This is a genomic window from Pseudomonas sp. HMSC063H08 (genome assembly GCF_001813645.1).
GTDB lineage: Bacteria > Pseudomonadota > Gammaproteobacteria > Pseudomonadales > Pseudomonadaceae > Pseudomonas > Pseudomonas aeruginosa.
Map to the genome: position 1 here is coordinate 1 of NZ_KV813493.1, position 53471 is coordinate 53471.

The 53471-nt window shown below is 66.6% G+C and carries 61 protein-coding genes and 1 pseudogene (1 of these 62 running past the window's edge); 31 read left to right on the plus strand and 31 right to left on the minus strand.

Annotated elements, in window-relative coordinates; translation table 11 throughout:
• The 10 genes and pseudogenes from HMPREF2924_RS35575 to edd all read right to left on the minus strand — a co-directional run.
• Positions 1–167 (minus strand): annotated as a pseudogene (locus HMPREF2924_RS35575) (porin); the annotation flags it as partial.
• Positions 168–210: 43 nt separating this feature from the next.
• On the minus strand, positions 211–1371 hold the full coding sequence (locus HMPREF2924_RS20340; protein ID WP_003130489.1) for an ABC transporter ATP-binding protein: 1161 nt from the start codon (positions 1369–1371) through the stop codon (positions 211–213).
• A gap of 32 nt (positions 1372–1403) precedes the next feature.
• Positions 1404–2249: a carbohydrate ABC transporter permease gene (locus HMPREF2924_RS20345; RefSeq protein WP_003111072.1), complete on the minus strand. Its 846-nt coding sequence runs from the start codon at positions 2247–2249 to the stop codon at positions 1404–1406.
• A complete protein-coding gene (locus HMPREF2924_RS20350) occupies positions 2242–3174 on the minus strand; it encodes a carbohydrate ABC transporter permease (protein WP_003091471.1) in 933 nt (310 codons plus the stop codon). The genes HMPREF2924_RS20345 and HMPREF2924_RS20350 overlap by 8 nt, the downstream gene beginning before the upstream one ends.
• A 100-nt stretch (positions 3175–3274) precedes the next feature.
• Positions 3275–4537 (minus strand): ABC transporter substrate-binding protein, encoded by a 1263-nt coding sequence (locus HMPREF2924_RS20355; protein ID WP_003091472.1) that lies wholly within the window; start codon positions 4535–4537, stop codon positions 3275–3277.
• A 113-nt stretch (positions 4538–4650) separates the two neighbouring features.
• On the minus strand, positions 4651–5004 hold the full coding sequence (locus HMPREF2924_RS34665) for an endonuclease domain-containing protein (RefSeq protein WP_305955456.1): 354 nt from the start codon (positions 5002–5004) through the stop codon (positions 4651–4653).
• Positions 5005–5061: 57 nt separating this feature from the next.
• Complete coding sequence (gene gtrS / locus HMPREF2924_RS20360) at positions 5062–6483, minus strand: two-component system sensor histidine kinase GtrS (RefSeq protein WP_003130488.1); 1422 nt, start codon at positions 6481–6483, stop codon at positions 5062–5064.
• Between the two features lie 23 nt (positions 6484–6506).
• Positions 6507–7235, minus strand: coding sequence for a two-component system response regulator GltR (gltR, locus tag HMPREF2924_RS20365; RefSeq protein ID WP_003091475.1), 729 nt, complete (start codon positions 7233–7235; stop codon positions 6507–6509).
• A 34-nt stretch (positions 7236–7269) separates the two neighbouring features.
• A complete protein-coding gene (locus HMPREF2924_RS20370) occupies positions 7270–8265 on the minus strand; it encodes a glucokinase (RefSeq protein WP_003091477.1) in 996 nt (331 codons plus the stop codon).
• Between the two features lie 102 nt (positions 8266–8367).
• Entirely contained in the window at positions 8368–10194 is a 1827-nt protein-coding gene (gene edd, locus HMPREF2924_RS20375; RefSeq protein ID WP_003091478.1) for a phosphogluconate dehydratase, read from the minus strand.
• A gap of 129 nt (positions 10195–10323) precedes the next feature.
• Here edd and gap point away from each other — a divergent pair, with 129 nt between their 5' ends.
• A complete protein-coding gene (gene gap, locus HMPREF2924_RS20380; protein ID WP_003091480.1) occupies positions 10324–11328 on the plus strand; it encodes a type I glyceraldehyde-3-phosphate dehydrogenase in 1005 nt (334 codons plus the stop codon).
• Between the two features lie 6 nt (positions 11329–11334).
• Here the strand turns inward: gap and HMPREF2924_RS20385 are convergent, their stop codons facing one another.
• From HMPREF2924_RS20385 to HMPREF2924_RS20410, 6 genes are all read right to left on the minus strand, one after another.
• Complete coding sequence (locus HMPREF2924_RS20385; RefSeq protein WP_003091481.1) at positions 11335–11517, minus strand: DUF1289 domain-containing protein; 183 nt, start codon at positions 11515–11517, stop codon at positions 11335–11337.
• A gap of 114 nt (positions 11518–11631) precedes the next feature.
• On the minus strand, positions 11632–12162 hold the full coding sequence (locus tag HMPREF2924_RS20390; protein ID WP_003114836.1) for a hypothetical protein: 531 nt from the start codon (positions 12160–12162) through the stop codon (positions 11632–11634).
• 81 nt (positions 12163–12243) lie between these two features.
• Positions 12244–13242, minus strand: coding sequence for an SMC-Scp complex subunit ScpB (gene scpB / locus HMPREF2924_RS20395; RefSeq protein WP_003114835.1), 999 nt, complete (start codon positions 13240–13242; stop codon positions 12244–12246).
• A 144-nt stretch (positions 13243–13386) separates the two neighbouring features.
• Positions 13387–14139: a segregation and condensation protein A gene (locus HMPREF2924_RS20400; protein WP_003130486.1), complete on the minus strand. Its 753-nt coding sequence runs from the start codon at positions 14137–14139 to the stop codon at positions 13387–13389.
• A gap of 172 nt (positions 14140–14311) precedes the next feature.
• Positions 14312–14941: an L-threonylcarbamoyladenylate synthase gene (locus HMPREF2924_RS20405; protein ID WP_003091486.1), complete on the minus strand. Its 630-nt coding sequence runs from the start codon at positions 14939–14941 to the stop codon at positions 14312–14314.
• Entirely contained in the window at positions 14938–15825 is an 888-nt protein-coding gene (locus tag HMPREF2924_RS20410; RefSeq protein WP_003091487.1) for a PHP domain-containing protein, read from the minus strand. Before HMPREF2924_RS20410 ends, HMPREF2924_RS20405 begins: the two co-directional genes overlap by 4 nt.
• A gap of 215 nt (positions 15826–16040) precedes the next feature.
• On the opposite strand from HMPREF2924_RS20410, the gene HMPREF2924_RS20415 reads away from it, so the two are divergent.
• From HMPREF2924_RS20415 to HMPREF2924_RS20445, 7 genes are all read left to right on the plus strand, one after another.
• Positions 16041–16628, plus strand: coding sequence for a septation protein A (locus HMPREF2924_RS20415; RefSeq protein WP_003091488.1), 588 nt, complete (start codon positions 16041–16043; stop codon positions 16626–16628).
• Between the two features lies 1 nt (position 16629).
• A complete protein-coding gene (locus HMPREF2924_RS20420; protein ID WP_003091489.1) occupies positions 16630–16929 on the plus strand; it encodes a YciI family protein in 300 nt (99 codons plus the stop codon).
• Positions 16930–17104: 175 nt separating this feature from the next.
• A complete protein-coding gene (locus tag HMPREF2924_RS20425) occupies positions 17105–17473 on the plus strand; it encodes a hypothetical protein (RefSeq protein ID WP_003111064.1) in 369 nt (122 codons plus the stop codon).
• Between the two features lie 10 nt (positions 17474–17483).
• Positions 17484–18161, plus strand: coding sequence for a response regulator transcription factor (locus HMPREF2924_RS20430; protein WP_003091491.1), 678 nt, complete (start codon positions 17484–17486; stop codon positions 18159–18161).
• A 128-nt stretch (positions 18162–18289) separates the two neighbouring features.
• Complete coding sequence (locus HMPREF2924_RS20435) at positions 18290–18730, plus strand: Spy/CpxP family protein refolding chaperone (protein WP_003091492.1); 441 nt, start codon at positions 18290–18292, stop codon at positions 18728–18730.
• A gap of 114 nt (positions 18731–18844) precedes the next feature.
• Complete coding sequence (locus tag HMPREF2924_RS20440; protein WP_003130482.1) at positions 18845–20188, plus strand: HAMP domain-containing sensor histidine kinase; 1344 nt, start codon at positions 18845–18847, stop codon at positions 20186–20188.
• Positions 20189–20231: 43 nt separating this feature from the next.
• Positions 20232–20708, plus strand: a complete 477-nt coding sequence (locus HMPREF2924_RS20445; RefSeq protein WP_003130479.1) for a hypothetical protein — start codon at positions 20232–20234, stop codon at positions 20706–20708.
• Here the strand turns inward: HMPREF2924_RS20445 and HMPREF2924_RS20450 are convergent.
• Both HMPREF2924_RS20450 and HMPREF2924_RS20455 read right to left on the minus strand, forming a co-directional pair.
• Entirely contained in the window at positions 20689–21249 is a 561-nt protein-coding gene (locus HMPREF2924_RS20450) for an NAD(P)H nitroreductase (RefSeq protein ID WP_003130478.1), read from the minus strand. The genes HMPREF2924_RS20445 and HMPREF2924_RS20450 overlap by 20 nt on opposite strands.
• A gap of 64 nt (positions 21250–21313) precedes the next feature.
• Complete coding sequence (locus tag HMPREF2924_RS20455; RefSeq protein ID WP_003130476.1) at positions 21314–21685, minus strand: YkgJ family cysteine cluster protein; 372 nt, start codon at positions 21683–21685, stop codon at positions 21314–21316.
• 157 nt (positions 21686–21842) lie between these two features.
• Between HMPREF2924_RS20455 and HMPREF2924_RS20460 the strand changes: the two genes are divergently transcribed.
• The 5 genes from HMPREF2924_RS20460 (at position 21843) to HMPREF2924_RS20480 (ending at position 26881) form a co-directional block, all read left to right on the plus strand.
• A complete protein-coding gene (locus HMPREF2924_RS20460; RefSeq protein ID WP_003091497.1) occupies positions 21843–23297 on the plus strand; it encodes a TrkH family potassium uptake protein in 1455 nt (484 codons plus the stop codon).
• Positions 23298–23363: 66 nt separating this feature from the next.
• A complete protein-coding gene (locus tag HMPREF2924_RS20465) occupies positions 23364–24509 on the plus strand; it encodes an MlaE family ABC transporter permease (protein ID WP_004363206.1) in 1146 nt (381 codons plus the stop codon).
• The gene (locus tag HMPREF2924_RS20470) at positions 24506–25300 is read left to right on the plus strand and encodes an ABC transporter ATP-binding protein (protein ID WP_003109197.1); all 795 of its coding nucleotides are present in this window, start codon (positions 24506–24508) and stop codon (positions 25298–25300) included. The genes HMPREF2924_RS20465 and HMPREF2924_RS20470 overlap by 4 nt, the downstream gene beginning before the upstream one ends.
• Position 25301: 1 nt before the next feature.
• Positions 25302–26240: an MlaD family protein gene (locus HMPREF2924_RS20475; RefSeq protein WP_004363204.1), complete on the plus strand. Its 939-nt coding sequence runs from the start codon at positions 25302–25304 to the stop codon at positions 26238–26240.
• A complete protein-coding gene (locus HMPREF2924_RS20480; protein WP_003130465.1) occupies positions 26237–26881 on the plus strand; it encodes an ABC-type transport auxiliary lipoprotein family protein in 645 nt (214 codons plus the stop codon). Before HMPREF2924_RS20475 ends, HMPREF2924_RS20480 begins: the two co-directional genes overlap by 4 nt.
• A 22-nt stretch (positions 26882–26903) precedes the next feature.
• Here the strand turns inward: HMPREF2924_RS20480 and HMPREF2924_RS20485 are convergent, their stop codons facing one another.
• Positions 26904–27917, minus strand: a complete 1014-nt coding sequence (locus HMPREF2924_RS20485; RefSeq protein ID WP_003130464.1) for an AraC family transcriptional regulator — start codon at positions 27915–27917, stop codon at positions 26904–26906.
• 142 nt (positions 27918–28059) lie between these two features.
• Here HMPREF2924_RS20485 and HMPREF2924_RS20490 point away from each other — a divergent pair, with 142 nt between their 5' ends.
• A complete protein-coding gene (locus HMPREF2924_RS20490) occupies positions 28060–28377 on the plus strand; it encodes an Mpo1-like protein (RefSeq protein WP_003091504.1) in 318 nt (105 codons plus the stop codon).
• A gap of 218 nt (positions 28378–28595) precedes the next feature.
• The gene (locus HMPREF2924_RS20495; protein WP_003124349.1) at positions 28596–29987 is read left to right on the plus strand and encodes a protein CyaB; all 1392 of its coding nucleotides are present in this window, start codon (positions 28596–28598) and stop codon (positions 29985–29987) included.
• Here the strand turns inward: HMPREF2924_RS20495 and HMPREF2924_RS20500 are convergent.
• Positions 29977–31032: a glycosyltransferase family 4 protein gene (locus tag HMPREF2924_RS20500; RefSeq protein WP_023093910.1), complete on the minus strand. Its 1056-nt coding sequence runs from the start codon at positions 31030–31032 to the stop codon at positions 29977–29979. The two genes, HMPREF2924_RS20495 and HMPREF2924_RS20500, sit on opposite strands and share 11 nt — an antisense overlap.
• Positions 31029–31841, minus strand: coding sequence for a UDP-2,3-diacylglucosamine diphosphatase (locus HMPREF2924_RS20505; protein WP_003091510.1), 813 nt, complete (start codon positions 31839–31841; stop codon positions 31029–31031). The genes HMPREF2924_RS20500 and HMPREF2924_RS20505 overlap by 4 nt, the downstream gene beginning before the upstream one ends.
• 146 nt (positions 31842–31987) lie before the next feature.
• On the opposite strand from HMPREF2924_RS20505, the gene HMPREF2924_RS20510 reads away from it, so the two are divergent.
• The 3 genes from HMPREF2924_RS20510 to HMPREF2924_RS20520 all read left to right on the plus strand — a co-directional run bounded on the left by HMPREF2924_RS20510 (position 31988) and on the right by HMPREF2924_RS20520 (position 34055).
• Positions 31988–32752, plus strand: coding sequence for a helix-turn-helix domain-containing protein (locus HMPREF2924_RS20510; protein WP_003091511.1), 765 nt, complete (start codon positions 31988–31990; stop codon positions 32750–32752).
• 64 nt (positions 32753–32816) lie between these two features.
• A complete protein-coding gene (locus tag HMPREF2924_RS20515) occupies positions 32817–33152 on the plus strand; it encodes a tRNA-binding protein (RefSeq protein ID WP_003091512.1) in 336 nt (111 codons plus the stop codon).
• A gap of 9 nt (positions 33153–33161) precedes the next feature.
• A complete protein-coding gene (locus tag HMPREF2924_RS20520) occupies positions 33162–34055 on the plus strand; it encodes a DMT family transporter (protein WP_003130462.1) in 894 nt (297 codons plus the stop codon).
• Between the two features lie 79 nt (positions 34056–34134).
• On the opposite strand, the gene HMPREF2924_RS20525 is transcribed toward HMPREF2924_RS20520, so the two are convergent.
• Complete coding sequence (locus tag HMPREF2924_RS20525) at positions 34135–35088, minus strand: LysR family transcriptional regulator (RefSeq protein WP_009313729.1); 954 nt, start codon at positions 35086–35088, stop codon at positions 34135–34137.
• Between the two features lie 101 nt (positions 35089–35189).
• Between HMPREF2924_RS20525 and HMPREF2924_RS20530 the strand changes: the two genes are divergently transcribed.
• The 6 genes from HMPREF2924_RS20530 (at position 35190) to HMPREF2924_RS20555 (ending at position 38746) form a co-directional block, all read left to right on the plus strand.
• Positions 35190–35744: a flavodoxin family protein gene (locus HMPREF2924_RS20530; protein WP_003130458.1), complete on the plus strand. Its 555-nt coding sequence runs from the start codon at positions 35190–35192 to the stop codon at positions 35742–35744.
• Between the two features lie 75 nt (positions 35745–35819).
• Complete coding sequence (locus HMPREF2924_RS20535; RefSeq protein WP_003091520.1) at positions 35820–36437, plus strand: glutathione binding-like protein; 618 nt, start codon at positions 35820–35822, stop codon at positions 36435–36437.
• 144 nt (positions 36438–36581) lie between these two features.
• Positions 36582–37193, plus strand: a complete 612-nt coding sequence (locus HMPREF2924_RS34670) for an NAD(P)H-binding protein (protein WP_132660247.1) — start codon at positions 36582–36584, stop codon at positions 37191–37193.
• The gene (locus HMPREF2924_RS36535) at positions 37190–37420 is read left to right on the plus strand and encodes a Rossmann-fold NAD(P)-binding domain-containing protein (protein WP_225011588.1); all 231 of its coding nucleotides are present in this window, start codon (positions 37190–37192) and stop codon (positions 37418–37420) included. Before HMPREF2924_RS34670 ends, HMPREF2924_RS36535 begins: the two co-directional genes overlap by 4 nt.
• Before the next feature lie 111 nt (positions 37421–37531).
• Positions 37532–37918 carry a glycine cleavage system protein H gene (locus HMPREF2924_RS20550; RefSeq protein WP_023094577.1) on the plus strand — a complete coding sequence of 129 codons (387 nt, stop codon included), beginning with the start codon at positions 37532–37534 and terminating at the stop codon, positions 37916–37918.
• 84 nt (positions 37919–38002) lie between these two features.
• Complete coding sequence (locus tag HMPREF2924_RS20555; protein ID WP_021265064.1) at positions 38003–38746, plus strand: DsbA family protein; 744 nt, start codon at positions 38003–38005, stop codon at positions 38744–38746.
• Positions 38747–39000: 254 nt separating this feature from the next.
• Here HMPREF2924_RS20555 and azoR3 read toward each other — a convergent pair whose 3' ends face one another.
• Together azoR3 and HMPREF2924_RS20565 are read right to left on the minus strand one after the other, a co-directional pair.
• A complete protein-coding gene (gene azoR3, locus HMPREF2924_RS20560) occupies positions 39001–39642 on the minus strand; it encodes an FMN-dependent NADH-azoreductase AzoR3 (protein ID WP_003091530.1) in 642 nt (213 codons plus the stop codon).
• A 146-nt stretch (positions 39643–39788) separates the two neighbouring features.
• Entirely contained in the window at positions 39789–40106 is a 318-nt protein-coding gene (locus HMPREF2924_RS20565) for a hypothetical protein (RefSeq protein WP_003091533.1), read from the minus strand.
• 199 nt (positions 40107–40305) lie between these two features.
• Between HMPREF2924_RS20565 and HMPREF2924_RS20570 the strand changes: the two genes are divergently transcribed.
• The 5 genes from HMPREF2924_RS20570 (at position 40306) to HMPREF2924_RS20590 (ending at position 45057) form a co-directional block, all read left to right on the plus strand.
• A complete protein-coding gene (locus HMPREF2924_RS20570) occupies positions 40306–41235 on the plus strand; it encodes a PA3225 family LysR-type transcriptional regulator (RefSeq protein ID WP_003091534.1) in 930 nt (309 codons plus the stop codon).
• A gap of 6 nt (positions 41236–41241) precedes the next feature.
• A complete protein-coding gene (locus HMPREF2924_RS20575; protein ID WP_003091537.1) occupies positions 41242–42069 on the plus strand; it encodes an alpha/beta fold hydrolase in 828 nt (275 codons plus the stop codon).
• The gene (gene ppiA / locus HMPREF2924_RS20580) at positions 42051–42614 is read left to right on the plus strand and encodes a peptidylprolyl isomerase PpiA (protein ID WP_003109185.1); all 564 of its coding nucleotides are present in this window, start codon (positions 42051–42053) and stop codon (positions 42612–42614) included. The genes HMPREF2924_RS20575 and ppiA overlap by 19 nt, the downstream gene beginning before the upstream one ends.
• A 62-nt stretch (positions 42615–42676) precedes the next feature.
• Positions 42677–44509, plus strand: coding sequence for an ABC transporter ATP-binding protein (locus HMPREF2924_RS20585; RefSeq protein ID WP_003130450.1), 1833 nt, complete (start codon positions 42677–42679; stop codon positions 44507–44509).
• Positions 44510–44790: 281 nt separating this feature from the next.
• Complete coding sequence (locus tag HMPREF2924_RS20590) at positions 44791–45057, plus strand: DUF2790 domain-containing protein (protein ID WP_003130448.1); 267 nt, start codon at positions 44791–44793, stop codon at positions 45055–45057.
• 32 nt (positions 45058–45089) lie between these two features.
• Here HMPREF2924_RS20590 and HMPREF2924_RS20595 read toward each other — a convergent pair whose 3' ends face one another.
• The 7 genes from HMPREF2924_RS20595 to HMPREF2924_RS20625 all read right to left on the minus strand — a co-directional run bounded on the left by HMPREF2924_RS20595 (position 45090) and on the right by HMPREF2924_RS20625 (position 52308).
• Complete coding sequence (locus HMPREF2924_RS20595) at positions 45090–46214, minus strand: GNAT family N-acetyltransferase (RefSeq protein ID WP_003130446.1); 1125 nt, start codon at positions 46212–46214, stop codon at positions 45090–45092.
• A 276-nt stretch (positions 46215–46490) separates the two neighbouring features.
• Positions 46491–46649: a DUF3309 family protein gene (locus HMPREF2924_RS20600; protein WP_003091542.1), complete on the minus strand. Its 159-nt coding sequence runs from the start codon at positions 46647–46649 to the stop codon at positions 46491–46493.
• Positions 46650–46757: 108 nt separating this feature from the next.
• The gene (locus tag HMPREF2924_RS20605; RefSeq protein WP_003109180.1) at positions 46758–47384 is read right to left on the minus strand and encodes a 3'-5' exonuclease; all 627 of its coding nucleotides are present in this window, start codon (positions 47382–47384) and stop codon (positions 46758–46760) included.
• Positions 47381–49180, minus strand: coding sequence for a CBS domain-containing protein (locus HMPREF2924_RS20610; protein ID WP_003130444.1), 1800 nt, complete (start codon positions 49178–49180; stop codon positions 47381–47383). The genes HMPREF2924_RS20605 and HMPREF2924_RS20610 overlap by 4 nt, the downstream gene beginning before the upstream one ends.
• An 89-nt stretch (positions 49181–49269) precedes the next feature.
• Positions 49270–50925: a cation acetate symporter gene (locus HMPREF2924_RS20615; protein WP_003091546.1), complete on the minus strand. Its 1656-nt coding sequence runs from the start codon at positions 50923–50925 to the stop codon at positions 49270–49272.
• Complete coding sequence (locus tag HMPREF2924_RS20620; protein ID WP_003091547.1) at positions 50922–51233, minus strand: DUF485 domain-containing protein; 312 nt, start codon at positions 51231–51233, stop codon at positions 50922–50924. The genes HMPREF2924_RS20615 and HMPREF2924_RS20620 overlap by 4 nt, the downstream gene beginning before the upstream one ends.
• A 217-nt stretch (positions 51234–51450) precedes the next feature.
• The gene (locus tag HMPREF2924_RS20625) at positions 51451–52308 is read right to left on the minus strand and encodes a glycine betaine ABC transporter substrate-binding protein (RefSeq protein ID WP_003114808.1); all 858 of its coding nucleotides are present in this window, start codon (positions 52306–52308) and stop codon (positions 51451–51453) included.
• 293 nt (positions 52309–52601) lie between these two features.
• On the opposite strand from HMPREF2924_RS20625, the gene HMPREF2924_RS20630 reads away from it, so the two are divergent.
• Both HMPREF2924_RS20630 and HMPREF2924_RS20635 read left to right on the plus strand, forming a co-directional pair.
• Positions 52602–52823: a DUF2061 domain-containing protein gene (locus HMPREF2924_RS20630; protein WP_003091551.1), complete on the plus strand. Its 222-nt coding sequence runs from the start codon at positions 52602–52604 to the stop codon at positions 52821–52823.
• A 142-nt stretch (positions 52824–52965) separates the two neighbouring features.
• Positions 52966–53471, plus strand: the 5' portion of a protein-coding gene (locus tag HMPREF2924_RS20635; protein ID WP_003130441.1) for an alpha/beta fold hydrolase family protein. It continues 856 nt past the right edge of the window; 506 of the gene's 1362 nt are visible here — the first part of the coding sequence; it begins with the start codon at positions 52966–52968; its stop codon lies beyond the right edge, outside the window.

Below are 53471 nucleotides of genomic sequence, written 5' to 3' on the forward strand. Positions count from 1 at the left end.
TTCTCCAGCAGCTCGGTGCGCTTGCCGCCCCAATCGCCGAGCATCCATTTCGAGTTCGGGGAGAACGCCTCGGCGGCGTGCGCCGCGCTCCCCAAGCCCAGCGCTCCAAGGGCAAACAGGCAGCCAACGGTCCTGGCGGCCGGTCTGGTTTTCTTGTTCTTGTACATTTCCAGCGTCCTCGTGGTTGTGGTCTAGGCAGTACGAAAGGATTCAGGAGTTCTTCTGGCGATTGCCGTTCAAGGCGGCGACCTTCTCCGCCGCCACGCCCGCCGTGCGCACGGCCACGCGCTCGCCGCTCTGCGCGTCGAACAGCAGGACCCGCGCGGGATCGAAGCGCAGGCTCATGCCGCTGCCCGCGGCCGGCGCGACGTCCGGCGCCAGGCGGCAACAGACCTTGACCTGGTTGACGGTGACGAAGACCAGGGTGTCCGGCCCGGTCGGTTCGAGCACCTCGACCTCGGTACGCAGGTCATGGGCAGCGCTGCCATCGCCCAGGGCGATCTGCTCCGGTCGTACGCCGAGGATCAGCTCGCGCCCCTCCTCCAGGCCGGGCTCCAGGCTCAGCGGCAGTTCGATACGGTCCTGGCCGCTATCGAGCAGGCCGGTCCAGCGTCCGTCCCGGCGCTGCAGGCGCAACGGAATGAAATTCATCGGCGGCGAACCGATGAAGCTGGCGACGAACAGGTTGGCCGGGTCGTTGTAGATCTGCTGCGGCGTGCCGAACTGCTGGATGACGCCGTCCTTCATCACCGCCACCTTGTCGCCGAGGGTCATGGCCTCGATCTGGTCGTGGGTGACATACACGGTCGTGGTCTTCAGCCGCTGGTGCATCAGCTTCAGCTCGGTGCGCATTTCCACCCGCAGCTTGGCATCGAGGTTGGACAGCGGCTCGTCGAACAGGTAGACCTTGGGCCGCCGCGCCAGCGCCCGGCCCATGGCCACCCGCTGCTGCTGGCCGCCGGAGAGCTGCGAGGGCTTGCGTTCGAGCAGGTGCTCGATCTGCAACAGCCTGGCCACCCGCGCCACCTCCTCGTCGATGGCGGCCTGGGGCATCTTGCGGATCTTCAGGCCGAAGGCGATGTTCTCGCGCACGCTCATGGTCGGGTACAGGGCGTAGGACTGGAAGACCATGGCGATGTCGCGGTCCTTGGGGCTCATGCCGCTGATGTCCTGGCCGTCCACCAGGATCGCACCGCCGGTGATGCTCTCCAGCCCGGCGATGCAGTTCATCAGGGTCGACTTGCCGCAGCCCGAGGGGCCGACGAGGATCAGGAATTCGCCGGAGTCGATCTTCAGCCGGATGTCCCTGAGGGTATCGGCCAGGCCGCTGCCGTAGCTCTTGTGCAGGTTGCGCAGTTCGAGGGTTGCCATGTTTCGTTCGTCTCCGGGGTCAGCGACCCGTCTCAGCCTTTCACGGCGCCGGCGGTGAGGCCGCGCACGAAGTACTTGCCGGCCAGTACGTAGACCACCAGCGTGGGCAGCGCGGCGATCATCGCCGCGGCCATGTCGACGTTGTATTCCTTGACCCCGGTGGTGATGTTCACCAGGTTGTTCAGGGCCACGGTGATCGGTTGCGAATCGCCGCTGGCGAACACCACGCCGAACAGGAAGTCGTTCCAGATCTGGGTGAACTGCCAGATCAGGCAGACCATCACGATGGGCGTGGACATCGGCAGCAGGATGCGCAGGAAGATGGTGAAGAAACCGGCGCCGTCCAGGCGCGCGGCCTTGACCAGGGCATCCGGGATCGCCACGAAATAGTTGCGGAAGAACAGCGTGGTGAAGGCCAGGCCGTAGATCACGTGGACCAGCACCAGGCCACTGGTGGTATTGGCCAGGCCGAGCTTGCCGAGGGTGAAGGACATCGGCAGGAGGATCACCTGGAACGGCAGGAAGCAGCCGAACAACAGCGCGCCGAAGAACAGCTGGGAACCGCGGAAGCGCCACATCGACAGCACGTAGCCGTTCAACGCGCCGATGAAGGTGGAGATCAGCACGCCGGGCACGGTGATCAGCACCGAGTTCCAGAAGAACGCGCCGACGCTGTCCCAGGCCTTGAGCCAGCCGATGACGGTGAAGGTGTCGGGCAGCGACAGCAGGTTGCCGGTGCGGATGTCGTCCGGCGTCTTGAAGCTGGTCAGCAGCATCACCAGCAGCGGCACCAGGTAAAGCGCGCAGGCGCCCCAGAGGGTCAGGTGCACGGCCAGGCGGCTGACGCTGAAGGTCGGGTTCAGGGACGCGTCACGCATGGCGCTTGCCTCGCAGTTCGGAATACAGGTAAGGCACCACGATCGCCAGCACCGCGCCGAGCATCAGCATCGCGCTCGCCGCGCCGAGCCCCATCTGGCCACGGGTGAAGGTATGCGCATACATGAACATCGCCGGCAGGTCGGAGGAATAACCCGGCCCGCCGGCGGTCATCGCCGCTACCAGGTCGAAGCTCTTGATCGCGATATGGGCGAGGATCATCAGCGCGCTGAAGAACACCGGGCGCAGGCTCGGCAGGACGATGCGCAGGTAGATGGTCGGCAGGCTCGCACCGTCGACCTGGGCGGCGCGCACGATGGCCGGGTCGACCCCGCGCAGGCCGGCGAGGAACAGCGCCATGACGAAGCCGGAGGCCTGCCACACGGCGGCGATCACCAGGCAGTAGACGACCCGCTCCGGGTCCACCAGCCAGTCGAAGCGGAAACCTTCCCAGCCCCAGTCGCGGAGCAGCTTGTCCAGGCCCAGGCCTGGATTGAGCAGCCACTTCCAGGCGGTGCCGGTGACGATCATCGACAACGCCATGGGATACAGGTAGAGGGTGCGGATGAAGCCTTCGCGGCGGATGCGCTGGTCCAGCAGCACCGCGAGGAACACCCCGAGCACCAGGCAGATGGCGATGAACGAGCCGCCGAAGAGCAGCAGGTTCTTGCTCGCCACCCACCAGCGGTCGTTGTCCCACAGGCGCTGGTACTGGCTCAGCCCGGCCCACTTGTAGCTGGGCATGAAGCGCGAGTTGGTGAAGGACAGCAGCAGCGTCCAGCCGATGTAGCCATACATGCAGAACAGCACCACGACCACGCTTGGCGCCAGCACCAGCTTCGGCAGCCAGCCTTGCAGGCGATCGAGCGGCGAGACGCGACGAGGCGCTACCGGAGCCGTGGGATAGACAGGGGAATTGGTCGCCATGCGTTTTCTCGCGTGCGAAGGAACCCACCCGTGCCGCACGGCGGCACGGAACCAGTCGGGAGGATCGAGCGGAGCCCAGGCCGGGCTCCGCGCCAGGGACTTACTGCGCCGCCGCCTCGATGGCGGCCGCCAGTTGCTGGGCGGCCTTCTGCGGGTCCGCGGCGGGGTCGTTGAAGAAGTTGGTCACCACGTCGAAGATCGCCCCCTGCACGTAGCTGGAAGCGGCCATGCTGTGGGCCATGCTCGGCACCAGGTTGCCGTCCTGGGAAGCCTGCTTGAAGTCCTTCATCGACTGCTGGGCGCAACTGTCGAACGGCGCCATGTCGGCGTCCAGGCGAACCGGGATGGAGCCCTTGTTGAGGTTGAAGTCCTTCTGGAAGGACGGATCGAGCACGCTGCGCGCCAGGTCTTCCTGGGCCTTGCGGTTCTCCGCGTTGCTCAGCTTGAACATCACCAGCGAGTCGATGTTGTAGTCGAAGGCCTTCTGCGTGCCGGGGAACGGCAGGCACTGGTAGTCCTTGCCCGGCACCTTGCCGGCGGCGGTGAATTCGCTCTTCGCCCAGTCGCCCATGATCTGCATCCCGGCCTTGCCGTTGATCACCATCGCCGTGGCGGCGCTCCATTCGCGACCGGCGGCGTCGGCATCGACGTAGCCGCGGAGCTTCTTCAGCGCGGCGAACACCTCGACCATCTGCGCTCCGGTGAGGGTCGCCTTGTCCTGTTCGACGAAGGCCTTGCGATAGCCTTCCGGACCCATCTTGCTCAGCACCAGGTTCTCGAACACGGTGCCGTCCTGCCACGGTTGGCTGCCATGGGCCAGCGGCGTGAAACCGGCGGCCTTGAGCTTGTCGGCGGCGACGAACAGTTCGTCGAGGGTGGTCGGCGGGGTGGCGCCGGCCTTCTTGAACACTTCCGGGTTGATGTAGAGCCAGTTGACCCGGTGTACGTTGATCGGCACTGCTACGTAGTCGCCGTCGTACTTCATGATCTGCGCCACCTGCTTCGGCAGCAGGCTGTCCCACTTGCCTTCGGCGGCCACCGCGTTGAGGTCGGCGAGCAGGCCCAGTTCGCCCCACTCCTGGATATCCGGCCCCTTGATCTGCGCCGCGGCCGGCGGATTGCCGGACACCGCGCGGGTCTTCAGCACGGTCATCGCCGCCTCGCCGCCACCGCCGGCCACGGCGAAGTCCTTCCAGGTGTGGCCCTTGGCTTCGACCAGCTTCTTCAGGGTTTCGGCGGCGCGCTTCTCGCCGGCGGAGGTCCACCAGTGCAGCACTTCGACTTCGCCGGCCTGGGCCAGCAGCGGGGAGAGACAGAGGGAGGAAAGACAGATGACGGCAGAGAGGCGACGGATCGCATTCATGAGGAAAACCTTCTTCTTGTTATTCGGAGCAAGTCTGCGCTTGCAATGCTTCGAGTCTATTCAAGCGTTCTGCGTCGCGGGTAACGAAGCGATCCGGGTTTGTCACGGAGTGGTTACATTGGGATTGAGGCAGAGCAGGAAAATCTGGACTTGAACTCGGCAAGGCGGTTTCGCGACAGAAACCTCCTACAACACGAGAATGACCTCCAGCACCACCTCCCTGCGCGCCAGCACGCTGTCGTTCCAGAACCGCAGTACCCTGGACCTCGGCTCTCCAGCCAGGCATCGGCCGGCGAACCCACATGCTGCCCGCCATCCAGTTCGATCACCAGCATCCGCTCATGACAGACGAAATCGACGATGTACGGCCCGAGAACCTTCTGCCGACGAAACTTCAGCCCGAGCAATCGATGCCCGCGCAAACACCGCCATAGCGCCCGCTCCGCCTCTGTCTGCCGCTGCCGCAGAACACGGGAGAACCTCGTGCCTACCTGCCTCGTTCAAGGGCCCGCCAAGCCAGCCCATCACTCCAGCCCCAGGCGCGGCAAGCGCAGGCTGACCCGCAGGCCGCCCTCGCGACGGTTCTGCAAACTGACTTCGCCGCCATGGGTGTGCGCGATGTTGCGCGCGATGCCCAGGCCCAGCCCGTAACCCTGCCCTCGCGGAGACAGGCGGAAGCGCGGCTCGAAGATCTGTTCCAGGCGCTGCTCGGGCACGCCGGGGCCGTCGTCGTCGACGTGCAGCACCACCGCTTCCGGCCCGTCCTCCAGGCTCAGGCGGGCGCGTTCGCCGTATTTCAGCGCATTGTCCAGCAGGTTGCCGATACAGCGCTTGAGCGCCAGGGGCTTGCCCGGATAAGGCTCCGCGGCGCGACCGACGACCTCCACCCGGCCATCGGCCAGGTAGGGCTCGGCGATGTGCTGGAGCAACAGGTTGAGGTCGACCGGCTCGACGTTCTCGTGGATATCGGTGTCCTTCACGCACTGCAGCGCGCCCTTCACCAGCAGTTCCAGCTCGTCCAGGTCGCGCCCGAACTTCTCCTGCAAGCGCTCGTCCTCGAGGAGTTCTACCCGCAGGCGCAGGCGGGTGATCGGCGTGCGCAAGTCATGGGAGATGGCGCTGAACAACTGTCCGCGCTCGTTCAGGTAGCGGTCGATGCGCTCGTGCATGGTGTTGAAGGCGCGCGCCACCTCCACCAGTTCGCTGGCGCCGCGTTCCTCCAGCGCTGCCGACGGACTGCCCAGGGCCAGGTCGCGGGCGGCGCGCGCCAGGCGCTTGAGCGGACGGCTCTGCCAATGCATCAGCAAACCGGTGAAAAGCAGCAGCAACAGGCTGGTGAAAACGATCGAGAGCACCTGCTGCGGTTGCAGTCCCTCGGGTTCCAGGCTGACGTACGGCGCCGGCATCAGGCTGGCGATGTACAGCCACTCGCTGTCGCCGATGCGGATCTGGGTCACCAGCACCGGCGGGTTCACCGGCTCCAGGGTCAGCGCGTAGTGCGCCCAGGAACGCGGCAGCTCGTCGAGCTTCAGCGCGCCGTTGAACAGGCGCAGCTCGTCGGGACTGACGAATTCGACCTGCAGCTCGACCTCCTTGCCCAGGCGTTGATGCAACACGTCCTGGACGATCTCCAGCACCGCCTGCTTGTTCGGCGTGTCCGGCAGGGCACGCATCTCCAGCGGCCGGTCGTTCAGCGAGACGAAGAAGCGCGTACCGCCCATGCTGCGCAACTGGTCGAGCACCAGCGGACGGTAGCCGAGCGGCAGGGAACGGAAGTAGCTGACGCTGGCCGCCATCGAGTAGGCCAGGCTGCGCGAGCTGGTGAGCAGGCCCTCGCGCTGGCTGGAGCGCAGGTGCGACAGCCAGAACAGGCTGGAAAGCCCTTGCGCGACCAGCACCGCGAGCAGGGTCAGGAGCAGCATGCGCCCGAGCAGCGAGCGCGGCACCGGCGACCAGCGCCGCCGTTCGCTCATGGCTGCAGGTGCGGCCGCACCTGCGCCGCCAGCAGGTAGCCACTGCCGCGCACGGTCTGGATCAGCCGCGGCGCCTTGCCGGTGTCGCGCAGGCGCTGGCGCAGGCGGCTGACCGCCATGTCGACGATGCGCTCCAGCGGCAGCACCTCGCGGCCGCGGGTGGCGTTGGCGATGGTGTCGCGGTCGAGGATCTGCTGCGGATGGTCGAGGAACAGCTTGAGCAGGGCGAAATCCGCGCCGCTGAGGAAGAACTCCTCGCCGTCCTCGTGGAACAGCCGGTGGCTGACCGTATCCAGTCGCCAGTCCTCGAAGGCCAGTACGTCGCCACCGCGCACCTGGGTGAACTGCGCGCGGCGCAGCAGGGCCTTGATCCGCGCCAGCAGCTCGCGCGGGCTGAACGGCTTGCCCAGGTAGTCGTCGGCGCCCAGTTCCAGGCCGATCACCCGGTCGGCCTCGTCGGAACTGGCGGTGAGCATGATGATCGGCATGCAGGCCAGGCGCTGGTGGGAGCGAATCCAGCGACAGAGGCTGAAGCCGTCCTCGTCCGGCAGCATCACGTCGAGGATCGCCAGGCTCGCCTCCTCCTCGCACAGCGCCTGGCGGAAGTCGGCGCCCCGCGAGACGCTGCGGACCTGGAAGCCGGCGCGGCTCAGGTAGGTCTCCAGCAATTCGCGGATCTCCTGGTCATCGTCCACCAGCAGGATCGATCGTCCGTTCGCGCTCACGAGGCTCCTCCTTATGCGGTTGCTCGACGCCGACTCAGCCCTCGGCGTCCAGGGCCTGCTGCAGGGCGACGCCGGCGCCGAGCAGGCCCGGATGTTCGGCGGTCATGACCCACACCGGTACGTCCTGCAGGTAAGCGCCGCTGGTCTTGCCACGCCTGGCGAAGGCCTCGGCGAAGCCGCTGGCGATGAAACGCTCGAGGAAACGCGGGACGATGCCGCCGGTAATGTAGACGCCACCGAGCGCGCCGACGGTGAGCACCGCGTTGCCGGCGACCCGCGCCAGCCACAGGAAGAAGTGCTCCAGCACGGCGTCCGCCTGGGCGTCGCCGGCCATGGCCAGGGCACCGACTTCCGCCGCACTGCTCGCGCGGACGGCGACCCCGTCCAGGGCACAGCTGATTTCATAGAGGGCGAGCAGGCCGTTGCCGGACAGTGCGCGCTCGGCGGAGACGTGTCCGTAGCGCGCCTGCAGGCCCTGCCAGAGCGCGAAGTCGCGCGGCGAAGTGACCGGCAGGTCGACATGCCCGCCCTCGCAGGGCAGCACTTCCCAACGTCCCCCGCCCAGCGGCAGCAGGCTGCCGACGCCAAGGCCGGTGCCGGGACCGATGATCAGCCGGGCGCGATCCGCCTGGGCGCTGCCGGCCCGGACCTGCACCAGCTCGTCCGCGCCCAGCCGCGAGGCGGCCCAGGCCATGGTGCTGAAGTCGTTGACCAGCAGCAGGTGATCCAGCCCCAGCTCCTCGCGGAACGCGGCGCGATTGATCACCCAGTGGTTGTTGGTGAAACGGAAATCCGCCGCCCCAACCGGACCGGCGCAGGCCAGGCAGACCGAGTCGATGTTCGCCACCGATTCGCCGATCCGCGCCAGGTAGTCGCGCACGGCCAGTTCAGGCCGTGGGTAGTCGGCGCAGGCGAGCACCTCGATGGATTCCAGGCGCTGCCCGCGCCAGAGCGCGAAACGCGCATTAGTGCCGCCGATATCGCCGACCAGGCCGAGGCCGCCGGCGCTTCTCTTGTTGTCGTTATTCATCGTCGTTGAACCGCAATGCCCCGCGCCAGGGCGGGACGGTCGGCAGATGTTGCCGGAGAGACAGCCGCCAGCCAAGCGCCGGCGGACATCGACCTATCAGAATCAGCGCCAGCCGTTGAGGCTCTCGGTAAAGCTGCAGGCGCCCTCTTCCGCGCTGCTCATGGCGTTGCGCATGAAGGCGAACAGCTCGCGGCCGCAACCGAGATTGCCGTCCTGCGGCGCCGGCTCCAGGCTGCGCGCCTGCCATTCGGCGTCGTCGACCAGCACCCGCAACTCGCCGTTCACCCCATCCACCCGTACCCGGTCGCCGTCGCGCAGGCGCGCCAGGGGACCGCCGGCGATGGCTTCCGGACTCACATGGATGGCCGCGGGCACCTTGCCCGACGCCCCGGACATGCGCCCGTCGGTGACCAGCGCCACCTTGAAGCCACGATCCTGCAGGACCCCGAGGAACGGCGTGAGCTTGTGCAGCTCCGGCATGCCGTTCGCCCGCGGGCCCTGGAAACGCACCACGGCGACCAGGTCGCGCTCCAGCTCGCCGGCCTTGAAGGCCGCGGCCAGGCTGGCCTGGTCGTGGAAGATCCGTACCGGCGCCTCGACCACCTGGTGTTCCGGCGCCACCGCCGAGACCTTCATCACGCCGCGACCGAGGTTGCCCTCCATCAGGCGCAAGCCGCCTTCGGCGGAGAACGGCTTGTCCAGCGGACGCAGGATGGCTTCGTCGAGACTCCGTTCTGGCCCTTCGCGCCAGACCAGCCGGCCATCCTCGAGGAACGGCTCGCGGGTGTAGCGGCGCAGGCCGGGGCCGGCGACGGTCTGTACGTCCTCGTGAAGCAGCCCGCCGTCGAGCAGTTGGCGGATCAGGAAGGACATGCCGCCGGCCGCCTGGAAGTGGTTGATGTCGGCCTGGCCGTTCGGATAGATGCGCGCCAGGGTCGGCACCACATGGGACAGCTCGGACATGTCCTGCCAGGTCAACTGGATGCCCGCCGCCTGGGCGATCGCCAGCAGGTGCAGGGTATGGTTGGTCGAGCCGCCGGTGGCGAGCAGCGCCACCACCGAGTTGACGATGGCCTTCTCGTCGACGATCTCCGCCATCGGCACGTAGTTGCCGTTCTCAGGGGTCAGCCGGCTGGCCTGGCGCGCCGCTTCGCGGGTGAGTTCGTCGCGCAGCGGGGTGTTCGGGTTGACGAAGGAGGCACCGGGCAAGTGCAGGCCCATCACCTCCACCAGCAACTGGTTGGTATTGGCGGTGCCATAGAAGGTGCAGGTGCCGGGTGCATGGTAGGAGGCCATTTCCGAGGCTAGCAGCTCTTCGCGAGTGGCCTTGCCCTCGGCGAACAGTTGGCGCACCGCGGCCTTTTCCTTGTTGGAGATGCCGGTCGGCATCGGCCCGGCCGGGACGAACACGGTGGGCAGGTGGCCGAAGCGCAGCGAGCCGATCAGCAGGCCCGGCACGATCTTGTCGCAGACGCCCAGGCACAGCGCCGCATCGAACATGTTGTGAGACAGCGCGATGGCGGTGGACATGGCGATCACGTCGCGGCTGGCCAGCGACAGTTCCATGCCCGGCTCGCCCTGGGTCACCCCGTCGCACATGGCCGGCACGCCGCCGGCGAACTGGCCGACCGAACCGATCTCGTGCAGCGCCTGTTTTATAAGCCCCGGAAAGCGCTCGAACGGCTGGTGCGCCGAGAGCATGTCGTTGTAGGCGGAAACGATGGCCACGTTGGCCTGGTTCATCAGCCGCAGGGTCTGCTTGTCGCTTTCGCCACAGGCCGCGACCCCGTGGGCGAGGTTGCCGCACGGCAGGGTGCCGCGGTGCGGCCCCTTGCTGGCCGCCGCCCTGACCATCTCGAGGTAGCGTTGGCGAGTGGCCGCGCTACGGGCCTGGATGCGGCGGGTGACTTCGAGCACACGAGGGTGCATGGCAGATTCTCCTACAGACTATCAATTGTTGTTTTTACAACATAATCATCGGTTGAAGGATGTTTACTTTTCTTTCTGGACGAAATGTAATGGTTTTTACCACAACAATAGAAAAGAGACGACCTCATTATGACTATCCGCCTGGCCATCAACGGCTTCGGTCGCATCGGCCGAAACGTTCTTCGCGCCCTGTATACCGGCCACTACCGCGAACAGTTGCAGGTAGTGGCGATCAATGACCTCGGCGACGCCGCGGTCAACGCCCACCTGTTCCAGTACGACAGCGTCCATGGACGCTTTCCCGGCGAGGTCGAGCACGATGCCGAAAGCCTGCGGGTGATGGGCGACCGCATCGCCGTCAGCGCCATCCGCAACCCGGCGGAACTGCCCTGGAAGAGCCTCGGCGTGGACATCGTGCTCGAGTGCACGGGGCTCTTCACCAGCCGCGACAAAGCCGCCGCCCACCTGCAGGCCGGCGCCGGCAAGGTGCTGATCTCGGCGCCCGGCAAGGACGTCGACGCCACCGTGGTCTACGGCGTCAACCACGAGGTGCTGCGCGCCTCCCATCGGATCGTCTCGAACGCCTCCTGCACCACCAACTGCCTGGCACCGGTGGCCCAGGTGCTGCATCGCGAGCTGGGCATCGAGCACGGCCTGATGACCACCATCCATGCCTACACCAACGACCAGAACCTCTCCGACGTGTACCACCCGGACCTGTACCGCGCACGTTCGGCGACCCAGTCGATGATCCCCACCAAGACCGGCGCCGCCGAGGCGGTCGGCCTGGTCCTGCCGGAACTCGCCGGCAAGCTTACCGGCCTGGCGGTGCGGGTGCCGGTGATCAACGTGTCGCTGGTCGATCTCACCGTGCAGGTGGCCCGGGATACCAGCGTAGACGAGGTCAACCGCCTGCTGCGCGAGGCCAGCGAGGGCTCTCCGGTGCTCGGCTACAACACCCAGCCGCTGGTGTCGGTGGATTTCAATCACGACCCGCGCTCGTCGATCTTCGACGCCAACCACACCAAGGTCAGCGGCCGGCTGGTCAAGGCGATGGCCTGGTACGACAACGAGTGGGGCTTCTCCAACCGCATGCTGGACAGCGCCCTGGCGCTGGCCGCCGCCCGCGACTGACGCGCCTCAGCGGAACTTGCGCCGACCGCGCGCCTGCAACGCCAGCAGGCGCAGGTCGGCCTCGGCGAGGATCAGTCGCTGCTCGGCCTTGTCCGCGCGCTTCCAGGCACGGATTTCCTGGCGCGTACGCCCGCAGCCGCGGCACACGTCGGCATCGAACTCACAGATATTGATGCAAGGACTTTTCAAGCGTTCCCCCTTTTTCGGCGCGGACCGCAACCGGTCCTCGCCCGTCACTTCACGACAGGCGGTGGGCCGGCGTCCAGGAGGGAATGACTATCGGGCCGATCGAGCGGCCCGCGGTCACTCGGCCTCGGCGTCGCGCAGGCTTTCGTAGGCAGGCGCGGCATAGATGCCGGCCTCGACGCAGAGCGCCATGACCCGCGGCAGGTCCTGGGTATAGACCAGCACCGCCTGCAACTCGTCGTCCAGCGGCTCGCTGAAATCCACCAGCACGTAGCCGCCCTTTTCCGGATACATGCTGCTCAGTTGCACCTGGATACGGTTGAGGGCGACCAGCGGCTCGGTCTTGAGCAACTGCTTCGGCTTGATGTTGAACGCCACGTCCTTGCCGAAGGAGGCGACGATCCGGGCGAACAGCTCGGCATAGGTATCGGCCTGGAACAGCACGATATCCGGCAGGCTACCGACCACCACCCACTCGCCGAGCGGGATCGGGAAGCTGTCGTCGTAGTTGATGTCCGGGTTGGCGGCGAGGAACCCTGCCGGATCGGCGTAGGCCTGGGCCGCCTCGTCGGCGATCCGCCGGATCTCCTCGGCGCCCATGCAGCCGGTGCTGATGAGGGTGATCAGTTCGTTCAGGGTCTCTTTCATGGGCGGGTTCCAGGGTCGATGAAACGGAGCGGGCCGGCCTCGCCGGCGCGGCCGGATGAATTCTACAGGGTGGAACGACGGTCAGCGGCGCGGCCAGTCGTCGTCGGCGTCCAGTGCCTCGCGCTCCTCGCGCATGGCCTCCGCCAGGGCGCGCTCCTCGTCATCGGGATCGGCGCCCGCGACAGCCTCCGCGACGGCAGGCTCGACGGCTTGCTCCGCGACCACGGGAATCGGCCCAGCCGCTGGCTCGGCGGACTCGTCGCCCTGCTCCGAGGGCTCCGGAGGGTCGAGCAGGTCGTCGAAGTCGGTCTTCAGGCCCTGCTCCATCTCGTCCAGTTCCAGCAGCAGGCTGCGGAAGCTGGTTTCCTCGCGCGGTTTCTCCGGCTCGCCGGCCTCGCCCTCGATCTCCTCGAGGCTTTCCCCGGCCTCGGCGATGGCGCGATCGGCCAGGGCCTGGATCGAGGCGGGAATCGCATCCTCGTCGAGATCGTCGCGCGGCGGCTGCGCCGCGGGCGCCACTTCGACCGGCGGTTCCGGCTCGGGCTCCATCTCGCGCAGCGCCGACAGCGGCGGCAGCTCGTCGAGGCTCTTCAGGTTGAAATAATCGAGGAACGCCTTGGTAGTCGCCAGCATCGCCGGGCGCCCCGGCACCTCGCGGTAGCCAACGATGCGGATCCACTCCCGCTCCATCAGCGTCTTGACGATCTGGGTGTTCACCGCCACGCCGCGGATCTCCTCGATCTCGCCACGGGTGATCGGCTGGCGGTAGGCGATCAGCACCAGGGTTTCCAGGAGCGCGCGCGAATAGCGCTGCGGACGCTCCTCCCAGAGGCGGCCGACCCACGGCGAGAAACGCTCGCGAATCTGCAGGCGATACCCGGACGCGACTTCCTTCAGCTCGAAGGAGCGCCCTGCGCAGGACAGTGCCAGGATCGCCAGGGCGTCGCGGAACTGCCCCGGCTCCGGCCGCTCTGCCTCGTCGAACAGCTCGGCCAGGCGTTCCAGCGACAGCGGCTTGCCGGCCGCGAGGAGGATGCCTTCGAGCAGGGTGGCGAGTTCGTGGGGATCGGACAGGTTCATCGTCGCAACGGATACCGGAGCCAGGAAGAGGGAAAGATAGCGGAATCGGGCATGCAGCTTAACAGGCCACGGGAGGGAGCGAAGCCGGAAGCTCGGAAAAGGCGACCGTCCGCAGGGGGACGAACGGCCAGCGGCGCGGCGCGCTCACTCGAAATCGTCTTCCAGGGCTTCCTCCAGGGTTTCGCCTTCCTCCGCTTCGCGGGCTATCCGCAGGCGCACATGGATGGCGCCGAAAGCCTCGTTCTGCACCAGTTCCACCATCTGCTCCTTGACCAGTTCGAGGATCGCCATGAAGGTGACCACCACGCCGAGCTTGCCCTCCTCCAGGGTGAACAACTGGATGAAGGGCACGAAGGCGCCGCCTTTCAGGCGCTCCAGCACTTCGCTCATGCGTTCGCGGGTGGACAGTACCTCGCGGGTCACCTGGTGGCTCTCGAACAGGTCGGCGCGGCGCAGCATCTCGCCCATCACCAGCATCAGCTCCTGCAGCGCCAGCTCCGGCAGCAGCTTGCGCGCCCGCGCCTCGGGAGCAGCCACCGCCGGCACCAGCACGTCGCGGCCGACCCGGGGCAGTTCGTCGAGGTCTTCGGCGGCCTTCTTGAACCGTTCGTACTCTTGCAGGCGGCGGATCAGCTCGGCCCGTGGATCGTCCTCTTCCTCCTCGGCTTCCGCCGAGCGCGGCAGCAACATGCGCGACTTGATCTCCGCCAGCATCGCCGCCATCACCAGGTACTCGGCGGCCAGCTCCAGGCGCACCGCCTTCATCAGCTCGACATAGCCCATGTACTGGCGGGTGATTTCCGCCACCGGGATATCCAGGATGTCGATGTTCTGCTTGCGGATCAGGTACAGCAGCAGGTCGAGCGGGCCCTCGAAGGCCTCGAGGAAGACCTCCAGCGCGTCCGGCGGGATATAGAGGTCCTGCGGCAGCTCGGTGACCGCCTCGCCGTAGACCAGCGCCAGTTGCAGCGGCACCCGCTCGGCGGCGGGTTCGGCTGGAGGGGTGTCGGCGTTGGCCGGGTTATCGTCCTGCATCGGTAGGCTCGTGGTGGGCGGATTCGGGCGGCGCTCAGGCCGGCTGCATGAACGGCGCCGGATCGCCGCAACCCACGCGGATCACTTCGGGATCGGTGTCGGTCAGGCTGATCACGGTGGAGGCCTCGCCGCCGCCATAGCCCCCGTCCACGATCAGGTCGACCTGGTGTTCCAGTACCTGGCGCATTTCATAGGGATCGTTCAGTGGCTCGCCGCTGCCGGGCATGATCAGGCTCACGCTCATCAGCGGTTCGCCTAGCTCCTCCAGCAGCGCCCGGGCGATCGGACAGTTCGGCACGCGCAGGCCGATGGTGCGGCGCTTGGGGTGCAGGAGCATGCGCGGCACCTCGCGGGTGGCGCTGAGGATGAAGGTGTAGGGACCGGGGGTGTGCGCCTTGAGCAGGCGGAACAGGCCGGTGTCGACCTTGGCATAGACCCCCAGCTCGGAAAGGTCGCGGCAGACCAGGGTGAAGTTGTGCTTGTCGTCCAGTTGGCGGATGCGGCGGATGCGATCCACCGCGGTCTTTTCGCCGATGCGGCAACCCAGGGCATAGGACGAGTCGGTGGGATAGACGATCACCCCACCCTGGCGGACGATTTCCACCGCCTGCTTGACCAGCCGTGGCTGGGGATTTTCCGGATGGATCTGGAAGAACTGGCTCATTCGGCCCCCTTGGCTTCGGAATGACGTTCGGTATCGCGAAAATGCCTGGCGAAACGCGGCCACATGGCCGGCAGGTCCTCTGGAACCGCACGGTACATGCCCAGTTCGGACCAGTCGCCCGGCGCGTGGAAATCGCTGCCGGCGGTGACCATCAGGCCGAACTCGCGGGCCAGGATCGACAGGGTACCGACCTGTTCGGCCGGCTGCACGCCATTGACCACCTCGATGGCGTGTCCGCCGGCCTGGAGAAAGTCGGCGACCAGGCGCCGGCGCTTGGTCCGGGTGAAATCATAATGGTACGGGTGCGCCAGGCTGATCCAGGCGCGCGCCTCGCGCAGGCAGCCGACCACTTCCTCCAGGGTCGGCCAGTGCTGCTTGACGTCTCCCAGCTTGCCGGCCCCCAGCCACTTGCGGAACGCGTCGGCGCGATCCTTGACCCAGCCGCCCTGGACCAGGAACTCGGCGAAATGCGGCCGCGCCGGCGCGTTGCCGCTGTCGCCCAGGGCCCGCTGGATCGCCCGCGCGCCCTCCAGCGCCCCGGGCATACCCTTGGCCGCCAGCCGTCGGTCGATTTCCTCGGCGCGCGCCCAGCGGCCGCGGTGCAGGGCTTCGGTGGCCTGGCGCAGGGGAGCGGCGTCGAGGTCGAAACCGTAGCCCAGCACATGGATGGTGGCGCCACCCCAGGTGCAGGACAACTCGACGCCGTTGACCAGTTCGATACCGAGTCGAGCGGCCGCCTGGTGGGCTTCCGGCAAGCCTTCCAGGGTGTCGTGGTCGGTCAGCGCCAGCAGCCCGACGCCTTTCTCGTGGGCCCGCTGCACCAGGGCGGCGGGCGCGAGAACGCCATCGGAGGCGGTACTGTGGCAATGCAGATCGACACGCATGGCTGAATCCTGATTCCAGTGAAGAATGGTGATGAAGCAACGCCGATTCGCTGCCTCGCGGTATCGAGACGTACCGTTCATGGGTCCGGGGAGCCTGCTCCACCTGGCGAATGCGCCTGCGGCACAGGCCTGACGCATTCGGAAAGACAGGATGACTGTTTCAGAACATCCAGAGGTTGCTATTATGCCGCTTCAACCGTGTCCTGACTGCCACCATGAAGCAATTCATCGATTTCATCCCACTGATCCTGTTCTTCATCGTCTACAAGATAGACCCTCAGAACGTCGAGTTCGCCGGGTTCAATCTGAGTGGCATCTACGGCGCGACCGCGACCCTGATCCTCGCCTCGGTGATCGTCTACGGCGCCCTCTGGCTCAAGCACCGCCACCTGGAAAAGAGCCAGTGGTTCACCCTCGGCGCCTGCCTGGTCCTCGGCGGCCTGACCCTGGCCTTCCACGAGGACACCTTCCTCAAATGGAAGGCGCCGCTGGTCAACTGGCTGTTCGCCCTGGCCTTCGCCGGCAGTCACTTCATCGGCGACAAGCCGATGATCCAGCGCATCATGGGCCATGCCATCCAGTTGCCGCAGGGCCTCTGGGTGCGCCTGAACATCGCCTGGGTGGTGTTCTTCCTGGTGTGCGGCTTCGCCAACCTGTACGTGGTCTTCACCTATCCGAACTTCTGGGTGGACTTCAAGGTGTTCGGCAGCCTCGGCATGACCTTGCTGTTCCTGATTGGCCAGGGCCTGTTCCTGGCTCGCCACCTGCACGACGCCGATACCGGCGAAAAGCCCAAGGACTGACATGCTCTACGCGATCATCGCCCGTGACATCCCCGCTTCCCAGGAACGCCGCCTGGCCAGCCGCCCGGCCCACCTGGCCCGCCTCGAACAGCTGAAGGAAGAAGGCCGCCTGGTACTCGCCGGCCCGCACCCGGCGATCGACAGCAACGACCCGGGCGCCGCCGGCTTCACCGGCAGCCTGATCGTCGCCGAATTCGATTCCCTGGCCGCGGCGCAGAGCTGGGCCGAGGCCGACCCCTACCGGGCCGCCGGGGTGTATGCCGAGGTGGTGGTCAAGCCGTTCAAGAAAGTCCTGCCCTGAGGCAGTCGCCGGGTACCGGCGGCCGGCCCGGTCGCCCTCCCGGCAAACGTTTTCGCACCGGACGCCGCTTTCCGGTGCCCGCCGCAGCGCAACCAGGCCGGTCCGGCGCTTTCGCCGAGCCGGAAGGGCGAACCGGAAGACAGTGCAATCCGTCGCTTCATCGGTACAAGGAGTCATGATGCGTCCATCCACTGCCCATTGCCTGCTGCTGAGCCTGAGCCTGGGAGCTTCCCTGGCCCAGGCCGAGGAACCCGCGCCAGCACCGATTCCAGCCGCGCAGCCTTCCATTGCGCAGGCTACCGCCGAACTGGAGCGCCGCCTGGTGGAAACGGAACGCCAGCGCGACGAACTGGTCAGTCGTATGCGCCAGGAGAACCGCCAGCTGCGCGAGCAGTTGCAGGCGGCCCAGGCGCAGCGGCAACCGCCGCTGCTCACAGAAGAGCAGACCTGGTATGTCGCCGGCGCCGCCACCGCCCTGCTCGCGTTCGTCCTCGGCGCCCTGAGCCGCGGCCGCCGGCGACAGCGACGCGAATGGATCAATTGAGCGACACCCGATGAGCGAACTGCTGTTGATCGACGATGACCGGGAGCTCTGCGAGCTGCTCGGTACCTGGCTGGTCCAGGAAGGTTTCTCCGTGCGTGCCAGCCACGACGGCGCCCAGGCCCGTCGCGCCCTCGCCGAGCAGACGCCGGATGCCGTGGTGCTCGACGTGATGCTGCCGGACGGCAGCGGCCTGGAACTGCTCAAGCAACTGCGCGGCGACCATCCCGACCTGCCGGTGCTGATGCTGTCCGCCCGCGGCGAGCCGCTGGACCGCATCCTCGGCCTGGAACTGGGCGCCGACGACTACCTGGCCAAGCCCTGCGACCCGCGCGAACTCACCGCACGGCTGCGCGCCGTGCTGCGGCGAACCCACCCGGCGCAGCCCAGCGCGCAGATGCAACTGGGCGACCTGTCGCTGAACCTGACGCGCGGCGTGGCACAGATCGACGGCCAGGAGATCAGCCTGACCCTTTCCGAAAGCCGCATCCTCGAAGCGCTCCTGCGCCAGCCCGGCGAACCGCTGGACAAGCAGGCCCTGGCGCAACTGGCGCTGGGCCGCAAGCTGACCCTCTACGACCGCAGCCTGGACATGCACGTCAGCAACCTGCGCAAGAAGCTCGGCAGCCACCCCGACGGCAGCCCGCGCATCCTCGCCCTGCGCGGCCGCGGCTACTACTACAGCCACTGAGCGGGTTTCGTCAGCCCGCCGACACAGGGTCTTTACCCAAGCTTTACCCAGGGCTGACCGCGCTTGACCTTGACCTCCCTAGACTGGGCTCATCCGGTAAATGGCCGGACCCAGAAAGGAGAAATACCATGCGCAAGACGCTAACCGCCCTGTTCATCGCCGCCGCCCTGCCGACCTTCGCCATGGCCGCGCCCGCCGCCAACGACCTGCCGCCCCCGCCGATGGAAGGCGGCCACATGATGGGCCAGCACGGTCCCCGGCATGGCGGCCCGATGAAGGAACTGAACCTGACCCGCGAACAGCGCCAGCAGATGGGCAAACTGATGGGCGAACAGATGAAGGCCCGCCACGAGATCACCCAGCGCTACCTGGCCAAGCTGCCGGCGGCCGAGCAGAAGGCCCTGAAGGACGAACTCAAGGCCAGCCACGAGAAGACCCAGAAGGACATCCGCGCCCTGCTCACCCCCGAGCAGCAGAAGAAGTTCGACGAACTGCAGAAGAAGCGCGAGCAGCGCAAGGCAGAGTGGGCCGAATTCCAGCAATGGAAGGCCGACAAGAAGTCCAACTGACGTCCGAGCCACCGCTACCGGGTCCTCCGGTAGCGGTCTTCCGACCAGCCGGAATCGCATATCCTAGGGGTTTACCCACGCGGCCGGCCCGACATGCGATTCAACAGGAAAACCATGCGTTCACTCTTCTGGCGAATCCTCGCCGCCTTCTGGCTGGCCCTGCTGCTGGTAGCCGGGCTTTCCATCCTGCTGGGTCGCGCGCTGAACCAGGACACCTGGATCATCGCCCGCCATCCCGGCCTGAAGGATCTCGCCGAGCAGTGGACCGCCCTCTACGAAGAACAGGGCAGCTACGCGGCCCAGGGCTTGCTGGAGCAACGCCGCCGCGACTACGGGATTTCCATCCAGGTGCTCGACGAAAGCGGCCAGCGCCTGGTCGATGGCACCTACCTGCCGCGCCCCCGCCACCGCCACCGCCCGCCGCGCACCAGCGACCGCAACCTGCCGCGCTTCCCCTGGCGCCAACTGAGCCAGGAATACGTCAGCCCGCAGAGCAACCATACCTATCTGTTCATCTACCGCATCCCGCACCCGGAGCTGGAGGCCTGGCACCGCGGCAGCCTGCTCTGGCCGCTCAGCGCGCTGGGCATCGCACTGGTGGTGCTGACCCTGTTCAGCCTGCTGCTAACGCTGTCCATCACCCGTCCGCTGAACCGTCTGCGGCGCGCCGTGCACGACCTCGGCCAGACCACCTACCAGAAGGACAGCCTGGCCCGCCTGGCGCGGCGCGGCGATGAACTGGGCACCCTGGCGCGTGATTTCAACCGCATGGGCGAACGCCTGCAAAGCCTGATCGGCAGCCAGCGACAGTTGCTCCGCGACGTGTCCCACGAACTGCGCTCGCCGCTGGCGCGCCTGCGCATCGCCCTGGCCCTGGCCGAGCGCGCCGAACCGCAAGCGCGGGCGCAGATGTGGCCGCGCCTGGAACAGGAATGCGACCGCCTGGAAGCACTGATCGGCGAGATCCTCGCCCTCGCCCGGCTCGACGCCGAACCCGGCGCGAGCCAACGGATCGCCCTGCTGCCGCTGCTCCAGCGGCTGCGCGAAGACGCCCTGCTGCTGGCTCCGGAACAGGATATCCGCCTGGAAGTGGCGCCTGACCTGAGCATCGACGGCTGGCCGGACATGTTCGAACGCGCGGTGGACAACCTGCTGCGCAACGCCGTGCGCTTCAACCCCGTCGGCCAACCCCTGGAGGTGCGTGCCAGCAGCGCCGGCGACTACCTGCGCCTGAGCGTCCGCGACCATGGGCCAGGCATCGCCGTCGAACTGCAGGAGCAGTTGGGCGAACCGTTCTTCCGCGCACCCAACCAGAGCAGCCCGGGACACGGCCTGGGCCTGGCCATCGCCCGCCGCGCCATCGAGCGCCACGGCGGGCACCTGCGCCTGGGCAACCATCCCGACGGCGGCTTCATCGCCACCCTCAGCCTGCCGCTACGGCGCAAGGCGACCGAATGACGCCGCGCCCCGATGCGCGACACTTCCCCCAGGAGCATCCGGCATGACTCTCCCCGCTTCGTTGTTCCTCGATGAACTCCCGCTCGCCCAGGCCATCGCGCCGCCGGAGCTTCCCGGCGACGAGCCGCAATCGCTGGTCCTGGCGGTCGAGCTGGGACAGGTCGCCCAGCAACTGCGGCAACGCTGGGCGCGCCTCGACCTGAACCTGCCGGAGCGCGGCACCTGGCCGCTGGAAAGCTGGCGCCCGGCCTTGCACGAGGCGCTCTACGGCCTGCTCGGCGGCGCCGCGCAGGCCCGCCCGTGGCAGCGCATCACGCTGAATCCGGCGCTGGACGCGCGCCACGGCCGGCTGCGCCTGGACATCCTCGGCCAGGCGGAAGAAGGCCGGCGCTGGCTGCCGGCGGCCGTGGAAGCCGCCCGACGACTGGCCGGCTGGCAGGGCGGACGACTGCTCTGGCACGCTCAGGGCGCGTATTGGTGCGTACGCCTGCTGTTGCCGCTCAGCCCGGCCAGGCGCTGACGAAGGCCGTCGGGTCGAGTTCCGTCGGCGTGCGCAACTCGCCCATCGGCGTACCCAGGTAGACGAAGCCGATGATCCGCTCCTGCTCGCCGAGCCCCAGGCCGGCGTGCACCACCGGATCGGTGGCCATCTCGCCGGTCCGCCACATCGCCCCCAATCCCTGGGCATAGGCGCCCAGCACCAGGCCGTGGGCAGCGCATCCGGCGGCCAGCAGTTGCTCGCCATGCGGCACCTTCGGGTGATCCTGCAGGCAGGCCACCGCCACGACCAGCAGCGGTGCCCGCAGCGGCATGTTGCGGGCCTTGGCCAGCGCTTCCTCGGCGGCGTCCGGCTGGCGGCTCGCCAGGGCGCGGGCGTAGAGGTCGCCCAGGGCCCGGCGGCCTTCGCCTTCTACCACGATGAAGCGCCAGGGCCGCAGTTGCCCGTGGTCCGGGGCACGCAAGGCGACCCGGAACAGCCGGTCGAGCTGCTCCGGCGAGGGCGCGGGATCGCTCAGGCGGGCGTGGGAAACGCGAGTGAGCAAGGCGTCGAGAGCCTCCATGGGCGAACTCCTGTCAGAAACGAAATCGCCATTGTAGACGCAATCGCCAGGCTCACGCCCGCTCTCAGGCGACCCGGCCCGGCGCCAGATGCGGCTGCAGCGGCGGGGTCAGCGGTGGCAGGCCGTAGGCGGCGCGCGCGGCATCGCAGGCCGGGTTGGGCTGGCCGTTGACCCAGGCCGCCTCGAACTCGCGGCAGGTACTCGAGCGCTGCTCGTAGACGGTGCAGCGAACACCGCAACCGACCTCGCCGAGCAGCCCGACGCAGCGCGCCGGCTTGTTCTCGGTACCGCTCATGGCGACCATCTGCGGGCTGATGCGGACGGTCAGTTCGTCGGGTACGACGCCGCCTGCGGAACGGCACTCGCCCCAATAGAAAGACACACGAAAATGCGCACAGCAGGCGCCGCAGGTAAGACACGGATTGTCAGTCGACATGGTTGGCAGAACACCAGAGAAACCGGCGAGCGCCGGCGGGCGAAGCGAGATTCTAGCGATTTCGCGGCTGCTGTGAAGAGGGGCGCAGCGGCAGATTTACTCTCCGCGGACGGCTGGTAGAATGACCGGTCCGCCACCGCCCAGAGCCCCACGATCCATGGCCTTGCCGACCCTACGCATCCTCGGTTTCATCATCGGCATCTTCCTGATCACTCTGGCCGCCAGCATGCTGGTCCCGATCCTGACCATGCTCGCCTTCGACCGTACCGAAGGCATCCAGGCGTTCATCTGGTCCAGCGTCGCCACCTTCGTCACCGGCCTCGGCCTAGTCCTGCCGGGGCGTCCCGAGCATGTCCACCTGCGCCCGCGGGACATGTACATGCTCACCGTATCGAGCTGGGTGCTGGTATGCATCTTCGCCGCCCTGCCGTTCGTCCTGCAGCAGCACATCAGCTACACCGATGCCTTCTTCGAAAGCATGTCGGGGATCACCGCCACCGGCTCCACCGTGCTCAGCGGGCTGGACGACATGTCCCCGGGCATCCTCATCTGGCGCTCGCTGCTGCACTGGCTGGGCGGCATCGGCTTCATCGCCATGGCCGTGGCGATCCTGCCGATGCTGCGGATCGGCGGCATGCGCCTGTTCCAGACCGAATCCTCGGACCGCTCGGAAAAGGTCCTGCCACGCTCGCACATGGTCGCCAAGTACATCGTCGCCACCTATGTCGGCATCACCCTGCTCGGCAGCCTGGCCTTCTGGGGCGCCGGCATGAGCCCGTTCGACGCGGTCAACCACGCCATGTCGGCGATTTCCACCGGCGGTTTCTCCACCTCCGACCAATCCCTGGCCAAGTGGAAGCAGCCGGCGGTGCACTGGACCGCGGTAGTGGTGATGATCCTCGGCAGCCTGCCGTTCGCGCTCTACGTCGCCACCCTGCGCGGACACCGCAAGGCGCTGATCAAGGACCAGCAGGTCCGCGGCCTGCTCGGCCTGCTGCTGGTGACCTGGCTGCTGATGGGCACCTGGTACGCGGTAACCTCCAAGCTGCCCTGGATGGATGCCTTCCGCATCGTCGCGGTGAACGTCACCTCGGTGGTCACCACCACCGGCTTCGCCCTCGGCGACTACAGTATGTGGGGGCACTTCTCGATCATGCTGTTCTTCTACCTCGGCTTCATCGGCGGTTGCTCCGGCTCTACCGCCGGCGGCATCAAGATCTTCCGCTTCCAGGTCGCCTACACCCTGCTCAAGGCCAACCTCTACCAGTTGATCCACCCGCGCGCGGTGCTCAAGCAGAACTACAACGGCCATCGCCTGGACGAGGAAATCGTCCGCTCGATCCTGACCTTCTCGTTCTTCTTCGCCATCGTCGTCTGCCTGCTCGCCCTCTGCCTGTCGCTGATCGGCCTGGACTGGATGACCGCCCTCACCGGCGCCGCCAGCACCGTGGCCGGCGTAGGCCCGGGGATGGGCCCCATCATCGGCCCCTCGGGCAACTTCGCCAGCCTGCCGGACGCCGCCAAGTGGCTGCTGGCCGCCGGCATGCTGCTCGGCCGCCTGGAGATCATCACCGTGCTGGTCCTGCTGACCCCGGCGTTCTGGCGCCACTGAGCGCTCACGGGCCTGTCTGCAATGGCTCTACTCAGGGACTGAAAAGCCGGTGTAAGCTTCTGCACCATGACGACACAGCCGCAACCCGGCCACGTGAGCCTGGATAGCTCCACCCAGCCCGCCCGCGTCAGAGCCATAGGTGATTGGACGCTCGCCCACTACACGGCTCTGGAGCGCGAGGTGACGCGCCTGCGCAGCGAAGTGGCGGGCAACGCCAGCTTCGACCTGAGCCAGTTGGGCGCCCTGGATACCGCCGGCGCCGCCCTGCTCGCCGAATTGCTCGGCGCCGAGCGCCTGGCCGACCTCGCCGAGCTGGAGCCCGGCCTGCCGCGCGAGCGCCAGGCCCTGCTGAAGACCGTCGGCCACGCCCTGCACGACTTCTGCGAACCGGAAAAACCCAAGCCGCCGACCACCGCCATCGAACTGCTGGCTCGCATCGGCTGTGCCATGGAGACCTTCTGGCTGCACCTCAAGGCACTCCTCGGCTTCATCGGCCTGACCCTGGAGACCCTGCTCCGCAGCCTGGTCCGCCCGGCCAGTTGGCGGGTCACGCCGCTGGTGGCGAACATCGAGAAGAGCGGCCTGGACGCGGTGCCGATCATCGCCCTGCTGACCTTCCTGGTCGGCGCGGTGATCGCCTTCCTCGGCGCCACGGTGCTGGCCAACTTCGGCGCGACCATCTACACGGTCAACCTGGTGGTGTTCTCCTTCCTCCGCGAGTTCGCCGTGCTGCTCACCGCGATCCTCATGGCCGGCCGTACCGCCAGCGCCTTCACCGCGCAGATCGGTTCGATGAAGGCCAACGAGGAGATCGACGCGATCCGCGCCCTCGGCCTCAACCCCATCGAGCTGCTGGTGCTGCCGCGGGTGCTGGCGCTGCTGGTATCGCTGCCGATGCTGACCTTCGTCGGCATGCTCTGCGGCATCGTCGGCGGCATGACCGTCTGCGCCTGGACCCTGGACATCCCGCCGGCGATGTTCCTGTCGATCATGGAGGACGGAATCGGCGTACAGCATTTCCTGGTCGGTATCAGCAAGGCCCCGCTGTTTGCCTTCCTGATCGCCGTGATCGGCTGCCTGGAAGGCTTCAAGGTCAGCGGCAGCGCCCAGTCGGTGGGCGAGCACACCACCACCAGCGTGGTCCACTCGATCTTCGTGGTGATCCTGCTCGACGCCCTCGCCGCGCTGTTCTTCATGGAGATGGGCTGGTGAGCCAGGACAACCCGCAGGCGATCATCCAGGTCCGCGACCTGTGTAACCGTTTCGGCGCCCAGGCGGTCCACGAGCACCTCGACCTCGACGTCCGTCGCGGCGAGATCCTCGGCGTGGTCGGCGGCTCCGGCACCGGCAAGTCGGTGCTGCTGCGCAGTATCGTCGGCCTGCGCCGGCCGACCTCCGGCAGCGTGCGGGTGTTCGGCGAAGACCTGCTGCAACTGCCGGAGGAGCGCCGCTCCCTGGTCGAACGGCGCTTCGGCGTGCTGTTCCAGCAGGGCGCGCTGTTTTCCTCGCTTACCGTGGTGGAGAACGTCGCCCTGCCGCTGATCGAAAACGCCGGCCTGCCGCGCGCCGACGCCGAGCACCTGGCCCAGGTCAAGCTGGCCCTGGCCGGGCTACCGGCCAACGCCGGCGACAAGTATCCGGCCTCGCTTTCCGGCGGCATGATCAAGCGCGCCGCCCTGGCCCGCGCCCTGGCGCTGGACCCGGACATCCTGTTCCTCGACGAGCCTACCGCCGGCCTCGACCCGATCGGCGCGGCGGCCTTCGACAACCTGATCCGTACCCTGCGCGACGCCCTCGGCCTGACGGTGTTCCTGGTCACCCATGACCTGGACACCCTGTACACCATCTGCGACCGGGTCGCCGTGCTGTCGCAGAAGAAGGTCCTGGTGGTCGATACCCTGGAACGGGTCGCCGCCACCGACGACCCCTGGGTCCGCGAATACTTCCACGGGCCGCGCGGGCGCGCCGCCCACCAAGCCGCCGCCGTGCCGGAGAATCACTGAGATGGAAACCCGAGCCCACCATGCGTTGATCGGCCTGTTCAGCGTGATCGTGATTGGCGCCGCCCTGCTCTTCGGCCTGTGGCTGGCCAAGTCCGGCTCGGAGGGCAAGTTCAACTACTACGACATCGTCTTCAACGAAGCGGTCAGCGGCCTTTCCCAGGGCAGCTCGGTGCAGTACAGCGGGATCAAGGTCGGCGACGTGGCCTTCCTCCGCCTCGATCCGCAGGACCCGCGCAAGGTCTGGGCACGCATCCGCGTGGTGGCCAGCGCGCCGATCAAGCAGGACACCACCGCCAAGCTGGCGCTCACCGGGATCACCGGCACCTCGATCATCCAGCTCAGCAGCGGCACGCCCGCCAGCCCGATGCTGGAGGGCAAGGACGGGAAGATCCCGGTGATCGTCGCCACGCCCTCGCCGCTGACCCAGTTGCTGAGCAACGGCGAAGACCTGATGGGCAACATCAACCAGCTCATCGCGCGCTTCAGCAACCTGCTCTCCGAGGAAAACACAGCGCGCATCAGCCGCACCCTCGACCATCTCGACCAGGCCACCGGCGCGCTCTCCGCCGAGCGCGAGAACGTCAGCGCGGTGATGCAGCAGTTGGCCCAGGCGAGCAGGCAGGCCAACGCCGCGCTGGCCCAGGCCAGCGAGTTGATGCGCAGCGCCAACGGCCTGCTCAACGAGCAAGGCAAAGGGATGATGGAAAACGCCAACAAGACCATGGCTTCGCTGGAGCGCACCAGCGCCACCCTCGACCAGTTGATCAGCGAGAATCGCCACTCGCTGGACGGCGGCATCCAGGGACTCGCCGAGCTGGGCCCGGCGGTCAGCGAACTGCGCGATACCCTGGCGGCACTGCGCGGAATCAGCCGGCGCCTGGAAGAGAACCCGGCGAACTACCTGCTGGGCCGGGAAAAAACCAAGGAGTTCACCCCATGAGGCTCGCCCTTCGCCCGCTGCGTCGCCTGTCCCTGGCCGCCGGCCTGGCCGCGCTCGCCACCCTCGGCGCCTGCTCGATCCTGCCGGAAGCGCAGGTCCTCCAGGTCTACCTGCTACCGGTGCACAACCCTCCGGCCAGCGCCGCCGCGCGGCCGGTCGACTGGTCGCTGCGGATCGCCCGGCCGCGTACCAGCCTGGTGCTGGAGAGCCCGCGCATCGCAGTGCGCCCGCACGGCGACGAAATCAGCGTGTACCAGGGCGCGCGCTGGAGCGATCCGGCACCGTCGCTGCTGCGTGACCGTCTGATGCAGGCGTTCCAGGCCGACGGCCGGGTCCGCGGCCTGAGCAGCGACGACAGCAACCTGCAGGCCGATTTCGAACTGGGCGGCGACCTTCGCGCCTTCCAGACCGAGTACCCGAACGGCCAGGCCAGCGCGCTGATCCGCTACGACGCGCGCCTGGTGCGTACCGACGACAAGCGCGTGGTCGCCAGCCGGCGTTTCGAGGTCAGCCAGCCGGTGGACGGCAAGAAGGTCGCGGCGGTGGTCAGCGCCTTCGGCAAGGCCGGCGACACGCTGTCGGCCCAGGTCCTCGACTGGACCCTGCGCCAGGCCTCGGCGCAACCCGCCGGGCAGCCCTGAAGCGTACCGCCTGGCCTGGCGACTAGCCCGGGCGCTCCTGGCGGCGCGCCCGGTATTCGTTGGGCGTGCAGCCGAACCAGCGGCGGAATGCCCGGAAGAAATTGCTCGGATCGGCGAAACCCAGCAGGTAGGCGACCTCCAGCAAGGTCAGGCCGGGCTGCTGGAGATACTGATCGGCCATATCCCGACGTGTGTCGTCGAGCAGTTGCTGGTAGCTGGTGCCCTCCTCCTGGAGGCGTCGTTGCAAGGTGCGCTGCGACAGGTGCAGCGCCTGGGCCACTCGTTCGCGCTTGGGTTCTCCCTGCGGCAACAGCCGGCACAGGGTCTGCCGGGCCAGATGGGTGATGCGGCTGGTGCTGAAACGCGCCAGGTATTCGCCGGCGAAGCGATCGTGCAACTGGGCCAGCGCCTCGTTGGCCGAGGGTAGCGGCGTCTCGAGGTCGACGCGGGAAAACACCAGCGCGAACTCCTCGGCGTGAAAGCGCAGCGGCGCGCGGAACAGCTCGGCATAGGGTGCCAGCGGCTCGCGGGGCGCGCCGGGCAGTTCCACCGCCAGCGGGTCCAGCGGCCGGCCGGTGATCCAGCGGACCATGTCCACCAGGTAGGCCAGCGAGCATTCGGCACTCTGCGGCGGCGCCGGCAGGCGATCGCCATGCACCGTGACGCCGAGTCGATAGCCCTGCGGCGTGCGGCGGAAAGTCAGGTCGGACGCTTCCGCGATGATCCGCTGGTAGCGTTCCAGGCGCGCGAAGCCTTCCGCCAGGTTGCGGCTCGACATCAGCGCATAGCCGACGACGTGGAAAGCCGGGCGCCGGACCCGGGCGATGTTCAGGGCGATCGCCGGGTTGCCGCTGAGCGCCACCGCACGCTGCCACAGACGGCTCATCGCATCCTGCGGGAAGCGCGCGTCGGGGTCCTGCAAGGCCTGGTAGTCGAGGCCCAGCTCGGCGAACAGCTGGCGTCCGTCGAGGCCTTCCAGCTCCAGGGCGAGGACGATGCCCTGGACCCAGCTGGACAAGGTTGTACGTTCCGGCATCGGTCTCTTCTTGTTCTGGCGGGAGGCACGCCGACCGTCGACCGGCCTGGCGGCCCAAGGATACTAAACTGGCCCTGTATGTCATCCGCGACATCGTGCGGCCCGCACTACACTGCGCGGACACAACGAGAGGAGGCATTCCATGAGCAGCCCTGACGACGAGCGTTTCCACAGTTTCGCCGAGTTCTACCCCTACTACCTGCAGGAACACAGCAATGCGGTGTGCCGCCGCCTGCACTACGTCGGCAGCCTGCTGGTGCTGGCGGTGCTGTTCCTCGCCGTGGCCAGCCAGCAGTGGCTATGGCTGCTGGCGCTGCCGCTGGTCGGCTATGGCTTCGCCTGGGTCGGCCACTTCGTCTTCGAGAAGAACCGCCCGGCCACCTTCAAGTACCCGCTGTGGTCGTTCATGGGCGACTGGGTGATGCTCAAGGACGCCTTCACCGGCCGCATCCGCTTCTGACCCGTCCCGCGCGGCCGGCCGCCCGGGCCGGTCGCTCCGCCGGGACGACCGTCGGTCCCGGATCGGTGCGCTTTCCTGAACTATCGCTCAGCTGTCACTGGCCGCCGCGCAAACGCTTGGTTAAGATTCCGCCAGCAACCTGGCCAACCGCCATTCCTCAGGCGGAAAGCTCACGAAGCCGAGCCGGGACGAAAATACACAGGGATCCTCTCCAGCGCATGAAGCCTACCCTCCCCGACCGCTCGCCGACGAGCCGGTCCGTCGCGTCCATGCGTGAATACTATTCGCGCGTGCTGGCCTATATCGCCTGTGGCGCCAGCATCGCGGCGGGAACCTACACCCAGTATTTCAGCTACGGCATCCTCTGGATGGTGCCCTATGCGCTGCTCTACCCGCACCTGGCGTACCACCTCGGCCAGCGCTTCCGCCAGCACGACCCGCGCAAGGTGACCCGCGCCCTGCTCGCGGTCGACGCCGTGCACTGTGGCCTGGGCATGGCGCTGCTCGGCTTCTCCGTGGTGCCCAGCCTGATGTTCCTGCTGGTGCTGAGCTTCACCGCGCTGGTCATCGGCGGCCTGCGCCTGCTCGGCATGGCCTTGCTGGTATCGGCCAGCAGCGCCCTGCTGGTCGCCGTGCTCGTCGCCCCGCCGCTGCTGGGCAATACCCCGGTCGAGGTGGCCGCGGTCAGCATCCTGTTCTGCGGACTGTACATCTGCATCACCGCCTTCTTCGGCCACCAGCAGGGCCTGCGCCTGGCCCAGGTGCGCCAGGAGATCGCCCGCGAGCAGGAAAAGGCCGCGCGGCTCGCGCGCAACCTGGCCAAGTACCTGTCGCCGCAGGTCTGGGAAATGATCTTCAGCGGCAAGAAGAGCGTGCGCCTGGAAACCCAGCGCAAGAAGCTCACCGTGTTCTTCTCCGACATCCGCGGCTTCACCGAGCTATCCGAGGAGCTGGAAGCCGAGGCCCTGACCGACCTGCTCAACAACTACCTCAACGAAATGTCGAAGATCGCCCTCAAGTACGGCGGTACCATCGACAAGTTCGTCGGCGACTGCGTCATGGTGTTCTTCGGCGACCCCAGCACCCAGGGCGCGAAGAAGGACGCGGTGGCTGCGGTATCGATGGGCATCGCCATGCGCAAGCACATGAAGGTGCTGCGCCAGCAGTGGCGGGCCCAGGGCATCACCAAGCCGCTGGAAATCCGCATGGGCATCAACACCGGCTATTGCACGGTGGGTAACTTCGGCGCCGACACGCGCATGGACTACACCATCATCGGCCGCGAGGTGAACCTCGCCAGCCGCCTGGAAAGCGCCTCGGAAGCCGGCGAAATCCTCATTTCCCACGAGACCTACTCGCTGATCAAGGACGTGATCATGTGCCGCGACAAGGGCCAGATCGCGGTCAAGGGCTTCAGCCGCCCGGTGCAGATCTACCAGGTGGTGGACTCGCGCCGCGACCTCGGCGCCGCGCCCAGCTACGTCGAGCACGAATTGCCCGGCTTCTCCATGTACCTGGACACCAACAACATCCAGAACTACGACAAGGAACGGGTCATCCAGGCCCTGCAACAGGCCGCCGAGCGCCTACGCGACAAGGTCATCCTCTGAGTTCGTCGAGCGCCGCCGGCAGTTCGTCGCGCCATTCCGGCGCAGTCCGCGGACCGCTCGCCTGCAGCGCCAGGAACTCCTCCGCCGAAACCCGCCAGGACTGCTCCCGCGCCCAGCGCCCGCAGGCCTGGCGATCCAGCGCCAGCGCCTGGCGGCAGGCTTCGCCAAGATCCTCGTGCATGACCCCGGTCACGCCCTGCTGCAATACATCCAGCGGCCCCGGCACGGCGAAGGCCGCCACCGGCACGCCGCAGGCCAGTGCTTCGAGCATCACCAGGCCATAGGTATCGGTCAGCGAGGGAAACACCAGCACCGAGGCCGCCCGGTAGGCGTCGGCCAGTGCGCGGCCATGGCGGTAGCCGAGAAAACGCGCCTGTGGATAGCGCTGCTCCAGCGCCGCCCGCTGCGGGCCGTCGCCCACCAGCCATTTTTCGCCCGGCAGTTCGAGATCGAGGAACGCCTCCAGGTTCTTTTCCGTCGCCAGCCGCCCGACATACAGGAACACCGGCGGCCGCTCTTCCGCCGCGGGTGTCTCGGCGGGATGGAACAGTTCGGTATCGACGCCCTTGCGCCACAGCCGCAGGTGCTGGAAGCGCCAGGCGCAGAACTCGTCGCGCAGGCGCGGGGTGCTCACCAGCACCGCCCGGCTCGGCCGATGGAAGGCGCGCAGGAAGGCATAGCCCCAGGACAGCGGCAGCCACGGACAGCGGTCACGCAGGTATTCGGGAAAACGCGTATGGATCGCCGAGGTGAAGTCCAGGCCGCGCTTGCCCAGCCAGCGCCGCGCGGCCCAGCCGAGCGGTCCCTCGGTGGCCAGGTGCACGGCATCCGGGGCGAAGGCCTCGATCAGCCCGCCGAGGCGCCAGAGATTCCAGGCTAGGGGGATTTCCGGATAGCTGGGACAGGGCAGGCAGCGGAAGTCGGCGGGCGACAGCACCCGTACCTGGTGGCCCAGCAGTTCCAGCTCGCGCTGCAGGGCCAGCAGGCTGGTGACGACTCCGTTGACTTGCGGTAACCAGGCGTCGCTGACGATCAATAGCCTCATGCCGCCGGCTCGACCGCCGCGGCCTGCGCCGCCAGCCGCGCCTGCTCCTCGGCCAGGCGGTAGAGCTGGATGCTGCCGTCCCAATGTTCGATCAGCGCCGTGCAGGATTCTACCCAGTCGCCGCAGTTGAGGTAGTCGACGCCCTCGATGCGGCGGATCTCGGCATGGTGGATGTGCCCGCAGACCACCCCGTCGAGCCCGCGCTTGTGACACTCGTGGGCGATGGCTTCCTCGAAGTCGCTGATGAAGTTCACCGCGGTCTTGACCTTGTGCTTGAGGTACGCCGACAGCGACCAGTAGCCGTAGCCCCAGCGCCGCCGCCAGTGGTTCAGCCAACGGTTGAGGAGCAGGGTGAACTCGTAGGCGGAGTCGCCGAGGAACGCCAGCCAGCGGTGGTAGCGGGTGATCACGTCGAACTGGTCGCCGTGTATCACCAGCAGCTTGCGGCCGTCGGCGGTACTGTGCACCGCCTCGTCGACCAGGCGGATGTTGCCGAGGATCAGGCTCGAATAGCGGCGCAGGAATTCGTCATGGTTGCCGGTGACGTAGATCACCTCGGTGCCGCGCTTGCTCAGGGTGAGCAGGCGGCGGATCACGTTGGTGTGCGCCTGCGGCCAGTAGATGCCGCCGCGCAGCTTCCAGCCGTCGATGATGTCGCCCACCAGGTAGATGCGATCGGCGTGGTAGCGCTTGAGGAACGCCGCCAGGTGTTCGGCCTGGCAATCCCGCGTCCCCAGGTGGACATCCGAGATCCACAGGGTCCGAACCCGCTGCTTGCGGTTCGAGGTGAAGCGTTGCGCGGTGCTCATCGGCGGGTCTCCGACGGTGTTTTTCCGATCTTGGACGGCGCCGGTGAAACGACTGTGACAGGCCGGCGACCGTTGCGTGACAGGGCGCGACTGTCTGTCGCCGGCGCCAGCGGGTAGACTGGGCGCCTGCCTCCGGGAGCTTCGCCATGGGTTCGATCCTTTCCCTGCGCCACTACAGCCACGACCAGATCGTCCACAGCCATGACCATGCCCAATTGGTCCTGGGCCTCAGCGGCTGCCTCGAGTTCGAGGTCGAGGGGCGCGGCAGCCGCGTGTTGCGGCAGACCTTCGCGGTGGTGCCGGCGCAAGCCCGGCATGCCTGCTCGAGTCCCGCCGGCAGCCGCTGCCTGGTCCTCGACCTGCCCTGCGACGGCAGCCTGCTGCTGGGCCTGGGCGAACACGCCGAAGCCGGTCGGCGGCTGTTCGAGCGACCGCAGGCGCTGTCGCTGACGCCCGCCCAGGGCCAACTGGTGAACTGGCTGGCCAGCGGCCCGATCAACGACCCGGTGATCGCCCACCAGGGCGCCGGCCTGCTCCTCGCCAGCCTGGCCAGCGAGCGCCAGCCGCCACGCCAGCAGCCACGCCTGCCGCTGGCCAGCCTGGACGCCTACCTCGACCGCCATGCCGCCCATCCGTTGCAGGTCGCCGACCTGGCACGGCTGGCCGGTCTTTCGGTGGCGCGCTTCCACAGCCTGTTCCTCGCCGAGACCGGGCAGACGCCCATGGACTACGCGCGCAGCCGACGCCTGCACCAGGCCCACGAACTGTTGCTGGAGAGCAGCCTGGCGGTGGGCGAGATCGCCGCCCGGGTCGGCTACGCCTCGCAGAGTGCCTTCACCGCGGCGCTGGTCCGCGAGTTCGGCGTCACCCCGCGGCAATTGCGTCGCGAGTCCCGCGACAAAACCGGCTAGCCGCACGACAGACAAATCCGTCGCGACTCCTTACTCTCTGCCCATCGACAGACCAGGAGTCAGCATGGACATCATCGAATGGCAGGATTTCGAACGCGTCGAACTGCGCGTCGGCACCATCCTCGGCGCCGCGCCCAACCCCAAGGCACGCAAACCCGCCTACATCCTCGAGGTCGACCTCGGCCCGCTCGGCCTGCGCACCTCCAGTGCGCAACTGACCGCGCACTACCAGGCCGAGGAACTGGTCGGCCGTCAGGTCCTCTGCGTCTGCAACTTCGCTCCGAAGCAGATCGCCGGGGTGCGCTCGGAGGTCCTGGTCACCGGGGTCTACGATAGCGAGGACAAGGTGGTCCTGGCCGGCTTCGACAAGCCCCTGCCCAACGGTGCGCGCCTGGCCTGAAGGATCCCCATGAATCGACGTTCCGCCCTCGCCGCCCTGCACGGCGGCGCCCTCCTCTTCGGCCTGACCGGGGTGTTCGGCAAGCTGGCCAGCGCCTCCCCCGGGGTGATCGTGTTCGGTCGCGCGCTGTTCGCGGTGCTCGCCCTCGGCCTCTTCGCCCGCCTCGCGGGCCAGGCCTGGCGCGCCCTGGGATCCGCGCAATGGCTGCGCCTGGCGCTCTGCGGCCTGCTCCTGGCCGGCCACTGGGTGAGTTTCTTCATCGCCGTGAAGACCGCCGGCGTGGCCATCGCCACCCTCGGCTTCGCCAGCTTCCCGGCCTTCACGGTAATCCTCGAAGGGCTGCTCTTCCGCGAGCGCATTCATCTCGCGGAAGGACTGCTGGTAGTCCTGGTCAGCCTTGGCCTGGTGCTGGTCACGCCGAACTTCGACCTCGCCAGCGGCGCCACCCTCGGCCTGCTCTGGGCGATCCTTTCCGGCCTGCTGTTCGCCCTGCTGTCGCTGGCCAACCGCAGCAACAGCGGGCAGGTCGGCCCGGTGCAGGCGGCGCTCTGGCAGAACCTGGTAGTCGCCCTGTGCCTGCTGCCGTTCGCGGTCGGCGAACTACCGGCGCTACCCGCTCTCGACTGGCTCTGGCTGGCCCTGCTGGGCGTGTTCTGCACCGGCCTGGCGCACAGCCTGTTCGTGGCCAGCCTGGCGGTGGTCAAGGCCCGCACCGCGGCGCTGGTATTCGCCCTGGAGCCGGTCTACGGGATCGCCTTCGCCTGGCTGTTGTTCCATGAGACACCGGGGCCGCGGATGTTCCTCGGCGGCGCCCTGATCGTCCTCGCCATCGTGCTGTCGGCGCGACTCGGCGCCAGGAACCGGCCGGTCCCGGACAACGGCTTGTCCGCTAACCGGGGCTGAACCCGCCGAGCCTTGCATCCGGGTCACGCACACCGGATCGCGGAAGGTACGAGCTGCCCCGGAATGGCGGCGGCGGGCCTCAGGTTCGTTGCGCGAGGCCGGACTCGAGCGCCAGCGCGATGGGCGTGAGCTGTATCTCGGGGTTCTCCGCGAACAGCTCCATGACCCAGTTCACAAAGCAGCGCACACGAACCGACAGGTGCCTGGAGCCCGGGTAGATGACATGCACCGGCGCCGCAGAAAAGTGCCATTGCGGCAGTACCGGAACAAGTTTCCCTGCGCGTACGAATCCAGCCACCGCGAATGGGGCGCCAGGGCAGATGCCGCTGCCCGCCACGCAGGCCGAAATAGCCACGTCGGGTTCGTCGAACTGCATTCCATCGCCGGACTGCACCACGAAACGCTCCGGGCCGGACTCCAGCTCCCACATGAACGGGTTGCGCTCCCTGCCGCTGAACCAGCTCAACCGCCTGAACTGCGATAGATCGTCCGGACTGTCTACACCGCCTATGGAGGCCAGGTACTCGGGCGAGGCATACAAGCCCATCTGGATGTCGCAAAGATGCCTGGCGATCATGCTGGAATCCTTGAGCGCACCTCCCCGGATCGTGCAATCGATGCCGTCCTCCAGCAGATTGCTGATCCGGTCCGAACTACTCAGCCGCAGCTGGATCCTCGGGTAGCGCGCCTGGAAGTCGTGCAGCCTTGGAGCGATCACCCATCGGGCGATGGTGATCAGGGAGTCCACTCTGAGCCGGCCGATGGGCGTCGCCGTCCCGCCCCTGAGCGTGGCCTCCAGTTCGTCTATCTGCTGCAGCAGGACCTGGCATTTGTCGAAGTACGCGCTGCCATCGTGCGTAAGGCTCAGGGCACGTGTCGTACGATTGAGCAAGCGCACGCCTAGATGCTTTTCAAGATCGCTGACGCGCTGCGAAACGCGAGCTTTCGGCAGGCCCAGGGCATCGGCCGCGCGTGTGAAGCTGCCGGCGTCCACCACCTTCACGAAGGTGGCCATGGCGGTGAGTTTGTCCATAGATTGTTCGCGATTATTGAACCAATAGTAACTTTGGATAATATTTTTCTTATTCTCAATCCCAATTATGGTTCCTTCCGTCCACCCACCAGGGAACCATCATGTCAAAAGCAGTCGTTGTTTATTTCTCCGGATATGGCCATACCAAGCGCGTAGCACAAGCGGCGGAGGAAGGCGCACAGGCTTCGCTGATCGAGATCGATAGCGAGGGCAACATTCCCGAGGCAGCCTGGGACCTGCTCGACCAGGCGCAATCCATCCTCTTCGGCGCGCCCACGTACATGGGCTCGGTGCCTTGGCAATTCAAGAAGTTCGCGGACGCCACTTCCAGGAAGTGGTTTGTTCGGCAGTGGCAGGACAAGGTCTTCGGCGGCTTCACCAACAGCGCAAGCCTGAACGGCGACAAGCAGGTTTCCCTGATCCTCATGCACACGCTGGCGTCCCAGCACGGCGGCATCTGGGTCAGCCTGGGCCTGGCTCCCGCCAACACCTCGGCCTCGAGCCGCGCGGATATCAACAACCTCGGCGCCTCGGTCGGCGCGCTGGTGCAGTCGCCGTCCGACGCGGATGCCCAGGCCATTCCCAGCGGCGATCTCGAGACCGTGAAGCTCTACGCCGCTCGCGTCGCCAGGATCGGACAACAGCTGCACGCCTGAGCCAGGCGCCGATGAATCACCGGCGCACCCTGCGCGCGTCGCTTGAACCTGCAACTACCTCGAAGGATATCGATCATGAAACTGTACTACTCCCCCGGCTCTTGCTCACTGGCCATCCACATCGTGCTTCGCGAGGCCAACGTGCCTCACGAACTGGCCAAGGTCGACCTGTGGCAGCACAAGACCGCCTCGGGCGGCGATTACTTCCAGATCAACCCGAAGGGCACGGCGCCCGCCCTCGAGTTCGAAGGCGGCTTGCTGACCGAAGGCGCCGCCATCAGCCAATACCTCGCGGATCGCTACGCCCCAACGTTGGTGCCAGCCAACGGAACGCTGGAACGCAGCCGTTTGCACGAGATACTGAATTACCTCTCTTCGGATTACCACAAGTCCTTCACCCCGCTGTTCTACCTGTCCCCTTCGGACGACCCCACGGCCGCGCAGCGCCCAGTGATAGCCAAAGTGGCCTACCTGAACAACCTCCTCGCGGACGGCCGCCCATACATCCTGGGTGACGAGTTCACCGTCGCGGACGCACATCTCTTCGCCCTTACGCGCTGGTGCCCCCAATTCGGCATTTCGCTGGCCCCATTCCCAGCATTGATGGATTTCATGGCCAGGATTGCAGCCCGTCCGGCAGTCAGGGCCGCGCTACAGGCCGAAGGACTGGAGGAACACCCCGACCAGTGCTGAGCCCTCGCTAGGTACCGGTTCTACGCGGACTGACGCCAGCGCTAGCACAGACGAGACCCGTGGCTGGGTTTCGCAGCCGACGTCAGCCCCCTGGACTTTCCTGAACGCGTCCCGCTGCTCGAGGCGGACATCCTGGAGATCGATATGTCGAAGAAAATTCTTGTTCTAGGTGCGACGGGAACAGTCGGCAAGCCGTTAGTCGAAGGCCTGCTGGCCAAGGGAGAGGCCGTCAAGGCCGCTTCCCGCGCAAATCGGAAAATGGATGGAGTCGAGAGTACGCCCTTCGATTTCGGCAAACCGGAAACCATCGCCACCGCCCTGGAGGGTGTGGATCGCACTTACATGCTCCTGCCCGCCGGCTACCTGAACGTACGCGATCTGCTCCTGCCGTTCGTCGAAGCCGCCGCAAGCCGCAAGGTGAAAATAGTCTTCCAGAGCGCCTTTGGCGTGGATGCGAATGACGCCAACCCCATGCGCCAAATGGAAATCCTGCTGGAGAAATCCGGCACGCCCCATGTGATCTTGCGGCCGAACTGGTTCTCCGACAATTTCCATCACTTCTGGAAAGCCAGCCTCGACCAGGGTCAGATCGCCTTGCCAGCCGGCGATAGCAGGACAGTTTCATCGATGTGCGCGATATTGCGGCCAGCGCCATCGCCGCGCTCACCTCAACCGCTTTCGACGGCAAAGCATTCAACCTCACCGGTCCCGAAGCGCTCAGTTATGCCGATGCAGCGGCGATCCTGTCCGAAGTGACCGGCAAGCCCGTGCGATACGCCGCGACATCGGACAAGGCGTTCATCGACATGCTGGAGAACAACGGTGTGCCCGCCGCCAATGCGGCGCACATGGCCTCGATCTTCCACCCGGTGCGCCAAGGCTGGATGAGCGTAGTGACCGACGATGTCATGAAGCTCACCGGCAAGAGACCGCGGACACTGCGGGAATACGCACAAGACAAGGTCGCCGCCCTGACGGCCTAGGGCCGGGCCGCGACGCCTTGGGCCTCGAAAGTCGCTGGCGCCGACCAGAAACGCCTGGGGGCACCAGCATAACCTCTGTTTTTCCAGGTTGAACGGGAGACGACCGTGTCCATGCAATTTTCCAAAGACCATTACTGGGTTCGCCTCGCCGACACCCTCGATGGCCACGCTATCGACAGCGTTGTCGTCGGCGTCACCCCACGGGCACTGGACGGCCTGGGCAACCTGATTTCGGTGATCCTGCCCAACGTCGGCGAGACGTTGGCGCAGGGAGCCGCCGCGGCCGAGATCGAGTCGGACAAAGCGGTGACGAACCTGTACACCCCCGTCTCCGGCGAAATCATCGCCGTCAACGCGGCCTTGCGCGACACCCCGACGCTTGCCAACACCGACCCGTTGGGCGCCGGCTGGTTCTTCAGGGTCAAACTCAGCAACCTGGGGCAACTGGATGCGCTGCTCGACGAGAAGGCTTATGCCGAACTGTTCTGGGCCCCGTGACGACCTATTGGCTGGCCGGCACTGCGCTGGCGTCGCGATAGCCGCGGCAGACCTCCATACAGCCTCAACCTGTGGACTCCAACCATGACACTCATGAACTGCGATCCGGCCACCGGCAGTTGCCGGATTCCCGACGCTGCTCCCATCCTCCCCCAGGGGGCGAAGCAGGCCCCTGGCGGCGAAGTCACGCTCAGGTACATCGGCGACCCCATGTGCTCCTGGTGCTGGGGTATTTCCTCCACGCTCGAAGAACTCGCACGGTACTGCGAACAGAAGGGTATCGGCTTCACCCTCACCATGGGCGGCCTGCGCGCGGGCGGGGGCGACGCATGGGGACCGGAGTTCCGGGAGTTTCTACGCCGGGAATGGACCCATATCGCCAAGGTCACCGGTCAACCATTCGGTTTTTCCCTGCTGTCGGCAAAGCATTTCGACTATGACACGGAGCCTGCCTGCCGAGCCGTTGTGGTCGCCGAGCAAATGCTCGACCAGAAGCGGCCTGTCGCCTCCGCGACCCTGGCATTTTTCTCTGCCGTGCAGTGCAAGTTCTATGTCGAAGGCGAGGACCCCAAGAACGTGGACTTTTATAGATCCATTTGCGAAGACGCTTCGCTATCGTTCGAAGACTTCCGCGTGCATTTCGCCACTGCCGCTGCACGGCAAGCCGTCTATCGGCAATTCGCCCAGTGCGGAGAGTGGGGCGTACGCGCATTCCCCACCCTTCTGCTTGACCTGGCTGGTGATCTGAAGCAACTCAGTTCAGGCGCCACCACAGCGGCAAGCGTGATCGAACGGATCGAACATCTGCTGGGCGCACGCACCGACTGAACATCCGGACCGGCGAGGCGGGTGGCGCAATGCACGGCCCGCCAACAGCATTCTGCGGGCAGGGTCCACCGTCCTCCTTGCAGCAGGCCCCGCTGCCCCCTGGCGCCGTTCACCCGTGTCGATGCGACAACGCCAGCGCGAAAGCCCCTGCCAGACTGTCTGCGCTCCGGAACCCGGGGCCTGGAACCATCGCGAAATAAAAAAACCCGGTCGAACACGCGGGGGGAAGGGGTTCGACCGGGTGCTGCGTCCAATCACCGGAGCGTTGGCAGAGGGACGCAAAGGGAAGTGTTCGTTTCCAGCGCCTGCAGCATCCGCTCGCGGGCTCGCGCCAGGCCTTTCTCACGGAACTCCGGGCCCATGTTCATGCCCTCCGCGTGGATGAAGGTGACGTCGTGGATGCCGACGAAGCCCAGCACCTGGCGCAGATAGGGTTCCTGGTGGTCGAGACCGCCGCCGGCGTAGATTCCGCCGCGGGCGGTGAGAACGAAGGCGCGCTTGCCCTGTAGCAGGCCTTCCGGCCCCTGCTCGGCGTAACGGAAGGTCAGGCCGGCGCGCAGCACATGGTCGAACCAGCTCTTCAGGCTGCTGGGAATGGCGAAGTTGTACATCGGCGCCGCCAGCACCAGCACGTCCGCTATCCGCAACTCCTCGGTCAGGCGATTGGAACGCTCGAGGGCGCGCCTTTCCGCAGCGCTATGGCCATCGCAGGGAGTGGTCCAGGCTCCCAGCAATAATTCATCGAGGTGCGGCAGCGGCTCGCGCGCCAGGTCGCGGACCTGGAAGCGATCAGCGGGATGCGCGGCTTTCCAGTGGGAGATGAATTCCGCCGTCAGCAGGCGGGAAACCGAGCCCCGTTGGCGGGCACTGCTCTCGATAACCAGGACACGGGACATGACTCGACCTCCACCCACTGCGATACAACGATGGAGGTGAGGGTAGAGAATGATTAATCGATTAAAAAGTTGAAAAAACCGCTGTTAAATATCGACCATATTGATTTATAAACAGGCAACACCTAGTCTTTCGGTGAGAGAACGCTCTATTTCGCGATCTTGCAGGTCAGCTTGATTCGCAACTTGATGATGTCGCGGCCGAACTGCGCGGTGAAGTTGCTGTTCTGCCCGGGCTGGATCACGCCCTTGCGCACTTTCGGGGTCTCCGGGCCGTTGCGGAACACCGCCGTGCACTCTGCCGCCTGGCCACCCAGGTTGGTGAGAAGGATCGCGCCCATGTCGCGCCCGATGTCCTGGGTGCTGTAGGAGACCTCGGTGCCGTTGAGTTGCGGGTCGACCTCGATCGGATAGGCGAAAGCGGACAGGGGCAGCAGCGATAGTGCGAAACAGCAAAGCCTTTTCATGGCCGGACTCCCGGTAGCGACAGATGGAAAAATGGCAACACCCTGAAAACCACGACATCCCGTACGTCAAGAGAATGGACAGCCATCCCGTACAGGACGCCGACGACACGATAAGCGAAGTCGCCCCTCCGGCGCACTCGTCATCGCCTGCCGGCCGCGGAAACGCCGGCGAGGCATCCCTGCATTCGAGGAGGCGGAAATGAAAGCGCCACGCGTAACCCTGGACCAATGGCGGACCCTGCAGGCGGTGGTCGACCACGGCGGCTTCGCCCAGGCCGCGGAAGCCCTGCACCGCTCGCAATCGTCGATCAGCTATACCGTGGCGCGCATGCAGGAACAGCTCGGCGTGCCGCTGCTGCGCATCGACGGACGCAAGGCGGTGCTGACCGAGGCCGGCGAAGTGCTGCTGCGCCGCTCGCGGCAACTGGTCAAGCAGGCCGGGCAACTGGAGGAACTGGCCCACCACATGGAACAGGGCTGGGAGCCCGAGGTGCGTCTGGTGGTGGACGCCGCCTACCCCACCGCGCGGATCGTCCGCTCGCTGTCCGCCTTCATGCCGCAGAGCCGCGGCTGTCGCGTGCTGCTGCGCGAGGAAGTGCTCTCCGGCGTCGAGGAAGCGCTGATCCAGGGCGCCGCCGACCTGGCGATCAGCGGCCTGATCATTCCCGGCCACCTCGGCGCCGACCTCAGCGTGGTCGAGTTCGTCGCCGTGGCCCACCCCGACCATCCGCTGCACCGCCTGCAACGCGAGCTGACCCACCAGGACCTGGAAACCCAGATGCAGGTGGTGATCCGCGACAGCGGCCGGCTACAGCCGCGCGACCACGGCTGGCTCGGCGCCGAACAGCGCTGGACGGTGGGCAGCCTGGCTACCGCGGCGACCTTCGTCGGCAACGGCCTGGGCTTCGCCTGGCTGCCGCGACACATCATCGAGCGCGAACTGCAGAGCGGCCAACTCAAGCCGCTGCCGCTGAGCCAGGGCGGCGTGCGGCAGAGCCGCTTCTACCTCTACACCAACAAGGAAAAGCCGCTCGGCCCGGCCAGCCAGATCCTCATGGAAATGCTCAAGTCGTTCGCCAACGTACCGCTCAACGCGCCCTTCGCGGCGCCCGAACCGGCCGCCGAGTGAACGCAGATGCCTGACTTCCAGCACCGCGACTGCACCCTCGTCTACGACGACCACCCCGGACCCGCCGAGCGCGCGCCGGTCCTGCTGCTGCACGGTCTCGGTTCGAGCGCCCGCGACTGGGAATACCAGTTGCCGGCCCTGCTGGGCCGCTACCGCCTGCTGGTCCCGGACCTGCGTGGCCACGGCCGCTCCGGCAAGCCGCGCGGCGGCTACAGCATGGCCGGCTTCGCCGATGACTGCGCGGCGCTGCTCGACCGGCTCGGCTGCGGCCCGGTGCACCTGGTCGGCATCAGCATGGGCGGGATGATCGGCTTCCAGTTGGCCTGCGACCGCCCCGACCTGCTGCGCAGCCTGACTATCGTCAACAGCACTCCGGAAGTCATCCCGCGCAAGCCCCGCGAACACCTGGAAGTGGCCAAGCGCAGGCTCCTCTCGCGCCTGCTCAGCCTGCGGACCATCGGCCGCGCCCTCGGCCGGCTGTTGTTTCCCAAGGCGGAACAGGCCGGGCTGCGAGAAAAGATCGAGGCGCGCTGGGCGGAGAACGACAAGCGCGCCTACCTGGCCAGCCTCGACGCGATCATCGGCTGGGGCGTGCAGGAACGATTGGCCGAGATCGCCTGTCCGACCCTGGTGATCAGCGCGGATCGCGACTACACGCCGGTATCGCTGAAGCAGGCCTATTGCGAGCGGATCGCCGACGCCCGCCTGGTGGTGGTGGAGGACTCCCGCCACGCCACGCCGATGGACCAACCCGAGATTTTCAACACCACCCTGCTCGGCTTCCTCGCCGATATCGATAAAACCAAGGAACAACCATGCTCAAACGTCTCCTGATCGCCACCTGCACCCTGCTCTTCGCCGGTTCCCTGCTGGCCGCCACGCCTGCCGCCAAGCCGCACGTCCTGATCGCCACCAGCCTCGGCGAGATCGAGGTAGAACTCGATCCGACCAAGGCGCCGATCAGCGTGAAGAACTTCCTCGAGTACGTCGACAGCGGCTACTACGACGGCACCCTGTTCCACCGCGTGATCCCGGGCTTCATGGTGCAGACCGGCGGCTTCAGCGCCGGCATGCAGGAGAAGAAGACCCGCGCACCGATCAAGAACGAGGCCGACAACGGCCTGCTCAACGAGCGCGGCACCCTCGCCATGGCCCGCACCGGCGTGGTCGATTCGGCCACCAGCCAGTTCTTCATCAACCTGACCGACAACGACTTCCTCAACCATGGTGCCCGCGACTTCGGCTATGCGGTGTTCGGCAAGGTGGTGCGTGGCATGGGCGTGGTCGACCAGATAGCCAAGGTTCCCACCACCCGCCGCAACGGCTTCGCCGACGTGCCGAGCGACGACGTGGTGATCCTGTCCGCCAAACGCCTCTGAGTCCAGCCGCAGGGGCTTGATCCGGCGGGCCCAGGACGGGCCCGCTCCAGAAGAGAGCCATCATGCTTTATCGTCGTTTCGAACGTCTGATCGACCCGTTCCGCAGCGCTTCCGAACGCATGCCGCCCAGCGAAGTGCTGCGTTTCTATGTCTACTTCCTGCGCCAGGTCTGGCCGGTGTTCCTGGCCCTGCTGGTGGTCGGCCTGATCGTCGCGCTGATCGAGGTGGCGCTGTTCAGCTATCTCGGTCGCATCGTCGATCTCGCCCAGAGCACGCCCAGCGCGGAGTTCTTCCGCGTGCACGCCAACGAACTGATCTGGATGGCGGTGGTGGCGCTGGTCCTGCGCCCGCTGTTCAACGCCCTGCACGACATGCTGGTGCACCAGAGCATCAACCCGAGCATGACCAACCTGATCCGCTGGCAGAACCACCGCTACGTGCTCAAGCAGAGCCTCGGCTTCTTCCAGAACGATTTCGCCGGACGCATCGCCCAGCGCATCATGCAGACCGGCAACTCGTTGCGCGATTCGGCGGTGCAGGTGGTGGACGCCCTCTGGCACGTGCTGATCTATACCGTCAGCGCCCTGGTGCTGTTCGCCGAGGCCGACTGGCGCCTGATGATCCCTCTGGTGCTGTGGGTGTTCGCCTACGTCGGCGCCCTCGCCTACTTCGTTCCCCAGGTCAAGCGCCGCTCGGTGGAGGCCTCGGATTCGCGCTCGAAGCTGATGGGGCGGATCGTCGACGGCTACACCAACATCACTACGCTGAAGCTGTTCGCCCACACCCGCCAGGAAGAGGACTACGCCCGCGAAGCGATCGGCGACCAGACCCTCAAGTCGCAACGCGCCGGGCGCGTAGTGACCTCCATGGACGTGACCATCACGGTGATGAACGGCGTGCTGATCACCGGCACCACCGGCCTGGCCCTGTGGCTGTGGAGCCAGGAGCTGATCTCGGTGGGCGCCATCGCCCTGGCCACTGGGCTGGTGATCCGCATCAACAACATGTCCGGCTGGATCATGTGGGTGGTCGGCGGCATCTTCGAGAACATCGGCCAGGTCCAGGATGGCATGCAGACCATCGCCCTGCCGCGCAAGGTGGTCGACCGCGAGGACGCCCAGCCGCTGCGGGTAGAGCGCGGCAAGGTGGAGTTCGAGCACATCGCCTTCCACTACGGCAAGGGCAGCGGCGTGATCCAGGGTCTCGACCTGAAGGTCCGGCCCGGCGAGAAGATCGGCCTGGTCGGACCTTCCGGCGCCGGCAAGTCGACCCTGGTCAACCTGCTGCTGCGCCTGTACGACCTGGAGAGCGGACGCATCCTGGTCGATGGCCAGGACATCGCCGGGGTGACCCAGGAAAGCCTGCGCGCGCAGATCGGCATGGTCACCCAGGACACCTCGCTGTTGCACCGTTCGATCCGCGACAACCTGCTCTACGGCCGCCCCGGCGCCAGCGACGCGGAACTCATGGAAGCGGTGCGCAAGGCTCGCGCCGACGAGTTCATCCCGCTGCTCAGCGACGCCGAGGGCCGCCGCGGCTTCGACGCCCATGTCGGCGAACGCGGAGTGAAGCTCTCCGGCGGCCAGCGCCAGCGCATCGCCATCGCCCGGGTGCTGCTCAAGGACGCGCCGATCCTGATCCTCGACGAAGCGACCTCGGCGCTGGACTCGGAAGTCGAATCGGCGATCCAGGAAAGCCTGGAGACCCTGATGCAGGGCAAGACGGTGATCGCCATCGCCCACCGCCTGTCGACCATTGCGCGCATGGACCGCCTGGTGGTGCTGGACAAGGGCCACATCGCCGAAAGCGGCACGCATGCCGAGTTGCTCGCCCATGGCGGCCTCTATGCGCGCCTCTGGCAACACCAGACCGGCGGCTTCGTCGGCGTCGACTGAAGCCTCGGCACCGGGCGGCGGCTCGCGCCGCCCGGCTTGGGTGACCTTGTCAAAGGCTCTGCAACGGGCCTTTGCGCGGCAATCATCACCGCCGTCGATCTCGACTAACACGCGCTTCGATTTTTTCCGCCAGCGAAACGGTGTTCTTATCGAACCCGTGCCCCGGCTCGATCCCGACGCCTGCCGCATCGTCCCCGTCCACCTGGCGTCGGCCACGGACGACCAAGGATGCCAGTGCTCGGTACCGGGGGTTTCGCCCCATCGCTACGGAGAATCACAGAATGAAACTTGCCTCTGTCGTGTCCGCCGTCATCACCAGCCTCGCCCCCATGGCCTTCGCCCAGGACGTGGACAAGGACCCGGGCCGCGGCCTGTCGGTCGAGGAATACCACTACGGCATGCAACTGGACGTGAAGAATGTCCTGCACCGTACCGACAATTCGACCAGGACCGGCGTAGTGCCGGTGACCGTGGTCTACGAGGACCATAGCGGCGAGCTGCACAAGATCCGCTTCCTCGAATGGGGCGGCAGCACCAGCAACGGCTGAGCTGACGCCACGCCCTATCGTTCCGGCCCCCTTCAGGCCTGGCGGTAGGGCAACAGGCCGTGGGCCTCCTCGGCGTAGGCGCGCACTCCCGCCCGCTCCTGTTCGAGGAACTGCGCCACGGCATCGCGCAGACCGGGATGCGCCAGGTAGTGCCAGGAGCGCGTCAGCACCGGCTCGAAACCGCGGATCAGCTTGTGTTCGCCCTGGGCGCCGGCGTCGAAGCGCGCCAGGCCGGCGCCGATGGCGAATTCCAGGCCCTGGTAGAAGCAGGTCTCGAAGTGCAGCCGGTCGAACTCGGCCAGGCATCCCCAGTAGCGCCCGTACAGGGTGTCTCCAGCGACCAGGCTGAACGCCATCGCCACCGGCTTGCCGCGCTGGTGGGCGAAGACCACGCGGATCGCCTCCGGCATGCGCTCGGCCAGCAGGCCGAAGAACTCGCGGCTCAGGTAGGGATCGCGGTCGCGCACCAGGTAGGTGTTGGCGTAGCAGAGATAGACGAAATCCCACTCCAGCTCGGACAACTGGCCGCCTTCCCGCCATTCGAACTCGATGCCCTGTCCGCCGACCTGTTCGCGCTCCTTGCGCAGTTGCTTGCGCTTGCGCGAACTGAGGGCCTCGAGGAAGTCCTGGAAGTCCCGATAGCCGCGGTTGTGCCAGTGGTACTGGCAGCCCAGGCGTTCGAGCCAACCGTCACGCGCGGCAAGCAAGGTGTCCGCCCGGGCGTCGGTGAAATTCACATGGATGCTCGACAGACCGCTCGCCTCGACCTCCTCGCCAAGGGACGCGAGCAGCCCCTGCAACCCTTCGTCCTCGCCCAGCAGGCGCGCACCGGCGACCGGGGTGAAGGGCACCCCCACCAGCAGCTTCGGGTAGTAGCGGATACCGGCCCGCTGGCAGGCGTCGGCCCAGCTCCAGTCGAACACGTACTCGCCGTACGAGTGCGCCTTCACATAGGCCGGCAGCGCCGCGCACAGCCGCCCTTGCGGATCGCGCAGCACGCGATGGGCCGGGCGCCAGCCGGTGGCGGGCGTCACGCTGCGGCTGTCTTCCAGCGCGGACAGGAAAGCATGACGCAGGAATGGCTGGGCGGGAGGCAACAAGGCGTCCCACTCGGCGGCGTCGATATCGGCAAGGGTGGCGAGCGTCTGGATCGGCATGCGCGCCAGTCTGGCGCGAGACGCAAGGCAAGTGAAGCCGGTCGATGGAAAAAAAGCGCCCGGCGGACCCCGCGATGAAACCGCCCTTCACCAAGCGAAGGCTTCGAACCATCCTACGTAGAGCGCATGACGCCAACGGCGTTATCCGCCGATACCCCGCCGCAACGGCGGAGCGAAAGCTGGGAACCCTCCGCGTATGGCAAATAACGCCGGAGGCGTTATCCGCCGATACCCGTCGGGACGGCGGACAACCACGACGGCATTCCCGATCGGGCCCTAGATCATGCCCAGCAGCAACAGGACCAACAGCACCACCAGCAATGCGCCGACGATCCCCGAGGGTCCGTAGCCCCAGTTGCGCGAATGAGGAAAGACCGGCAGGCCGCCGATCAGCAGCAGGATCAGGATGATCAGAAGAATCGTACCGAGACTCATGGGCGTCGCTCCTGTTCGGCTCATGGGGCAAAGGGCGGCAGATTCCGCCCTTGTAGTTCTCGACCCCCGCCGAGCAACGAAGATTCAATAAATCCGCGCCCTCCAGCCTCAGTGGATGACCTTGGGCGCCGGCCCCTTGAGCAGGCGCATGAACATCAGCGCCACCGCCTGGGCGTCGCCGAGGGCGGTATGGCGACCGCTGACCGGCACATCCAGGGCCCGCGCCAGGGTGTCGAAGCGCAGGTCGATGTGTGCGTCGGGAAAATGCCGGCTGACCTTCCGGTGGTACAGCGACGAAATCTCGATGGAAGGGTTGTGCAACTGTCGGTCGAAGAGCTGGCGCAGGTGCCGGTTCAGCACGGCGACATCGAACGACAGGTAGTAGCCGAGCAGCGGCCGGTCGCCGATGAACGCCAGCAACTGGCGCAGGGCCTGCTCCAGCTGCAACTGTCCCTCCAGGTCGGCGCGGCGCAGCTTGTGGATGCGGATCGACTCCGCGTCCAGGCTCGGCGGCGGCTCGACGTAGAGTTCCAGGCGCTCGCCCATGACCAGTTTGCCGCGCCGCACCAGCACCGCGCCGATGCTGAGGACGTCGGCACGACGCGGGTCGAGGCTGGTGGTCTCGAGATCGAGGGAGATCACTTCCTCCGCCTCGACCGCCTCGTGCATCCACCAATACAGCCGGCGGCGCCAGCCCGGCCAGCGGCTGTCGGGCAACTTGACCATGGTGTTCATCGGGTCTCCAGGTGGAATTGACGGGCCACGCTCTGCTTGAACTTCTTCACCACATGCAGGCCGTAGCGCAGCATGTCGCGATCGTGGCGGCTCATGCCGCTGACGTCCAGGCCCTGCTGGCGACCGTCGCGTTGGCCGGCCAACTGGCGGGTCAGGCGCAGTTGCAGGAACAGCTCGAAAGACTCGCTCAGGTCGTCCGCCAGGCGCGCCTCGAGGACCTTGTGTCGCTTCAGCGCCTCGATCCGTGCCAGGGTCCCGCGGGTTTCCAGGCCTTCGCGCAGGGCCAGGGTGCGGATGCCGTGGACGATGGGGAAGATCCCGCCGCGCTTGAGATCGAGGCGGGCGTCCTGGGTCTTCAGTTGGCCGAGGAAGGTCAGCGGCGTATCGAATTGCAGGGCCGCTGCCGCGATATCCGCCAGCCAGCGCTCGCCGCCGTCGGCGAAACCGCGCAGTTGCCGACGCAACGGCTCGAACAGTTGCAGGTTGCCGGCCACCGGCCAGGCATCGGCCAGGATCGACAGGCGCAACAGCTGCTCCGGCTTGCCCTCCAGCAGCGTCGTGCGCAGCTCCGCCTGCCAGGCCGCCAGCGGCTTGCACCATTCCGGCCGACTGGCCATCACTCCACCGGGACAGGGCGGATAGCCGAACTCCAGCAAGGCCGCGCTGAAGCGCTGCATCATCGCCAGGGCCTGTTCCTGCGGCAGATCGTCGGCCAGGACCAGGGCATTGTCCTGGTCGGTCTTCAGCAACTGCTCGCCGCGTCCTTCGCTGCCCATCACCAGCAGGCAGCAGCGCCCGCGCAGGGTTGGCGGCAGCAACAATTCGAAAAGCCGTTCGAGCAATTGCTCGTTGAGCGCGCTGACCAGCTGCATGATGAAGCGCAGGCGAATACCGTTGCCGGCCAGCGTAGCGATCAGGGTGTCCAGGGTTTCCGCGCAGCGGCGCAGGTCGCCGAGGTCGTCGGCGCGGGCGATGCGCAGCGCCAGGACGTGGGAATGGGTGGAGAACAGGCTGAGCACCTGGGTCAGGTGCAACAGGCCGATCACCTGGCCGTCCTCGGTGACCGCGACCCGCTCGATACGCTGGCGCGTCATGAGGATCATCGCGTCGAACAGGAAATCGCCCAGTTCGACGCTGGCCAGCGGACCATGGGCCAACGGCCCGATCGCCTCCAGCTCGCTGCGCCCGTCGCGGAAGTGCGCGCTCATGAGGTCGGTGCGGGTGACGATGCCGAGCTCGGGCCCGTCCCTCTCCAGCCGCACCAGCAGGGCATCGGCGCCGTGGCTCAATTGCAGGCGCGCGGCGTCGCCGAGGGACAGCGAGGCCTCCACCTCCAGCGCCGGCAGCAAGTGCTCGCGGGCGATGCGGGTAAGGATGAACTCGGCCAGGTTCTGCCCGTCGCGCTGGGCCAACTGGCGCTTGGCCGCCAGGTCGGCCTGGAAGAAGCGGGCGAACCCCGGGTTCTCCCCGCACAACTGGTGGAAGCAACTGGCCGGCAACTCGTAGACGATGCTTTCCTCGATCGCCAGGTAGCGGTGCTTGCTGCTGCCGGAGAACAGCCCGCGGACGTCGAACAGGTCGTCCGCGGCGTACTGGGCGAATACCCGCCCGTCGTCGCCGCGCTCCTCGACCACGCCCTTGAGCAGGACGAACAGCCCGGGGACCGCCGAGCCGGCCTCCAGCAAAGTTTCCCCCGGCGCATAGTAGCCGACGCTGAGAGCCTGCTTGAAGGTCTCGCGTTGATGGGGGCGCAACTGGTCGAAGGGTGGCGAGGCGAAGTTGAAACTGTCAGGCATGGCTCATCTCGCTGTGGCCGGGACGCTGAAACGAAAGGCGGCGGACCGGAAACCCGGCCGCCGCCTCGGGCTACGCCTTCACGTAGCGCTTAGTGGGCCACCGCGCCAGAGGCGCCCAGGCCGGTCTGGGAACGGATGAACTGCGGGAAGAAGCGCGCCCGCTCCTCGTCGGCCGCCGCCGACTTGTCGGTGATGGAGAAGAACCAGATACCGACGAAAGCGACGATCATCGAGAACAGCGCCGGGTACTCGTACGGGTAGATGGCTTTCTCGTGGCCGAGGATCTGCACCCAGATGGTCGGGCCGAGGACCATCAGGCCCACCGCGGTGATCAGGCCCATCCAGCCGCCGATCATGGCGCCGCGGGTGGTCAGCTTCTTCCAGTACATGGAGAGCAGCAGCACCGGGAAGTTGCAGCTGGCGGCGATGGAGAAGGCCAGGCCGACCATGAAGGCGATGTTCTGCTTCTCGAAGAGGATGCCGAGCACGATGGCGACCACGCCCAGGGCCACGGTGGTCATCTTCGAGACCCGCAGCTCGTCCTTCTCGTTGGCCTTGCCGCCCTTGAACACGCTGGCGTACAGGTCATGGGAGACGGCCGAGGCCCCGGCCAGGGTCAGCCCGGCGACCACCGCGAGGATGGTGGCGAAGGCCACCGCCGAGATGAAGCCGAGGAACAGGCTGCCGCCCACCGCGTCGGCCAGGTGCACCGCCGCCATGTTGTTGCCGCCGATCAGGGCGCCGGTGGCGTCCTTGAAGTCCGGGTTGGTGCTGACCAGCAGGATCGCGCCGAAACCGATGATGAAGGTCAGGATGTAGAAGTAGCCGATGAAACCGGTGGCGTAGAACACGCTCTTGCGCGCTTCCTTGGCGTCACTGACGGTGAAGAAGCGCATCAGGATGTGCGGCAGCCCGGCGGTGCCGAACATCAGCGCGAAGCCCAGGGAGAATGCCGAGATCGGATCCTTGACCAGGCCGCCCGGACTCATGATCGCCTCGCCCTTCGGATGCACCTTGATGGCTTCGGAGAACAGCGTGCTGACGTCGAAGTTGACGTGCTTGAGCACCATGATCGCCATGAACGAGGCGCCGGAGAGCAACAGCACGGCCTTGATGATCTGCACCCAGGTGGTCGCCAGCATGCCGCCGAACAGCACGTAGAGCACCATCAGGATGCCCACCAGGACCACCGCGACATGGTAGTTGAGGCCGAACAGCAGCTCGATCAGCTTGCCGGCGCCGACCATCTGCGCGATCAGGTAGAACGCCACCACCACCAGCGAGCCGCAGGCCGACAGGGTGCGGATCTGCTTCTGCTTGAGGCGGTAGGAGGCGACGTCGGCGAAGGTGTACTTGCCCAGGTTGCGCAGGCGCTCGGCGATGAGGAAGAGGATGATCGGCCAGCCGACCAGGAAGCCGATCGAGTAGATCAGGCCGTCGTAGCCGGAAGTGAAGACCAGCGCCGAAATACCCAGGAAGGATGCCGCCGACATGTAGTCGCCGGCGATCGCCAGGCCATTCTGGAAGCCGGTGATGCGGCCGCCTGCGGCATAGTAGTCGGCCGCCGAGCGGTTGCGCTTGGATGCCCAGTAGGTGATGCAGAGGGTCGCGCCGACGAAGGCGACGAACATGACGATGGCCGAGACGTTCAGCGGCTGGCGCTGCACGTCGCCGGTCAGCGCGTCGGCCCAGAGGGCCGGAGCGAAGGCCGCAAGGCCGAGCGCGGCAAGGAGACGAGCGATCATTGCTGCGCCTCCTTGAGGATTTCCTGGTTCAGGCTGTCGAACTCGCCGTTGGCGCGACGCACGTACAGGCCGGTCAGGATGAACGCGGCAAGGATCAGTCCGACACCCATCGGGATGCCCCAGGTCACGGACGAATCGGGACTGATACGCGCGCCCAGCAGCTGCGGCTGGAAAGCGATCAGCAGGATGAATATCACGTAGAGGCCAAGCATGATCGAAGAAAGTATCCAGGCGAAACGCTCTCGCTTGGCCACCAACTCCTTGAAGCGCGGATTGGTATCAATCCGCTGGTAGATGCTGTCGTTCATTGTTTTTATCCTCACAGCGGGGTGACGCGGAATGTCGTCGATATCCACTGTAGGACGCTGGTGCAAGCGCTCCAGACGACTTTAGTCGTAGCGTTTCGCCAGCCGCTCTAGACCGGTATTCCCGGGCCTTCCGGCAGATTCCGGAGCCAGCCTTCGGCAAGGAAAAACGCCGTGCCCGGTTGCCCGGGCACGGCGTTCCCCAATCGAACCAGCCGTGCTACTGCACCCAGTCCTTGACCCGTCCCGGGTTGGCCGCCACCCACTGCTTCGCCGCATCCTCGGGTTTGGCGCCCTCCTGGATCGCCAGCATCACCTGGCCAACCTCGTTGCCATCCTTCCAGCCGAACTTCTTCAGGAATTCCCAGACCGGCTTGGCCTTGGCCTCCAGCGCCGGGTTGGCGACGGTGTCGACATGCTCGGTATCGCCATAGACCTTCTTCGGATCGTCGAGGAACTTCAGCTTCCACTTGGCGAACATCCAGTGCGGAATCCAGCCGGTCACCACCACCGGCTTCTTCTCGTTCTCGGCACGGGTCAGCTCGGCGATCATGCCGCTGCCGGAACTGGCCACCAGCTTGTAGTCGAGGCCATATTGCTTGATCGCCTCGTCGGTCTTGATCATCACCCCGGCGCCGGCATCGATGCCCACCACGCGGCCGCCGAAAGCGTCCTTCTGCGCCTGGAGGTCGGCGATGCTGTTGGCGCTCACGTATTCGGGGACGATCAGGCCGATGCGTGCGTCCGGGTAGTTGATGGCAAGGTTGACCACCTTGTCCTTCATCTTCTCGTAGTAGGCGCCGTGGGTGCCCGGCAGCCAGGCCGAGAGCATGGCATCGAGCTTGCCGCGCGCCACGCCCTGCCACATGATCCCCGCCGCCACCGGCATCAGCTTCACCTCGTAGCCGAGTTTCTCGCGGATCACCTCGGCGGCCACATGGGTGGTCGCCACGCTGTCCGACCAGCCGTCCACGTAACCGATGGTGATCACCGGCTTGTCCGCCGCGGCCGCCATCCCCACCGCCGCCGACATTGCCAGGCCCGCACTCCAGCACAACAGTCGTCGCATCATTCGCATCAGACGTACCCCTTGTTCTATGCCGCCGGGGACGCTCCCCGGCGGTCGCGGCACTCTGCGGTGCCGCCGTCCATCATCGGCGCGCCCGGACGGCGGACTGCTCTGAGAACGACACCCATCGCACCCGATAACGACATGCCTCGAACTGCGCTGCGGCACGCTGCGGATGTGCTCCGAGACAGTGCGATCGAAGCGCTCTATGCACTCGATTGGACAGGCCGATTTCCGCTTGGCCGAGCGCCTGGATAGGCTTTCGCCAAAGAGGAATGATTCTCGATCAAAGGAGAGCAGCCATGCTCAAGACCCTGACCTTCACCGTCATGCACTTCATCATCGCCTTCAGCGTGGCCTATGCGCTGACCGGCAGCATAGCGGTCGGCGGGCTGGTGGCGGCGGTCGAGCCGCTGTGCAACTCGGTCGGTTTCTACTTCCACGAGAAGATCTGGAAACGCTTCGAGAAAGACGGCGCGCCGCGCCCGGCTAGCGCCCACGGCTGGCTGCACCGCCACGCCTGAAGGGATATTCGCGAGGCACGGCAAGAGGCGGGAAAGACCGATTGGAACGCTGGCTGCAATAACCCACTGCACTACTGAGGCTTGCAGTTGTCATAGCGGCAGTATATTCACTCAGTACTTTTCCCTCGAAGGGATTCCCCCGATGCCCCACTTCCTCCGTTTCGCTGCCCTGCTCGGCGGCCTCGCCCTCGGTTGTGCCAATCTGGCGCAGGCCCGGGACGTGGACGCCGCGAGCTACGGCTATCCACTGACCAACCCGTTCGAGGCGACCATCGCCACCACGCCGCCGGAACTGCGTCCCGAGCTTCCGCACAGCGAGGAGATCGACCAGAAGGACTACAGCCTGAAATTGCGCCCGGAGCGCGAGTTCGCCCTGCCGGACAACTTCTGGCCGGTGAAGAAGTTGCGCTACCGCCTGGCCCGCCAGGATCATGCGGCGCCGCTGATCTTCATCATTGCCGGGACTGGCGCCCACTACGCCAGCAGCTTCCCGGAATACCTGAAGAAGCTCTTCTACCAGGCCGGCTACCACGTGGTGCAGTTGTCCTCGCCGACCAGTTGGGACTTCATGGCCAGCGCCTCGCGCTTCGCCACGCCGGGCTTTTCCAGCGACGACGCCGATGACCTGTACCGGGTGATGCAGGCGGT

What these genes read in the sequence shown, in the direction of transcription:
- HMPREF2924_RS20340 (WP_003130489.1), bottom strand. Translation starts at nt 1,371, where the DNA reads ATGGCAACCCTCGAACTGCGCAACCTGCACAAGAGCTACGGCAGCGGC.
- HMPREF2924_RS20345 (WP_003111072.1), bottom strand. Translation starts at nt 2,249, where the DNA reads ATGCGTGACGCGTCCCTGAACCCGACCTTCAGCGTCAGCCGCCTGGCC.
- HMPREF2924_RS20350 (WP_003091471.1), bottom strand. Translation starts at nt 3,174, where the DNA reads ATGGCGACCAATTCCCCTGTCTATCCCACGGCTCCGGTAGCGCCTCGT.
- HMPREF2924_RS20355 (WP_003091472.1), bottom strand. Translation starts at nt 4,537, where the DNA reads ATGAATGCGATCCGTCGCCTCTCTGCCGTCATCTGTCTTTCCTCCCTC.
- HMPREF2924_RS20370 (WP_003091477.1), bottom strand. Translation starts at nt 8,265, where the DNA reads ATGAATAACGACAACAAGAGAAGCGCCGGCGGCCTCGGCCTGGTCGGC.
- edd (WP_003091478.1), bottom strand. Translation starts at nt 10,194, where the DNA reads ATGCACCCTCGTGTGCTCGAAGTCACCCGCCGCATCCAGGCCCGTAGC.
- gap (WP_003091480.1), top strand. Translation starts at nt 10,324, where the DNA reads ATGACTATCCGCCTGGCCATCAACGGCTTCGGTCGCATCGGCCGAAAC.
- HMPREF2924_RS20390 (WP_003114836.1), bottom strand. Translation starts at nt 12,162, where the DNA reads ATGAAAGAGACCCTGAACGAACTGATCACCCTCATCAGCACCGGCTGC.
- scpB (WP_003114835.1), bottom strand. Translation starts at nt 13,242, where the DNA reads ATGAACCTGTCCGATCCCCACGAACTCGCCACCCTGCTCGAAGGCATC.
- HMPREF2924_RS20405 (WP_003091486.1), bottom strand. Translation starts at nt 14,941, where the DNA reads ATGAGCCAGTTCTTCCAGATCCATCCGGAAAATCCCCAGCCACGGCTG.
- HMPREF2924_RS20410 (WP_003091487.1), bottom strand. Translation starts at nt 15,825, where the DNA reads ATGCGTGTCGATCTGCATTGCCACAGTACCGCCTCCGATGGCGTTCTC.
- HMPREF2924_RS20415 (WP_003091488.1), top strand. Translation starts at nt 16,041, where the DNA reads ATGAAGCAATTCATCGATTTCATCCCACTGATCCTGTTCTTCATCGTC.
- HMPREF2924_RS20420 (WP_003091489.1), top strand. Translation starts at nt 16,630, where the DNA reads ATGCTCTACGCGATCATCGCCCGTGACATCCCCGCTTCCCAGGAACGC.
- HMPREF2924_RS20425 (WP_003111064.1), top strand. Translation starts at nt 17,105, where the DNA reads ATGATGCGTCCATCCACTGCCCATTGCCTGCTGCTGAGCCTGAGCCTG.
- HMPREF2924_RS20430 (WP_003091491.1), top strand. Translation starts at nt 17,484, where the DNA reads ATGAGCGAACTGCTGTTGATCGACGATGACCGGGAGCTCTGCGAGCTG.
- HMPREF2924_RS20435 (WP_003091492.1), top strand. Translation starts at nt 18,290, where the DNA reads ATGCGCAAGACGCTAACCGCCCTGTTCATCGCCGCCGCCCTGCCGACC.
- HMPREF2924_RS20440 (WP_003130482.1), top strand. Translation starts at nt 18,845, where the DNA reads ATGCGTTCACTCTTCTGGCGAATCCTCGCCGCCTTCTGGCTGGCCCTG.
- HMPREF2924_RS20445 (WP_003130479.1), top strand. Translation starts at nt 20,232, where the DNA reads ATGACTCTCCCCGCTTCGTTGTTCCTCGATGAACTCCCGCTCGCCCAG.
- HMPREF2924_RS20450 (WP_003130478.1), bottom strand. Translation starts at nt 21,249, where the DNA reads ATGGAGGCTCTCGACGCCTTGCTCACTCGCGTTTCCCACGCCCGCCTG.
- HMPREF2924_RS20455 (WP_003130476.1), bottom strand. Translation starts at nt 21,685, where the DNA reads ATGTCGACTGACAATCCGTGTCTTACCTGCGGCGCCTGCTGTGCGCAT.
- HMPREF2924_RS20460 (WP_003091497.1), top strand. Translation starts at nt 21,843, where the DNA reads ATGGCCTTGCCGACCCTACGCATCCTCGGTTTCATCATCGGCATCTTC.
- HMPREF2924_RS20465 (WP_004363206.1), top strand. Translation starts at nt 23,364, where the DNA reads ATGACGACACAGCCGCAACCCGGCCACGTGAGCCTGGATAGCTCCACC.
- HMPREF2924_RS20475 (WP_004363204.1), top strand. Translation starts at nt 25,302, where the DNA reads ATGGAAACCCGAGCCCACCATGCGTTGATCGGCCTGTTCAGCGTGATC.
- HMPREF2924_RS20480 (WP_003130465.1), top strand. Translation starts at nt 26,237, where the DNA reads ATGAGGCTCGCCCTTCGCCCGCTGCGTCGCCTGTCCCTGGCCGCCGGC.
- HMPREF2924_RS20485 (WP_003130464.1), bottom strand. Translation starts at nt 27,917, where the DNA reads ATGCCGGAACGTACAACCTTGTCCAGCTGGGTCCAGGGCATCGTCCTC.
- HMPREF2924_RS20490 (WP_003091504.1), top strand. Translation starts at nt 28,060, where the DNA reads ATGAGCAGCCCTGACGACGAGCGTTTCCACAGTTTCGCCGAGTTCTAC.
- HMPREF2924_RS20495 (WP_003124349.1), top strand. Translation starts at nt 28,596, where the DNA reads ATGAAGCCTACCCTCCCCGACCGCTCGCCGACGAGCCGGTCCGTCGCG.
- HMPREF2924_RS20500 (WP_023093910.1), bottom strand. Translation starts at nt 31,032, where the DNA reads ATGAGGCTATTGATCGTCAGCGACGCCTGGTTACCGCAAGTCAACGGA.
- HMPREF2924_RS20505 (WP_003091510.1), bottom strand. Translation starts at nt 31,841, where the DNA reads ATGAGCACCGCGCAACGCTTCACCTCGAACCGCAAGCAGCGGGTTCGG.
- HMPREF2924_RS20510 (WP_003091511.1), top strand. Translation starts at nt 31,988, where the DNA reads ATGGGTTCGATCCTTTCCCTGCGCCACTACAGCCACGACCAGATCGTC.
- HMPREF2924_RS20515 (WP_003091512.1), top strand. Translation starts at nt 32,817, where the DNA reads ATGGACATCATCGAATGGCAGGATTTCGAACGCGTCGAACTGCGCGTC.
- HMPREF2924_RS20520 (WP_003130462.1), top strand. Translation starts at nt 33,162, where the DNA reads ATGAATCGACGTTCCGCCCTCGCCGCCCTGCACGGCGGCGCCCTCCTC.
- HMPREF2924_RS20525 (WP_009313729.1), bottom strand. Translation starts at nt 35,088, where the DNA reads ATGGACAAACTCACCGCCATGGCCACCTTCGTGAAGGTGGTGGACGCC.
- HMPREF2924_RS20530 (WP_003130458.1), top strand. Translation starts at nt 35,190, where the DNA reads ATGTCAAAAGCAGTCGTTGTTTATTTCTCCGGATATGGCCATACCAAG.
- HMPREF2924_RS20535 (WP_003091520.1), top strand. Translation starts at nt 35,820, where the DNA reads ATGAAACTGTACTACTCCCCCGGCTCTTGCTCACTGGCCATCCACATC.
- HMPREF2924_RS34670 (WP_132660247.1), top strand. Translation starts at nt 36,582, where the DNA reads ATGTCGAAGAAAATTCTTGTTCTAGGTGCGACGGGAACAGTCGGCAAG.
- HMPREF2924_RS20550 (WP_023094577.1), top strand. Translation starts at nt 37,532, where the DNA reads ATGCAATTTTCCAAAGACCATTACTGGGTTCGCCTCGCCGACACCCTC.
- HMPREF2924_RS20555 (WP_021265064.1), top strand. Translation starts at nt 38,003, where the DNA reads ATGACACTCATGAACTGCGATCCGGCCACCGGCAGTTGCCGGATTCCC.
- azoR3 (WP_003091530.1), bottom strand. Translation starts at nt 39,642, where the DNA reads ATGTCCCGTGTCCTGGTTATCGAGAGCAGTGCCCGCCAACGGGGCTCG.
- HMPREF2924_RS20565 (WP_003091533.1), bottom strand. Translation starts at nt 40,106, where the DNA reads ATGAAAAGGCTTTGCTGTTTCGCACTATCGCTGCTGCCCCTGTCCGCT.
- HMPREF2924_RS20570 (WP_003091534.1), top strand. Translation starts at nt 40,306, where the DNA reads ATGAAAGCGCCACGCGTAACCCTGGACCAATGGCGGACCCTGCAGGCG.
- HMPREF2924_RS20575 (WP_003091537.1), top strand. Translation starts at nt 41,242, where the DNA reads ATGCCTGACTTCCAGCACCGCGACTGCACCCTCGTCTACGACGACCAC.
- ppiA (WP_003109185.1), top strand. Translation starts at nt 42,051, where the DNA reads ATGCTCAAACGTCTCCTGATCGCCACCTGCACCCTGCTCTTCGCCGGT.
- HMPREF2924_RS20585 (WP_003130450.1), top strand. Translation starts at nt 42,677, where the DNA reads ATGCTTTATCGTCGTTTCGAACGTCTGATCGACCCGTTCCGCAGCGCT.
- HMPREF2924_RS20590 (WP_003130448.1), top strand. Translation starts at nt 44,791, where the DNA reads ATGAAACTTGCCTCTGTCGTGTCCGCCGTCATCACCAGCCTCGCCCCC.
- HMPREF2924_RS20595 (WP_003130446.1), bottom strand. Translation starts at nt 46,214, where the DNA reads ATGCCGATCCAGACGCTCGCCACCCTTGCCGATATCGACGCCGCCGAG.
- HMPREF2924_RS20600 (WP_003091542.1), bottom strand. Translation starts at nt 46,649, where the DNA reads ATGAGTCTCGGTACGATTCTTCTGATCATCCTGATCCTGCTGCTGATC.
- HMPREF2924_RS20605 (WP_003109180.1), bottom strand. Translation starts at nt 47,384, where the DNA reads ATGAACACCATGGTCAAGTTGCCCGACAGCCGCTGGCCGGGCTGGCGC.
- HMPREF2924_RS20610 (WP_003130444.1), bottom strand. Translation starts at nt 49,180, where the DNA reads ATGCCTGACAGTTTCAACTTCGCCTCGCCACCCTTCGACCAGTTGCGC.
- HMPREF2924_RS20615 (WP_003091546.1), bottom strand. Translation starts at nt 50,925, where the DNA reads ATGATCGCTCGTCTCCTTGCCGCGCTCGGCCTTGCGGCCTTCGCTCCG.
- HMPREF2924_RS20620 (WP_003091547.1), bottom strand. Translation starts at nt 51,233, where the DNA reads ATGAACGACAGCATCTACCAGCGGATTGATACCAATCCGCGCTTCAAG.
- HMPREF2924_RS20625 (WP_003114808.1), bottom strand. Translation starts at nt 52,308, where the DNA reads ATGCGAATGATGCGACGACTGTTGTGCTGGAGTGCGGGCCTGGCAATG.
- HMPREF2924_RS20630 (WP_003091551.1), top strand. Translation starts at nt 52,602, where the DNA reads ATGCTCAAGACCCTGACCTTCACCGTCATGCACTTCATCATCGCCTTC.